The sequence below is a fragment of the Rhodobacter sp. Har01 genome, assembly GCF_020564565.1.
Taxonomy (GTDB): domain Bacteria; phylum Pseudomonadota; class Alphaproteobacteria; order Rhodobacterales; family Rhodobacteraceae; genus Pseudogemmobacter.
In genome coordinates this window covers 501,317-556,472 of sequence record NZ_JAJCTD010000001.1, presented here as the reverse complement: position 1 = coordinate 556,472, position 55,156 = coordinate 501,317, and the positions used below count along the sequence as shown (strand labels likewise).

At 67.8% G+C, this 55,156-nt stretch carries 54 protein-coding genes, 1 tRNA gene and 1 pseudogene (2 of these 56 cut by a window edge); 26 read left to right on the top strand and 30 right to left on the bottom strand.

All coding sequences use genetic code 11. From position 1 onward, the window contains the following. Nucleotides 1-368, bottom strand: the 5' portion of a protein-coding gene (locus tag LHP98_RS02690) for an outer membrane protein assembly factor BamE (RefSeq protein ID WP_227250944.1). 139 nt of this gene lie to the left of the window's left edge; the window shows 368 of its 507 coding nt (coding positions 1-368); its start codon is at nt 366-368; its stop codon lies off the left edge, out of view. Nucleotides 369-507: 139 nt separating this feature from the next. Here LHP98_RS02690 and LHP98_RS02685 point away from each other — a divergent pair, with 139 nt between their 5' ends. From LHP98_RS02685 to LHP98_RS02650, 8 genes are all read left to right on the top strand, one after another. Beyond that, on the top strand, nt 508-1,062 hold the full coding sequence (locus tag LHP98_RS02685) for a YceD family protein (protein WP_227250943.1): 555 nt from the start codon (nt 508-510) through the stop codon (nt 1,060-1,062). Nucleotides 1,063-1,235: 173 nt separating this feature from the next. Beyond that, the gene (gene rpmF / locus LHP98_RS02680; protein WP_227250942.1) at nt 1,236-1,442 is read left to right on the top strand and encodes a 50S ribosomal protein L32; all 207 of its coding nucleotides are present in this window, start codon (nt 1,236-1,238) and stop codon (nt 1,440-1,442) included. A 31-nt stretch (nt 1,443-1,473) separates the two neighbouring features. Beyond that, nucleotides 1,474-2,598 (top strand): phosphate acyltransferase PlsX, encoded by a 1,125-nt coding sequence (gene plsX, locus LHP98_RS02675; protein WP_227250941.1) that lies wholly within the window; start codon nt 1,474-1,476, stop codon nt 2,596-2,598. Beyond that, nucleotides 2,595-3,566 carry a beta-ketoacyl-ACP synthase III gene (locus LHP98_RS02670; RefSeq protein ID WP_227250940.1) on the top strand — a complete coding sequence of 324 codons (972 nt, stop codon included), beginning with the start codon at nt 2,595-2,597 and terminating at the stop codon, nt 3,564-3,566. The genes plsX and LHP98_RS02670 overlap by 4 nt, the downstream gene beginning before the upstream one ends. Before the next feature lie 108 nt (nt 3,567-3,674). Further along, nucleotides 3,675-3,980, top strand: a complete 306-nt coding sequence (gene ihfA, locus LHP98_RS02665; RefSeq protein ID WP_227250939.1) for an integration host factor subunit alpha — start codon at nt 3,675-3,677, stop codon at nt 3,978-3,980. Between the two features lie 12 nt (nt 3,981-3,992). Continuing rightward, nucleotides 3,993-4,769: a MerR family transcriptional regulator gene (locus tag LHP98_RS02660; RefSeq protein ID WP_227250938.1), complete on the top strand. Its 777-nt coding sequence runs from the start codon at nt 3,993-3,995 to the stop codon at nt 4,767-4,769. Nucleotides 4,770-4,893: 124 nt separating this feature from the next. Continuing rightward, nucleotides 4,894-4,971 (top strand) — tRNA-Pro (locus tag LHP98_RS02655). A gap of 67 nt (nt 4,972-5,038) precedes the next feature. Continuing rightward, entirely contained in the window at nt 5,039-6,118 is a 1,080-nt protein-coding gene (locus LHP98_RS02650) for a 2'-deoxycytidine 5'-triphosphate deaminase (RefSeq protein ID WP_227250937.1), read from the top strand. A 111-nt stretch (nt 6,119-6,229) separates the two neighbouring features. Here the strand turns inward: LHP98_RS02650 and scpB are convergent, their stop codons facing one another. The 8 genes and pseudogenes from scpB to ccmE all read right to left on the bottom strand — a co-directional run bounded on the left by scpB (nt 6,230) and on the right by ccmE (nt 13,182). Then, nucleotides 6,230-6,826, bottom strand: a complete 597-nt coding sequence (gene scpB, locus LHP98_RS02645) for an SMC-Scp complex subunit ScpB (protein WP_227251537.1) — start codon at nt 6,824-6,826, stop codon at nt 6,230-6,232. A 56-nt stretch (nt 6,827-6,882) separates the two neighbouring features. Next, on the bottom strand, nt 6,883-7,692 hold the full coding sequence (locus LHP98_RS02640) for a segregation and condensation protein A (RefSeq protein WP_227250936.1): 810 nt from the start codon (nt 7,690-7,692) through the stop codon (nt 6,883-6,885). Continuing rightward, nucleotides 7,692-8,702 carry a beta-N-acetylhexosaminidase gene (gene nagZ, locus LHP98_RS02635; RefSeq protein WP_227250935.1) on the bottom strand — a complete coding sequence of 337 codons (1,011 nt, stop codon included), beginning with the start codon at nt 8,700-8,702 and terminating at the stop codon, nt 7,692-7,694. Before nagZ ends, LHP98_RS02640 begins: the two co-directional genes overlap by 1 nt. Next, the gene (locus tag LHP98_RS02630) at nt 8,699-9,640 is read right to left on the bottom strand and encodes an SPOR domain-containing protein (RefSeq protein WP_227250934.1); all 942 of its coding nucleotides are present in this window, start codon (nt 9,638-9,640) and stop codon (nt 8,699-8,701) included. The genes nagZ and LHP98_RS02630 overlap by 4 nt, the downstream gene beginning before the upstream one ends. A 73-nt stretch (nt 9,641-9,713) precedes the next feature. Then, nucleotides 9,714-11,456: an arginine--tRNA ligase gene (argS, locus tag LHP98_RS02625; protein WP_227250933.1), complete on the bottom strand. Its 1,743-nt coding sequence runs from the start codon at nt 11,454-11,456 to the stop codon at nt 9,714-9,716. Nucleotides 11,457-11,508: 52 nt separating this feature from the next. Next, a complete protein-coding gene (locus tag LHP98_RS02620) occupies nt 11,509-12,003 on the bottom strand; it encodes a holin family protein (RefSeq protein WP_227250932.1) in 495 nt (164 codons plus the stop codon). Further along, nucleotides 11,994-12,607: pseudogene (locus LHP98_RS02615) on the bottom strand (holin-associated N-acetylmuramidase). Before LHP98_RS02615 ends, LHP98_RS02620 begins: the two are co-directional and overlap by 10 nt. A gap of 89 nt (nt 12,608-12,696) precedes the next feature. After that, entirely contained in the window at nt 12,697-13,182 is a 486-nt protein-coding gene (ccmE, locus tag LHP98_RS02610) for a cytochrome c maturation protein CcmE (RefSeq protein ID WP_227250931.1), read from the bottom strand. 243 nt (nt 13,183-13,425) lie between these two features. Between ccmE and LHP98_RS02605 the strand changes: the two genes are divergently transcribed. Next, the gene (locus LHP98_RS02605) at nt 13,426-14,538 is read left to right on the top strand and encodes an endonuclease/exonuclease/phosphatase family protein (protein WP_227250930.1); all 1,113 of its coding nucleotides are present in this window, start codon (nt 13,426-13,428) and stop codon (nt 14,536-14,538) included. A 10-nt stretch (nt 14,539-14,548) separates the two neighbouring features. Here the strand turns inward: LHP98_RS02605 and LHP98_RS02600 are convergent, their stop codons facing one another. The 5 genes from LHP98_RS02600 to LHP98_RS02580 form a co-directional block, all read right to left on the bottom strand. Continuing rightward, entirely contained in the window at nt 14,549-15,307 is a 759-nt protein-coding gene (locus LHP98_RS02600; RefSeq protein ID WP_227250929.1) for a squalene/phytoene synthase family protein, read from the bottom strand. Next, complete coding sequence (locus tag LHP98_RS02595; RefSeq protein ID WP_227250928.1) at nt 15,304-15,993, bottom strand: class I SAM-dependent methyltransferase; 690 nt, start codon at nt 15,991-15,993, stop codon at nt 15,304-15,306. Before LHP98_RS02595 ends, LHP98_RS02600 begins: the two co-directional genes overlap by 4 nt. Beyond that, nucleotides 15,990-17,618: a citramalate synthase gene (cimA, locus tag LHP98_RS02590; protein ID WP_227250927.1), complete on the bottom strand. Its 1,629-nt coding sequence runs from the start codon at nt 17,616-17,618 to the stop codon at nt 15,990-15,992. Before cimA ends, LHP98_RS02595 begins: the two co-directional genes overlap by 4 nt. Then, nucleotides 17,615-19,213 carry a cysteine--tRNA ligase gene (cysS, locus tag LHP98_RS02585; RefSeq protein ID WP_227250926.1) on the bottom strand — a complete coding sequence of 533 codons (1,599 nt, stop codon included), beginning with the start codon at nt 19,211-19,213 and terminating at the stop codon, nt 17,615-17,617. The genes cimA and cysS overlap by 4 nt, the downstream gene beginning before the upstream one ends. Nucleotides 19,214-19,392: 179 nt before the next feature. Continuing rightward, nucleotides 19,393-20,013 (bottom strand): DUF6778 family protein, encoded by a 621-nt coding sequence (locus tag LHP98_RS02580; RefSeq protein ID WP_227250925.1) that lies wholly within the window; start codon nt 20,011-20,013, stop codon nt 19,393-19,395. A 115-nt stretch (nt 20,014-20,128) separates the two neighbouring features. Here LHP98_RS02580 and LHP98_RS02575 point away from each other — a divergent pair, with 115 nt between their 5' ends. Further along, nucleotides 20,129-21,517: a pyridoxal phosphate-dependent decarboxylase family protein gene (locus tag LHP98_RS02575; protein WP_227250924.1), complete on the top strand. Its 1,389-nt coding sequence runs from the start codon at nt 20,129-20,131 to the stop codon at nt 21,515-21,517. 57 nt (nt 21,518-21,574) lie between these two features. Next, the gene (locus LHP98_RS02570; protein WP_227250923.1) at nt 21,575-22,051 is read left to right on the top strand and encodes a hypothetical protein; all 477 of its coding nucleotides are present in this window, start codon (nt 21,575-21,577) and stop codon (nt 22,049-22,051) included. A 24-nt stretch (nt 22,052-22,075) separates the two neighbouring features. Here the strand turns inward: LHP98_RS02570 and LHP98_RS02565 are convergent, their stop codons facing one another. After that, on the bottom strand, nt 22,076-22,672 hold the full coding sequence (locus LHP98_RS02565; RefSeq protein ID WP_227250922.1) for an outer membrane protein: 597 nt from the start codon (nt 22,670-22,672) through the stop codon (nt 22,076-22,078). 195 nt (nt 22,673-22,867) lie between these two features. Continuing rightward, nucleotides 22,868-24,670, bottom strand: a complete 1,803-nt coding sequence (locus LHP98_RS02560) for an ABC-F family ATP-binding cassette domain-containing protein (protein WP_227251536.1) — start codon at nt 24,668-24,670, stop codon at nt 22,868-22,870. A 159-nt stretch (nt 24,671-24,829) separates the two neighbouring features. Here LHP98_RS02560 and LHP98_RS02555 point away from each other — a divergent pair, with 159 nt between their 5' ends. Then, complete coding sequence (locus tag LHP98_RS02555; protein WP_227250921.1) at nt 24,830-25,834, top strand: Fe(3+) ABC transporter substrate-binding protein; 1,005 nt, start codon at nt 24,830-24,832, stop codon at nt 25,832-25,834. Nucleotides 25,835-25,920: 86 nt separating this feature from the next. Further along, on the top strand, nt 25,921-26,862 hold the full coding sequence (locus LHP98_RS02550) for a nucleoside hydrolase (protein WP_227250920.1): 942 nt from the start codon (nt 25,921-25,923) through the stop codon (nt 26,860-26,862). Between the two features lie 27 nt (nt 26,863-26,889). Here LHP98_RS02550 and LHP98_RS02545 read toward each other — a convergent pair whose 3' ends face one another. The 11 genes from LHP98_RS02545 to LHP98_RS02495 form a co-directional block, all read right to left on the bottom strand. Next, nucleotides 26,890-28,017 (bottom strand): TIR domain-containing protein, encoded by a 1,128-nt coding sequence (locus LHP98_RS02545; RefSeq protein ID WP_227250919.1) that lies wholly within the window; start codon nt 28,015-28,017, stop codon nt 26,890-26,892. Between the two features lie 119 nt (nt 28,018-28,136). Further along, nucleotides 28,137-28,322 carry a hypothetical protein gene (locus LHP98_RS02540; RefSeq protein ID WP_227250918.1) on the bottom strand — a complete coding sequence of 62 codons (186 nt, stop codon included), beginning with the start codon at nt 28,320-28,322 and terminating at the stop codon, nt 28,137-28,139. Nucleotides 28,323-28,678: 356 nt separating this feature from the next. Next, nucleotides 28,679-29,704 (bottom strand): sensor histidine kinase, encoded by a 1,026-nt coding sequence (locus LHP98_RS02535; protein WP_227250917.1) that lies wholly within the window; start codon nt 29,702-29,704, stop codon nt 28,679-28,681. Nucleotides 29,705-29,747: 43 nt separating this feature from the next. Next, nucleotides 29,748-30,563, bottom strand: a complete 816-nt coding sequence (iolB, locus tag LHP98_RS02530) for a 5-deoxy-glucuronate isomerase (RefSeq protein WP_227250916.1) — start codon at nt 30,561-30,563, stop codon at nt 29,748-29,750. A gap of 60 nt (nt 30,564-30,623) precedes the next feature. Further along, nucleotides 30,624-31,520, bottom strand: a complete 897-nt coding sequence (gene iolE / locus LHP98_RS02525; RefSeq protein WP_227250915.1) for a myo-inosose-2 dehydratase — start codon at nt 31,518-31,520, stop codon at nt 30,624-30,626. 11 nt (nt 31,521-31,531) lie between these two features. Continuing rightward, nucleotides 31,532-33,358 carry a 3D-(3,5/4)-trihydroxycyclohexane-1,2-dione acylhydrolase (decyclizing) gene (gene iolD / locus LHP98_RS02520; protein ID WP_227250914.1) on the bottom strand — a complete coding sequence of 609 codons (1,827 nt, stop codon included), beginning with the start codon at nt 33,356-33,358 and terminating at the stop codon, nt 31,532-31,534. Next, the gene (locus LHP98_RS02515) at nt 33,355-35,265 is read right to left on the bottom strand and encodes a bifunctional 5-dehydro-2-deoxygluconokinase/5-dehydro-2-deoxyphosphogluconate aldolase (protein WP_227250913.1); all 1,911 of its coding nucleotides are present in this window, start codon (nt 35,263-35,265) and stop codon (nt 33,355-33,357) included. The genes iolD and LHP98_RS02515 overlap by 4 nt, the downstream gene beginning before the upstream one ends. An 83-nt stretch (nt 35,266-35,348) precedes the next feature. Further along, entirely contained in the window at nt 35,349-36,173 is an 825-nt protein-coding gene (locus tag LHP98_RS02510; RefSeq protein WP_227250912.1) for a MurR/RpiR family transcriptional regulator, read from the bottom strand. A gap of 69 nt (nt 36,174-36,242) precedes the next feature. Continuing rightward, a complete protein-coding gene (locus LHP98_RS02505) occupies nt 36,243-36,764 on the bottom strand; it encodes a gamma carbonic anhydrase family protein (protein ID WP_227250911.1) in 522 nt (173 codons plus the stop codon). Further along, nucleotides 36,761-37,396, bottom strand: coding sequence for a guanylate kinase (gmk, locus tag LHP98_RS02500; RefSeq protein ID WP_227251535.1), 636 nt, complete (start codon nt 37,394-37,396; stop codon nt 36,761-36,763). The genes LHP98_RS02505 and gmk overlap by 4 nt, the downstream gene beginning before the upstream one ends. 2 nt (nt 37,397-37,398) lie before the next feature. Then, nucleotides 37,399-38,292 (bottom strand): YicC/YloC family endoribonuclease, encoded by an 894-nt coding sequence (locus tag LHP98_RS02495; protein WP_227250910.1) that lies wholly within the window; start codon nt 38,290-38,292, stop codon nt 37,399-37,401. Nucleotides 38,293-38,510: 218 nt separating this feature from the next. Between LHP98_RS02495 and LHP98_RS02490 the strand changes: the two genes are divergently transcribed. Further along, nucleotides 38,511-39,230: a PAS domain-containing protein gene (locus LHP98_RS02490; protein WP_227250909.1), complete on the top strand. Its 720-nt coding sequence runs from the start codon at nt 38,511-38,513 to the stop codon at nt 39,228-39,230. An 81-nt stretch (nt 39,231-39,311) separates the two neighbouring features. Continuing rightward, nucleotides 39,312-40,157, top strand: a complete 846-nt coding sequence (locus LHP98_RS02485; protein ID WP_227250908.1) for a DUF6544 family protein — start codon at nt 39,312-39,314, stop codon at nt 40,155-40,157. A gap of 65 nt (nt 40,158-40,222) precedes the next feature. On the opposite strand, the gene LHP98_RS02480 is transcribed toward LHP98_RS02485, so the two are convergent. Next, entirely contained in the window at nt 40,223-41,593 is a 1,371-nt protein-coding gene (locus LHP98_RS02480; protein WP_227250907.1) for a class II 3-deoxy-7-phosphoheptulonate synthase, read from the bottom strand. A gap of 168 nt (nt 41,594-41,761) precedes the next feature. Between LHP98_RS02480 and LHP98_RS02475 the strand changes: the two genes are divergently transcribed. After that, a complete protein-coding gene (locus LHP98_RS02475) occupies nt 41,762-42,784 on the top strand; it encodes a GlxA family transcriptional regulator (RefSeq protein WP_227250906.1) in 1,023 nt (340 codons plus the stop codon). Nucleotides 42,785-42,815: 31 nt separating this feature from the next. Next, nucleotides 42,816-43,349 (top strand): dihydrofolate reductase family protein, encoded by a 534-nt coding sequence (locus tag LHP98_RS02470; RefSeq protein WP_227250905.1) that lies wholly within the window; start codon nt 42,816-42,818, stop codon nt 43,347-43,349. 30 nt (nt 43,350-43,379) lie between these two features. Here the strand turns inward: LHP98_RS02470 and LHP98_RS02465 are convergent, their stop codons facing one another. Further along, the gene (locus LHP98_RS02465; protein WP_227250904.1) at nt 43,380-44,477 is read right to left on the bottom strand and encodes a PQQ-dependent sugar dehydrogenase; all 1,098 of its coding nucleotides are present in this window, start codon (nt 44,475-44,477) and stop codon (nt 43,380-43,382) included. Nucleotides 44,478-44,668: 191 nt separating this feature from the next. On the opposite strand from LHP98_RS02465, the gene LHP98_RS02460 reads away from it, so the two are divergent. From LHP98_RS02460 to LHP98_RS02420, 9 genes are all read left to right on the top strand, one after another. After that, entirely contained in the window at nt 44,669-45,865 is a 1,197-nt protein-coding gene (locus LHP98_RS02460; protein WP_227250903.1) for an ABC transporter substrate-binding protein, read from the top strand. 232 nt (nt 45,866-46,097) lie between these two features. Beyond that, nucleotides 46,098-47,300 (top strand): ABC transporter substrate-binding protein, encoded by a 1,203-nt coding sequence (locus LHP98_RS02455; protein WP_227250902.1) that lies wholly within the window; start codon nt 46,098-46,100, stop codon nt 47,298-47,300. A 116-nt stretch (nt 47,301-47,416) separates the two neighbouring features. Continuing rightward, nucleotides 47,417-48,208: an ABC transporter ATP-binding protein gene (locus LHP98_RS02450; RefSeq protein ID WP_227250901.1), complete on the top strand. Its 792-nt coding sequence runs from the start codon at nt 47,417-47,419 to the stop codon at nt 48,206-48,208. Further along, entirely contained in the window at nt 48,201-48,824 is a 624-nt protein-coding gene (locus LHP98_RS02445; RefSeq protein WP_227250900.1) for a hypothetical protein, read from the top strand. Before LHP98_RS02450 ends, LHP98_RS02445 begins: the two co-directional genes overlap by 8 nt. Before the next feature lie 13 nt (nt 48,825-48,837). Then, a complete protein-coding gene (locus LHP98_RS02440) occupies nt 48,838-49,551 on the top strand; it encodes an ABC transporter ATP-binding protein (RefSeq protein ID WP_227250899.1) in 714 nt (237 codons plus the stop codon). A 3-nt stretch (nt 49,552-49,554) separates the two neighbouring features. Next, a complete protein-coding gene (locus LHP98_RS02435; protein WP_227250898.1) occupies nt 49,555-50,559 on the top strand; it encodes a branched-chain amino acid ABC transporter permease in 1,005 nt (334 codons plus the stop codon). Between the two features lies 1 nt (nt 50,560). Beyond that, nucleotides 50,561-51,859 (top strand): branched-chain amino acid ABC transporter permease, encoded by a 1,299-nt coding sequence (locus LHP98_RS02430; RefSeq protein WP_227250897.1) that lies wholly within the window; start codon nt 50,561-50,563, stop codon nt 51,857-51,859. A 173-nt stretch (nt 51,860-52,032) separates the two neighbouring features. Further along, complete coding sequence (locus LHP98_RS02425; protein WP_227250896.1) at nt 52,033-54,453, top strand: GcvT family protein; 2,421 nt, start codon at nt 52,033-52,035, stop codon at nt 54,451-54,453. A 98-nt stretch (nt 54,454-54,551) separates the two neighbouring features. Continuing rightward, on the top strand, nt 54,552-55,145 hold the full coding sequence (locus LHP98_RS02420) for an NTP transferase domain-containing protein (RefSeq protein ID WP_227250895.1): 594 nt from the start codon (nt 54,552-54,554) through the stop codon (nt 55,143-55,145). Between the two features lie 9 nt (nt 55,146-55,154). On the opposite strand, the gene LHP98_RS02415 is transcribed toward LHP98_RS02420, so the two are convergent. Beyond that, a protein-coding gene (locus LHP98_RS02415) for a Hint domain-containing protein (RefSeq protein ID WP_227250894.1) crosses the window boundary here: on the bottom strand, nt 55,155-55,156 show a 2-nt sliver of it. The gene runs 2,125 nt beyond the window's last position; only 2 of the gene's 2,127 nt are visible here; the start codon falls outside the window, past its right edge; its stop codon straddles the right edge of the window (only 2 of its three bases are visible, at nt 55,155-55,156).

Genomic DNA, 55,156 nt, shown 5'->3' with positions numbered 1-55,156 from the left:
CCGATGTTCTCCACCACGCCGGCCTCGGTGAAGGTCACCGCCAGCACCTGGCGGTCGATCTCCTCGGGCTCTTTCGGGCCATAATGCTTGAACCGGCTCTGCACGTAGAACCAGCCCACGTCGTTCAACAGACCCTGCGCCGAAGGCCGGCCGATCTTTTCGGCCACCGTCTCGCGGGTGTCGACCCCGACCTCGATCTGCGCCAGATCTTCCTCGACCGGCACATAGCCGTGGTTGCGGTAGACTGCCGAGCAGGCCGCCGCGAAGACCACCAGCGCCAGCGCCGCCAGACGAAGGCGCGCAACCAGCCGCCCGATGCCGAAGCCACCGCCGCCGAAGCGCCGCGCTTCCCTGGAACTGACCGCCATCCCTGCCCCTTGTCCTTGGGGTGTCCACGCACCCGATTGGCTCTTGCGCCTTGGGATAACAGATGCCACGCCCTATGTTCAAGAACGCAAGGGCCCGCCCCGCCCCTGCTTCAGGCAAACCCGACCCGGACACCGCGCCATGACCGACGACGCCCCCACCTTTCGCACCGGCGCATTGTCGCACCGGCACCCGACGCCGGTCCGCTGGACCGCCGACGCGCCGGCCCTCGCGGCCCTTGCCATGACGCTGGATCTGCCGGGCATCGACGCGCTGGCTTTCGACGGCGCCTTCGCCCCCGAGGGCCGCGACGATTTCCGCCTTGAGGGCCGGCTGACCGCCCGGCTGACCCAATCCTGCGTGGTGACACTGGCGCCGGTGCCGGCCCGGATCGACGAACCCGTGCTGCGCCGCTACCTGGCCGATTATGCCGACCCGCAGGCCGAAGAGGCCGAGATGCCCGACGATGACACCGTCGAGCCGCTGCCCGCCTTCATCGACCTGGCGGCGGTCGTGGCCGAGGCGCTGGCGCTGGCGCTGCCGCCCTATCCGCGGGCGCCCGGCGCCGATCTGGGCGAGGCGGTCTTCGCCCCGCCCGGCGTGGAACCCCTGCGCGAGGCTGACCTGAGGCCCTTTGCGGCGCTTGCAGCGCTCAAGCCCAAGGCCCCCGAAGGCGGCGGTTCGGACGCCGGCTGACGCCTGCCACAGGGGCGGCAACAGGGGCGGAAATAGGGCTTGCGCCCGGGCCGAATCCGAGTATGTTCCGCGCCTCATTCAAGCTGTGGACCAGCATCCGTCGGCTATTGCCCAAGGGTCTGATCTGCAGAGGAAATCCGGGGCCTGTCCCCCCTCACTCCAAAGGTCGAGACATGGCTGTCCCGCAGAACCGCACCACCCGTTCCCGCCGGAACATGCGCCGCGCCCATGACGCGCTGGTCGCCGCCAACCCCAACGAATGCCCGAACTGCGGCGAGTTGAAGCGTCCGCACCACGTCTGCTCTGCCTGCGGTCACTATGACGCGCGTGAAGTCGTGGCCGCGGCCAAGGAAGTGGACATCGACGAAGACGCGGCGTAAGCCGATCCTTCGCCAGAACATAGCAAGCCCAATGGCCAACGGACGTCTCACGCCGGAAACCTCGGGCCCCGAGCGAACCGTGATTTCGGTCGACGCCATGGGCGGCGACAAGGGGCCGGCGGCGGTGGTTGCCGGCCTTGTCGATTCGGTCGCGCGCAACCCGGGCCTCGATGTGCTTCTTTTCGGCGATGAAGCGCTGGTGGCGCCGCTTCTCGCCCGCGAAGCTTCGCTCGCCGGCCGGGTGACGCTGCGCCACACCGACCGCGCCGTGGCGATGACCGACAAGCCCAGCCAGGTGATGCGGCATGGCCAGGACACCTCGATGTGGGGCGCCATCGACGCCGTGCGCGCCGGCGAGGCGGGCGCCGTGGTGTCTTGCGGCAATACCGGCGCGCTGATGGCGGTATCGATGCTGCGGCTGCGCAAGCTGCCCGGGGTGAACCGCCCCGCCATCGCCTGCCTCTGGCCCTGTCGCAACCCTGGCGGCTTCAACGTCATGCTCGACGTCGGCGCCGATGTGAAGGCCGATGCGGCCGACCTCTTGCAATACGCCATCATGGGTGCCGCCTATGCCCGCAACGGCCTGGCGCTGGCGCGGCCGCGCGTCGGCCTGCTGAACGTCGGCACCGAAGAACACAAGGGCCGCGCCGAGCTGAAAGAGGCGCTGGACCTGCTGGCCTCGCGCGCCGAGGCCGGCGGCTACGACTGCGTGGGCTTTGTGGAAGGTCTCGACATCCCCTCGGATCGCGTCGACGTGATCGTCACCGACGGCTTCACCGGCAACGTCGCGCTGAAAACCGGCGAAGGCACCGCCAAGCTGATCTCAGACTTCCTGCGCGAGGCGTTCGGGGCTGGCTTGCTGTCGAAGTTCGCCGCGCTTCTGGCGCTCAACTCACTGAAAAGGCTGCAGAAACGCATCGACCCCCGGCGCGTGAACGGCGGCGTGTTCCTGGGCCTGAACGGCACCGTGGTGAAATCCCACGGCGGCGCCGACGCCACCGGCGTCTCGGCGGCGGTCAGTCTGGCCTTCAACCTTGCCCGCTCGGGCTTTCTGGAACGCATGGCGGCGCGGGTTGCATCGGCCGACACCGCGGGGCAGGATGCGCCGCCAGTGGGGGCCGCAAGCGCGGTGGCAAGGAGCATTCCATCCAAATGACGATACGCGCCGTGGTCAGGGGCGTCGGGCACTACCTGCCTGACCGCGTGGTTTCGAATGCCGAATTCGAAGCAAGCCTCGACACCTCGGACGACTGGATCCGCTCCCGCTCGGGGATCGAGCGGCGCCACCTTGCCGGCCCGGGCCAGACCACCGCGGACCTTGCCACCCGCGCCGCGAAAGCCGCCCTCGAAGATGCCGGGATGCAGGCCGACGAGATCGACGCCATCATCCTTGCCACCTCGACCGCCGACCTGACCTTTCCCTCGGCCGCCACCATGGTGCAGGCGAACCTCGGCATGACCCGCGGCTTCGCCTTCGACGTGCAGGCGGTCTGCGCCGGCTTCGTCTTCGCCCTGACCACCGCCAATGCGCTGATCATTGCCGGCCAGGCCACCCGCGTTCTGGTGATCGGCGCCGAGATCTTCTCGCGCCTGATGGACTGGACAGACCGCGGCACCTGCGTGCTGTTCGGCGACGGCGCCGGGGCGCTGATCCTGGAACGCACCGAAGCTGCCGGCACCCCCGCCGACCGCGGCATCCTGTCCACCGACCTCAACTCGGACGGCCGCCACAAGGACATTCTCTACGTCGATGGCGGCACCTCGACCGGCACCACCGGCAAGCTGCGGATGGAGGGCAAGGAGGTCTTTCGCCACGCTGTCGAGAAGCTGGCCGAAACCGCCCATGCCGCGCTTGAGAAAGCCGGCCTTGGCAGCGCCGATGTCGACTGGATCGTGCCGCACCAGGCCAATATCCGCATCATCGAGGGCACCGCCAAGCGCATGCAGGTGTCGATGGACCGCGTCGTCGTCACCGTGCAGGACCACGGCAACACCTCGGCCGCGTCGATTCCCCTGGCGCTGTCGGTGGGCAAGGCGCGCGGCCAGATCAAGCCCGGCGACCTGATCGTGACCGAGGCGATCGGCGGCGGACTGGCCTGGGGCGCCGTCGTCCTGCGCTGGTAGGCCGGTATTTGCACCTCAGGGCCGCTTCAAGGCCCGCGGCCAAGCCTTTGATATTGACAAGGCAATTCCATACACCCCATCCTGCTGGAAAACCCGGGGGGGATTTTGATGAGCGAGAAGACCCTGACACGGATGGACCTCACCGAAGCGGTGTTCCGCGAGGTGGGTCTCAGCCGCAACGAATCCGCCAATCTGGTCGAATCGGTGCTGCAGCACATGTCCGACGCACTGGCCACCGGCGAGATGGTCAAGATCTCGTCCTTCGGCACCTTCTCGGTGCGGGCCAAGTCGGCGCGGGTCGGCCGCAACCCCAAGACCGGCGACGAAGTGCCGATCTCGCCGCGCCGGGTGCTGTCGTTCCGGCCCTCGCACCTGATGAAGGACCGCGTGGCCGCGGGCAGGAAAAAGAAGTAAGGACCACGCCGCATGGACAAGTCGCCCGAGGCCTTCCGCACCATCTCCGAGGTGGCCGAGGCGCTGGAGACTCCGGCCCATGTGCTGCGCTTCTGGGAAAGCCGCTTTCCGCAGATCAGGCCGGTCAAGCGGGCCGGCGGCCGGCGCTATTACCGGCCGTCCGACGTGGCGCTGCTGTCGGGGATCAAGCGGCTCCTGCATGAGGAAGGCCTGACCATCCGCGGCGTGCAGAAGATCCTGCGCGAACAGGGCATCCGCCATGTCTCGGGCCTGGCCGAGGAAGCCAGCCCCGAGGAACAGGCGCTGGACGCCGCCATGTCCGCACGGCTGGACATCGAAGAGGCCGCCTCACCGGACGAAGTGGAGGACGCCACCGCAACCGCGCTGGAAGCGGCCCTGGATGCCAAGGCCCCGGCATCGCCCCGGCCGGGGTCGGCGCCCGACCCCTTCCCCGAGGCTGGCGCCGAGGCGACAGAAGAGACCGAACCCGAACCCCAGCTTGCGCTTTTCCGTGGCTCCGCAGCAGCCGCCGTCCCGCCCAGGGTCGCGCCCCCCGGACACGAAGCGCCCGAGGCCGACGCCGCACCGGCGGCGCCCGCGCCTCCGCCGGCCCGCATCCGCCGCTTTGCCGCGGCCCCGACCCAGGACGATGCCCCGACGGCCACGCTGGCCGGCCGCCTGCGCGCCCTGCCGCGCGGCAGCCTGGCCCACAAGGCCGAGCCGCTGGCGGAAATTGCCGCGCGGATCGTCGCGCTGCGGCAGCGGCTCAGCCCGCCGCACTCTGCGTGAATGGCCGCTCTGGCACTCGCTTTGGCACCCGCCCAGGCACCCGCCCAGGCAATGGACGACGGCTGCGGCGCGCTGCAACTTCCTGCTTGCCCCTGCTTGGAAAACCGGTATGACAACCGCGTGTCGGGCCGTAGCGCAGCCTGGTTAGCGCGTCCGTCTGGGGGGCGGGAGGTCGAGAGTTCGAATCTCTCCGGCCCGACCATTGCAAGACCGTCCGCCTGCAGCGCAGTGCGGGCGGTCTTTCATTTCGGGGCCAGGGGGGGCCAGCGATGACAGCCGGCGTCCTGCCCGATCACGCCATCCGCGCCCTTGTGACCGCGGGCGCCATCGCCGCCGATCCGGCGGTGCTGGAGGCCCAGGTGCAGCCCGCCAGTCTGGACCTGCGGCTTGGCTCGGTGGCCTATCGGGTGCGCGCCTCGTTCCTGGCCGGGGCGGGCCGCAAGGTGGCCGACCGGATCGATGAATTCGGCATGCACCGGGTCGACCTGCGCGACGGAGCGGTGCTGGAAAAGGGCTGCGTCTATGTGGTGCCGCTGGCCGAAGGCCTGGCCCTGCCGCCCGGCATTACCGCGGTGGCCAATGCCAAGTCCTCGACCGGGCGGCTGGACCTGCTGACCCGCGCGATCACCGACGGCGGAATGGAATTCGACCGAATCCCCGAAGGTTACAGCGGCCCGCTTTACGCCGAGGTCTGCCCGCGGTCGTTCTCGGTGCTGGTGCGCCAGGGCCAGCGGCTGAACCAGATCCGCTTCCGCGCCGGTCAGGCGGTGCTGTCCGATGCCGACCTTGCCGCGCTGCACGCCGCCGAGCCGCTGGTCGATGGCACCCCGGTCATCTCCGAGGGCCTGGGCTTCTCGGTCGACCTCAAGCCCGTGTCCGGCACGCTGGTCGGCTACCGCGCCAAGCCGCATACCGGGGTGGTCGACCTTGACCGCATCGCCGCCTACCCCGCGCGCGACTTCTGGGAAGAGGTTCATGCCGACGATGGCCGCATCATCCTGGACCCCGGCGCCTTCTACATCCTGGTGTCGCGCGAAGCGGTGACGATCCCGCCCGACTACGCCGCCGAAATGGCGCCCTACCTGGCCATGGTGGGCGAGTTCCGGGTGCATTATGCGGGCTTCTTCGACCCCGGCTTCGGCCATGCCTCGGCTGGCGGCAAGGGCAGCCGTGGCGTGCTCGAGGTGCGCTGCCACGAGGCGCCTTTCGTGCTGGAACACGGTCAGATCGTCGGCCGGCTGATCTACGAACGCATGGCCGCCCGCCCCGACCGCCTGTATGGCACCGGCATCGCCTCGAACTACCAGGGCCAGGGCCTGAAACTCGCCAAGCAGTTCCGCACCGGCTGAGCGAAAGACAGGCGCCTCCAGCGGCGGGGTATTTGGGCCAAGATGAAGCGGCATGACCTTCATCTTGGCGAAAATACCCCGGGGGTCAGGGGGCAGCGCCCCCTGTCGCGCTCAGTCCTCGAACAACTCGCTCTGGCCGATCTGGCCATCGTCCTCGTCGTCCTTCGCCGCGGCCAGCCCGGGGGCCGGGCGGCTGTCCAGCAGGCCCGCCGCGCGCAACTCCTTGATGCCGGGCAGGTCGCGCGCACTTTCCAGGCCGAAGTGATCCAGGAACGTCTCGGTCACCACAAAGGTCACCGGGCGGCCCGGGGTCATCCGGCGCCGGCCCAGGCGGATCCACTCCATCTCCATCAGCTGGTCCACCGTGCCGCGGCTGACCGCCACGCCGCGAATCTCCTCGATCTCGGCGCGGGTGACCGGCTGGTGGTAGGCGACGATGGCAAGCGTCTCGATCGCCGCGCGGCTCAGCTTGCGGGTCTCGACCGTTTCGCGCCGCATCAGGTGGCCAAGGTCCGGCGCGGTGCGGAAGGCATAGGCGTCGCCCACCTTCACCAAGGCGACCCCCCGGCCCTCGTAGCGCCGCCGCAGATGGGCCAAGGCCTCGGCCGGGTCCGACCCATGCGGCAACCGCCCCTCAAGTTCGGCCACCGAGACCGGCTCGGCGCTGGCAAACAGGACCGCCTCGACCATCCGCTCCTGCTCGGCCATCGGCGGGGCCTCGAACAGGCTCCGCTCGTCGTCGCCTTCCTCTGCCTCGTCCTCGCTCACGCGTCCCGCCTCCGGATCTGGATCGGTGCAAAGGTCTCGCCTTGCCGGATCAGCACCTGCCCGCTTTTTGCCAGTTCCAGCACCGCCGCGAAATGCGCCGCCGTGGCACTGCGCCGCGCCATCGGCGTGCCGTCCCAGCCTTCCGGCAGGAAGCTGGTCAATTCGGCCCAGTCGCCGGCAAAGCCGATCAGGCCACGCATCCGCTCCAGCGCCTGCTCCATTGTGAACACATGTTCACGATCCAGCACGAAGGGCCGGAACTCGTCGCGGGTGCGGATGCGGGCATAGGCGCGCATCAGGTCCAGCAGGCTGGCATCCCAGGTGACCTTTCGGTGCTGGCTCAGTCCCTCGGGCAGGCCACGGGCAAAGAAATCGCGGCCCAGCCGGTCACGCGCCATCAGCTGCGCCGCCGCCTCGCGCATCGCCGCCAGCCGCTCCAGCTGGAACGCCAGATGCGCCGCAAGGTCCTCGGCGCTTGGCCCGTCATCCCCCGGCTCGGGCGGCAACAGCAGGCGCGATTTCAGATAGGCCAGCCAGGCCGCCATCACCAGATAATCCGCCGCCAGTTCGATCCGCAGCGATTGCACGGTCTGCACGAAGGCCAGGTATTGCTCGGCCAGATGCAGCACCGAGATCCGCCGCAGATCCACCTTCTGGGTCCGAGACAGCGTCAACAGCAGGTCCAGCGGCCCCTCGAAGCCCTCGACATCGACGATCAGCGCCTCGGCCGACAACCGGTCGGCCACCGGCCCTTCGGGCCCCAGGCGCTCGGGCGCGGTCCAGTCCTCGGCGATGGGGTCGGGCATCAGCTCGTCCTGCGGATCAGGCCCGGAAGGTCGGCCTCCAGCGCCGCAATGTCAACCGCATCGGGCGCCCGCCGTGCCGCCAGCGCGGTCTGCGCCCGGGCAATTGTCGCAGCCCCCATCGTGCCAGCCGCCGCCGCAACCTCGACCATCTGGCCCAGGTCGCCCTTGCAATGCAGCGCCAGGTCGCAGCCGGCCGCCAGCGAATCCGCCGTGCGCGCGCCCAATGACCCCGCAAGCGCCTCCATGTTCAGATCATCCGTCATCAGCAGGCCCGCAAAGCCGATCTCGTCGCGGATCAGCCGGATCACCGCAGGCGATTGCGTGGCGGGCCGGTCATCGACATCGGAAAACACCACATGCGCCGTCATCGCCATCGGCAGGTCGCGAAGCGCCCGGAACGGCGCGAAGTCCACCGCCTGCAACTCGGCCCTCGGCGCCCGCACCGTCGGCAGCGCCAGATGGGTGTCCATCTCCGACCTTCCATGCCCCGGCATGTGCTTGACCACCGGCAGCACGCCCCCCGCAAGCAGCCCCTCGGCCACCGCCCGGCCGATCCGCGCCACCACCTCCGGGTCGCTGCCATAGCAGCGGTTGCGCAGGAACGGATGTGTCTCGGCCTGCGCCACATCGGCGACGGGGGCGCAATTGGCGTCTATCCCCAGGTCCCGCAACTCGGCCGCAATGATCCGGGCCCGCGCCCACATCGCCGCCTCCGCCGCCTGCACCGAAGCGCATCCCGCCACGGTGTCGAACGGCGGCTCCCACTCGCGCCACTGCGGCGCGCGCAGGCGCTGCACGCGGCCGCCTTCCTGGTCGATCAGCACCGGGGCCTCGCGGCCCACCGCCGCGCGCAAGTCCGCGGTCAGCCGGCGGATCTGGTCCGGGTCTTCCACATTGCGGGCAAACAGGATGAAGCCGAACGGGTCGGCGTCGCGGAAGAACGAGCGTTCGGACGCATTCAGGGCCGGTCCTTCGACCCCGAAAATGGTCGAACCCGAACCGGTGTTCATCTATGCGCGACCGGAATGCAGTTGGCACCTTCCGCGGTCAGCGCGGCGCAGAAGCGGCGGGCGTCGTCCTCGCCCTCGAAGCCCAGGGCGCGCAGCCGGAAGAAGGTGTTGCCGCCGCTGACCGCCGATTCGATCACCATCGCCTTGCCCGCCATCAGGGCGGCAAAACGGCCGCCGATCCGCGTCCATTCGGCCCGCGCCTCGTCCTCGGTCTCGAAGGCCCCGAACTGCACCAGCCGGGTGCCCGGCGCCAGGGTGGCGGGATCGACCGTTTCGGGGGCGGCCGGCGCGGCCGCGGTCGGCACCGCTGCATCCGGCGCCGCGCTGCGGGCGGGGCGCGGCTGCGGCCGCGGCGAGCGGATCACCGCACCTTCGGGCGGCGGCAGGCCGGCGGCATCCAGCGCCGCGACCTCGACAAGATCCTCGGACGGCGCCGCGTCGGACCCCAGCGCCTCGGCCAGCGCGGCGGCGACCGCGGCGTCGGTGCTCAATGCGCCGTCGCCCTCCAGCGGTGTCACCGGCACCAGACCGCCGGCATCGCTGTCCAGCCGCGACGGCGTGACCTCGCCTTCCAGCGGCGGGGTGGCCCCGGCCAGCCCCGGCCCGTCGTCCAGACTCAACTCGACCGGTGCGGGCGCCAGCACCAGCCGGTCGGCCGGCGGCGCGGCGGTGCCTTCGGCCACCACGTCGTTGACGGCCAGCCCCTGGTGATCGACCACTTCGCCGCCCGGGTCCTCGGGCGCGATCCGCATCGCCCCGCCCAGGGCCCGGATCACCGGCACGCCGTTGACGTCGCGCACGGCAAGCGCGTAGCCCCACCAGCCCAGGCCCACCACCAGCCCCAGCGAGGCCGCCGCGCCGGCCAGATTGATGATCCTCTGCCCCCGGCCCTGTGCCGGAAAAGCCGCATGCCCTGCGTCGAAATCCGCGTCCGCCATGTTCCGCCTCTGCCCGGGCGGGTTGGTCCCGCCCTTTCACGCCTGCTCGTTCCCGGTCGAGGCGCTTGATTGGTCAGCGCATTTCTTCGACCGGCGTCACGCCCAAGATACCCAAACCTGTGCAAATGACAACGCCCACGGCCCGGGCCAGGGCGATTTTCGCCGCGGTCTTGTGCGCGGCGTGGCTCAGGAAGCGCAATGCGGGGTCGTCATTGCCGGCATTCCAGATGGCGTGAAGGTCGCTGGCCAGTTCATACAGGTAGAACGCCACCCGGTGCGGTTCGTTGTTGCGGGCGGCGATGTCCACCAGGCGCGGCCATTCGGCAATCTTCTTGGCCAGGTCCAGTTGCGCCGGATGGTCCAGTTCCGACAGGTCCGAAGCCATCAACGCGGTGTCGTCCACCGCGATGCCAAGGTCGCGCGCCTTCCTGAGAAGGCTGTTCACCCGGGCATTGGCGTATTGCACATAGAAGACCGGGTTGTCCTTCGACTGTTCCAGCACACGATCGAAATCGAAGTCCAGCGCCACGTCGTTCTTGCGCGTCAGCATGATGAAGCGGGTGACATCGGCCCCCGCCATCTCGACCACGTCGCGCAGGGTGACGAAGGTGCCGGCGCGCTTGGACATCTTGAACGGCTCGCCGTTCTTCCACAGCTTGACCAGTTGGATCAGCTTGATGTCCAGCGGCACCCGGCCATTGGACAGAGCGCTGACGGCGGCCTTCATCCGCTTGACGTAACCGCCGTGGTCGGCGCCGAAGATGTCGATCAACTGGTCGAAGCCGCGCTTCACCTTGTTGTGGTGATAGGCGATGTCGGGGGCGAAATAGGTCCAGCCGCCGTCGGATTTCTTTACCGGCCGGTCCACGTCATCGCCATGCGCGGTGCTGCGGAACAGCGTCTGCTCGCGCGGCTCCCAGTCCTCGGGGGTCTTGCCCTTGGGCGGTTCCAGCACGCCTTCGTAGATCAGGCCCATGCCGCGCAGCGTCTCGATCGCGGCCTCGATCTGGCCGGTGCCATACAGCGCCTTCTCGCTGCTGTAGACATCCATCCGCACGCCCAGCTGCGCCAGGTCGTCACGGATCATCTGCATCATCATGTCGGTGGCGAAATCGCGCACCTCGGCGAGCCAGAATTGCTCGCCCTTGTCCAGCAGGCTTTCGCCATACTTCGCCTTCAGCGCTTCGCCCACCGGAATGAGGTAGTCGCCGGGATACAGCCCCTCGCGGATCTCCGGCTCCAGCCCATGCGCCTCGCGGTAGCGCTCATAGGCCGACCGCGCCAGCACATCGACCTGCGCGCCGCCATCGTTGATGTAGTATTCGCGCGTCACCTCCCAGCCGGCAAAGGCCAGCAGGTTCGACAGCGCATCGCCCACCACCGCGCCGCGCACATGGCCCACATGCATCGGGCCGGTCGGGTTGGCGCTGACGAATTCGACGTTGACCTTCTGCCCCGCGCCGGATTGCGACCGGCCGTAGTTCAGCCCGTGCACCAGCGCGTCGCGCACCACGCCGTGCCAGACCGCCGGCGCCAGCCGCAGGTTCAGGAACCCCGGCCCGGCCACATCGGCGCCCTCGATCCTGGGATCCTGCATCAGCTGCGCGGCCAGCGCCTCGGCGATCTCGCGCGGCGGCTTGCCGGCCCCGCGCGCCAGCACCATCGCCGCATTGGTCGCCATGTCGCCATGCGCCGCATCGCGCGGCGGCTCGACCGCCACCGCCGACATGTCCAGGCCCGAAGGCAAAAGGCCCTCGTCCGTCATCCGGCCAAGGGCATCCACCACCGCGCTGCGGATTTCCGCAAAAAGGTTCATCTGATCAAATCCCCTGTGTTGCCTCTGGCCTTGCCAGAGGCAACACAAGAGGTCAAGCGCCCGCCCCGCCGGCGCGCCAGTCCTCAAGTGCAGGGTTGTCCTCGGGCACCGATGGCGCCGCGGTTCCGGCCGCAAACGGCGACACCACCGCCCGGTTGCGAAAGTAATGCGTCTCGCGCGCGCCGAAATAGAAGGCGACGATGGCGCCCAGAAGCCACCACAGCGGCTCGGGCACGGCGTTCAGCCCGACCATGCGGTGGACAAAGGCCTCGGGGTCCACCATCGCATAGACGAACAACCCGATGGTGCCGAAGGCCAGGAAGGGGCGCGGCAGCCGGTTCAGCCCGTTCACCAGCCGGTCGAACCAGCTCAGCGCCGGGTGCTGGTATTCCTCGCCCAATTGCCGCAGCGCCGCCATCTGCGCCTCGGCCGACAGCTCCATCCGCTTGGTGGCCGAGGGCGTGAAGACCTCGGCCACGCCCTTTGCCGCCTCACCCAGCGCCGCAACGGCGCCGGGCGTGCCGAGGACCGTGCCGATCACCCCCATGCCGCCACCCGCGCCCGGTGCTGCGCCTCGGTCAGGTGGTACTTCGGCGTGATGAAGGCCTCGGCCCGCACAATCCAGCCGCCCTTGCCGCCGTCCGACCGGCGCGCGAACTTGCGGCTGGCGGGGCGCGCATCGGCCAGCGCGTAGTAATAGTTGCGCCGGGCAATCCCGTAGGCATCGGCCAGATGCGACGGCGCCGCCTCCCAGGCCATCTGCGCCTGGCGGATGGTCTGCGCGGCCCGATCGCCCCGTCCGGCTCGCAGGGATAGCCCATCTGCGTCAGCAGCCGTTGCAGGATCTTCACCGCATTGGCGCCCGAATTGACGTACATGTCGAAGACCGACGCCTGCAGCGCCTCGGGCAGCGCGGCCAGCCCGGGCCGCTTGAAGTAATGCTCCAGGTAGATGTCCACCGCCTGCGGCCGGCTCAGGGCGCGCACATCGGCCACGTCGATGCGGGCATCGCGGTTCACGTCGATGCCCAGCCGGCGCAGGGTGCCGATGGTCACCCCGTGGTTGGTCGCCCCGCCCGGGTCGTCCTTGTCGTTCACGAAACCGCCCTCGCGGGCGACGATTTCCTCGGCAATGTCCTTGACGGATGTCATTCGGATGTTCCCCGGTCAGCCCATGCTTGGCGGGGAAATCTGTCAGCAAATCCTTAACGCCGGCTGGCCCCGGCGCGCGCAGGATCGCCTCAGCTGCCGGGCTTGGCGACCGGATCGCGATAGACACCCTGCTCTTTCAGGCTCTCCATCACTTCCTTGGGCATGTAGGTCTCGTCATGCTTGGCCAGCACTTCCTGCGCCACGAAGACATTGCCCCGCATCTGCCCCAGCGCGATCATGCCCTGGCCTTCGGCAAACAGGTCGGGCAACACCCCGGTGAACTCGACCGGGACGCTCTTGTTGGTGTCGGTCACCGTGAAGCTGACCGTGGTGCCCTCGCCGCGCTTGAGACTGCCCGCCTCGACCAGACCGCCGATGCGGAAGACCTCGTCCGGCAACGGCGGCTTTTCGACCACCTCGGTCGGAGCGCGGTAGAAGTTGATGCCGTCGCGCATGGCATATCCGATCAACCCGGTCGCCACCCCCAGCGCCACGAAGGACAGCACGATCACCTGGATGCGGCGCTGCTTCTTCAGGCCCTTGAGGCCGCGGAATTCCTGCTTGGTGCCGGTCATGGTCGGGTTCCTTCAGATCGCAGCGATCCTAGACCCGCTCTAGATCGGGAATGCCTTGACCTCGGTCAACCCCCCTTCGGAAAGGTGATCCGCGGCCGCGACACGGCCGCCCGGCCGTCGCGGCGGCCCGGACCGCACCTCCGGCCCGGCGAACCCGCAGCAAGCCGGGTGCATTGGGCGGCGGATTTTGCTATACTCCCGCGTGCATTTCACCTTGGTCTTTCTAGCTTCAGGATAAGCCCCATGCGCATCGCCAGCTACAATGTCGAGAACCTCTTCGACCGTGCCCGGATCATGAACCTGCCCGACTGGTCGGACGGCCGCCCGGTGCTCGAGGACTTCAAGGCCCTCACCGACCTGCTCGAACAGCCCGCCTATGGCAATGCCGACAAGGCGCGCATCCTTGAGCTGATGGCGAAGCTTGACCTTCTGGCAAGCGATCAGGGCCCCTACGTCACCTTGCGTCGCAACCGCGGCCAACTGGTCGTGCGGCGCCGGGACGGAACCGTCGATGTGGTGGCGAACGGCCGCGCCGACTGGATCGGCTGGCTCGAACTGCGGACCGAGGCGGTGAACGCGACCGCGATCCGCAACACGGCCCAGGTGATTCGCGACCTGCGGGCCGACATCCTGACCGTGATCGAGGCCGAGAACCGCACCGCGCTGATGGCCTTCAACGACGATCTGCTGGCCACCGTCGGCGGGGTGAAGGCGGAAAGCATCATGCTGATCGACGGCAACGATGCTCGCGGCATCGACGTCGGTCTGCTGACCGGGCCGGGCCATGCCATCGGCCTGATGCGCAGCCATGTGAACGAGGGCCGGCCCGTCCGCGCGGTGTTCTCGCGGGATTGCCCGGAATATCAGGTGACCACCCCGGCCGGAGAGGTGGTCTGGGTTCTGCCCTGCCATTTCAAGTCGAAAGGCTTTGGCAGCCCGCGCGACAACGACGCCAAGCGGCTGCGCGAGGCGACGGCGGTCGCCGGCTACGTCTCGCGGCTGCTGGCCGAGGGGGCGGCGAATGTGGTGGTGCTGGGCGACATGAACGACACGCCCGACAGCGCCCCGCTGGCGCCTCTGTTCGGCCACCCGAACCTGCACGCGGCCCACACCCACCCGACCTGGCAGGTGCAGCCGCCCGATCGTCCCGGCACCCGAATGCTGGGCGCCAAGTCGGACCACATCGACCACATCCTGCTGTCCGACGCGCTTTGGGCCCGGATGACGGCGGGCGGGGTGTTCCGCCGCGGCGCCTGGCCCGGCAAACGCACCCGGCACTGGGACGCCTATCCCGAGATCGAGCGCGAGATTCACGCCGCCTCGGACCACCACGCGGTCTGGGTCGAACTGACCTAGGGCCGCGGCCCTACCAGCGCCCGGTTGCGGCCTGCCACAGCAGCCGGCGGCGCCGGGTGAACTCGGACAGTTGCAGCCGGCCTTCGCGCACCGCCGCCGGATCGCGCGCCGCCAGGGTCAGCAGACCCTCGGCCTGCCACCCCGCCAGCAGGGCCGGCGCCACCGCCTTGGGCACCAAGGCCCGCCCTGCCCGCGCCTCGGCCAGCCGCGCCAGCCCCTGAAGGGCCAGATCGGCCACCCCGGTCCCGGCGGGCAAGGGCTGCCGCCCCCGCGCGGTCAGTTCAGGCACAGCGCGCAGGAAACTGGCCATCCCGGCCGCCCAGCCATAGGCCCGCACCGCCACCTCGGCCCCGTCCGGCGCGCCCAAGGCCCGCGCGGCCAGCCACATCAGCCCGGCCGCGGTGTCCTCGACATAGGCCGCAAGGGCGCGATGGTCCGCGAACGGCGCGCGCCAGACATCGTGGTGCCGCGCCGCGATCAGGCGGTCCAGCACCGCCTGGGGCAGCCCCGCTTCGCGGATCAGGACCTGCAACGGCCCGGCCACGTCATGCGCCGGCGGTACATCTTCGGCCACCACGTCGCGCCACCACTGCAGCCGCATCTCGGCGATCATCGGCTCCTGCGTGACCCAGGGTGCGCGGGCAACCTCAAGGTTGAAGGCGTATAGCGGCAGCAGCCGCGCGCGCGTCCAGGCCGGCGCGGCGCGGACCGCCAGCAGGCGGTCGGGGTCGCCGCGTTCCAGCAGCCGGGCGCAGGCGTCCAGCGTCACTGCGGAACCGCGACGGCCAGGAGGTAGCCGTATTCGCCGCCATGCCGGCGCCAGAGCGCGATCTCGCGGCGGAAGGAAGCCACCACCTCGGCCATCTCCGGATCGTCCTGCAGCGCGTCAAGGCGCGCCTCAACCGGCAGGTAATAGGCGGCCCAGGCCGTATCGGGCAGCCAGAACCCGTCCGTCCTGCGCCAGCCCGCAGCCGCGATCTCGGCACCAAGCCCGGCCTCGTCGCGCAACGCCACGCCGTCTTCGGCGAAGAAGGCGGCGACTTCGGGCGAGACCTGCGGGCGGCGCAGCACCAGATCGGTGAAGACCACCCGCCCGCCCGCGGCAAGGCAGGGCGCCCAGGCCCGCAGCGCCGGCCCGATGCCGGGGCCGTAGATGGCCCCGCCGGACCAGATCAGGTCATAGCGGCCGGCCGGCGGGTCCAGCATGTCGGCCACCTCGGCCCGGACCATGGGAAAGTGCGCCCGGACATGGGCGATGAAGGCTTCCGACAGGTCGACCGCCGTCACCCGGCCCCGCGGGACCAGCGACAGCAGCGCCGGCAGGTCGGCGCCCCGGCCGCAGCCGGCATCCAGAACCTCGGCATCGGGCGCCAGCCCGGCGCAGGCCCGCATCAGGCTGGCCGCGTCGCCGGGGGCGCAGAGGTCCAGCCCCTCGAACAGGCGGAAAATGCTCATGGCAGGGCGAGCGGCTGGCCGATGTCGCGGATCAGCTTCCACTGGATCGCGTCCAGAAGGGCCTCGAAGCTGGCGTCCACGATGTTGGGGCTGACCCCCACGGTTGACCAGCGCCGCCCCTGCCCGTCCTCGCTGTCGATGATGACCCGCGTCACCGCCTCGGTGCCGCCCTGGGTGATGCGCACCTTGAAATCGACCAGCTTCATGTCGTCGATGCAGGCCTGATACGGCCCCAGGTCCTTGGCCAGCGCCTTGGCCAGGGCGTTGACCGGGCCGCGGTCCTGTCCCGATCCATCCATGCTGTCGCTGACCGACATCGCCTTGCGCCCGCCGATCTTGACCACCACCACGGCCTCGGACAGGCTGACCATCCGGTCATACTTGTTCTTCCGCCGCTCGACCGTGACGCGGTAGCGCTTGACCTCGAAGAAGCTGGGGCACAGCCCCAGTTCCCGCCGCGCCACCAGCTCGAAACTCGCCTGGGCGCCGTCGAAGGCATAGCCCTGGTCCTCACGCTCCTTCACCACATCCAGAATGCGCGCGAGGCGGCTGTCCTTCGGGTCGGCCTCGATGCCGGCCTGCGCCAGCCGCGCCCGCAGGTTCGACTGCCCGGCCTGGTTCGACATCGGGATCACGCGTTCGTTGCCGACGCGGGCGGGGTCGATGTGTTCGTAGGTGGTCGGATCCTTCAGGATGGCGCTGGCGTGCAGCCCGGCCTTGTGGGCAAAGGCCGATGCGCCGATATAGGGCGCAGACCGCAGCGGCACCCGGTTCAGAATGTCGTCCAGAATCCGGCTGGTCTTGAGCAGGCCCCGCAGGGCCTCAGCGCTGACCCCGGTCTCGAACCGGCTGGCATAGGGTTCCTTCAGCAAGAGCGTCGGGATCAGGCTGGTCAGGTTGGCGTTGCCGCAGCGCTCTCCCAACCCGTTCAGCGTGCCCTGCACCTGCCGGCACCCGGCCTCGGTGGCGGCCAGGCTGCCCGCCACCGCATTGCCGGTGTCGTCATGGCAGTGGATGCCCAGGGCTTCGCCCGGAATGCCCGCGGCGATGACCTCCGAGACGATCCGCCCCACCTCCGAAGGCAGCGTGCCGCCGTTGGTATCGCAGAGCACGGCCCAGCGGGCGCCCTCGTCCAGCGCCGCGCGCAGGCACGACAGGGCATAACCCGGGTTGGCCCGGTAGCCGTCGAAGAAATGCTCGGCATCGAACAGCGCCTCGCGCCCCAGCGCGCGCAGGTGGCGGAAGGTTTCGGCAATGGCCTGACGGTTCTCGTCCAGCGTCACGCCCAGGGCGGTCGAGACGTGAAACTCATGCGTCTTGCCCACCAGACAGACCGTTGCCGTGCCCGCATTCAGCACCGCCGCCAGCACATCATCATTCGCCGCCGACCGCCCCACCCGCTTGGTCATCCCAAACGCCGTCATCTTCGCCCGAGTCCGCGGGGCCGCCGCAAAGAACTCGGAGTCCGTCGGATTGGCCCCCGGCCAGCCGCCCTCGATGTAATCCACCCCCAGGGCATCCAGCGCATGGGCGATCTGGGTCTTGTCCGAGGCCGAGAACTGCACCCCTTGGGTCTGCTGCCCGTCGCGGAGGGTGGTGTCGAAGAGGTAGAGGCGATCTTTCAAGCTGGACCTCCTATGAAACCCGCCAATTGGAGGAGGCCAATGTCAATACGATCGGGAATGTCATTAATCATGACATTCCACTCATCAGTGACGTTGTTCTGATTGTCGATGAGTGAGGTCACGATCACATTTCGATTCCTCGAAAGGCCTTCAATTTCCTCAGCCGAAGGCCATCGACCGCTTCCATCGTAGGCGAGATCGTGCAGCTTCTTCCAGCCCCTTTCTTGCCCAGCATAACTGGCAGTCCAACTCGGCTGCTTGCCGTCAGAAATCACGACTCCTGCGACTTCCAGAACTGCTCGCAAATAGTCAGATGCGGCGTAGTCTCTTAGCTGTCGAAACTTCTGACGCAAATGGAAAACCGCTTCTATTGAAGATCTGGCCTCGTCGTCCACTGTGGGTCGATACCATTCTCCGGCACTTGGTAGCAAAAAACCCATCATGTTCGCTGCACTCTTCAGCAACTCGTATTCGCGCGCTTTATACAGATCGCGAAGGCGCTTGATTGCATCAGAAGTATTCAAATCGTTGGCCAGAGCTTCGACAACCTCTCCGTCGACGGGTAATCTGGCTTTGACGTCTTCGGTTGCAAACCACCACCGCCTAAGCTCCTTCTTCGCATCACTTGCGGCTCTGCGGCGCCAGTCCATTGGGCTGCGATAGTGCGTCATCAGCAGCACGAAGCGGATCACCTCGCCGGGGATGCCCTGCTCCAGCAAATCCCGCACCGTGAAGAAGTTGCCCAGGGACTTGGACATCTTCTTGCCCTCGACCTGCAGCATCTCGTTGTGGAGCCAGACCTTGGCGAAACTCCCATGCGGGTGGGCGCAGGCGCTTTGGGCGATTTCGTTCTCGTGATGGGGGAATTGCAGGTCCAGCCCGCCGCCGTGGATGTCGAAGCTCTCGCCCAGCAACTCGTAGGCCATGGCGCTGCATTCGATGTGCCAGCCCGGGCGGCCGCGGCCCCAAGGGGAATCCCAGCCGGGCAAGCCTTGGTCCGAGGGCTTCCACAGCACGAAGTCCATCGGGTCTTCCTTGTACGGCGCGACCTCGACCCGGGCGCCGGCGATCATGTCATCGACCGACCGCCCCGACAGCGCGCCATACTCGGCATAGGACCGCACCCGGAACAGCACGTGCCCTTCCACGGCATAGGCGTGGCCCTTGGCGATCAGCCCTTCGATCATCGACACCATCGCGCCGATGAATTCCGTCGCCCGCGGCTCATGGTCGGGCCGCAGGGCGCCCAGGGCGTCCATGTCGGCGTGATACCAGGCAATGGTTTCCTCGGTCCGCTCATGGATCAGCGCTTCCAGCGTCTCGGGGCGGCCGGCCTTCTGCCGCCGCAATGCCTCGGCGTTGATCTTGTCGTCGACGTCGGTGAAGTTGCGGACATAGGTTACATGCCCGGCCCCGTAGACGTGGCGCAGGAGCCGGTAGAGCACGTCGAACACCACCACCGGGCGGGCGTTGCCCAGATGCGCGCGGTCATAGACGGTGGGGCCGCAGACATACATCCGCACATTCGAGGGTTCGAGAGGAACGAACTCTTCCTTCCGGCGGGTCTTCGAGTTGGTCAGGCGGATCGTCACCATGGGTCCATAGCCTTTGGCACGCGGCATTCCCGCGCGGGGCCCTGGCTTTGTCATGGACAAGACGAAGCGCCCGCGCGACCGAAGTCAGCGGGTAATGCAGCAGATGCGGATGTTGCGCAACGTCGTCATGCCGGCGGACATAGCGCCCTTTCGCCCCGTCGCCAATGGAAAAGATGCCGTCAGCCGCCCGAGCGTGCGAAGGTCCCGCGCGGATCGGCGCCAAGGCCCAGCCAGCCGGCGATGGTGGCCGCGACATGGGCGCTGATCTGCGATTTCTGCGTCTCGCCCCTTGCCCGGGCGGCCCGCATCTCATCGCCCGACAGGGCGGGAAGCGAGGCCTCCACCTCAGTCGGGCCGTAGACCACGGCGCCCGAGGCATCCAGCACCCGGGCGGTGAAGCCGATGTTGTGCACGCCGGCCTGGTCGAACCGCTGCTCGGCCTCGAACGTCAAGGCGTGGAAGCGGCTCACGGTCAGCTCCAGCGTGACCGGGCGGCTGCCGCGCAGGCCGGCGGCCCCCCGGGTTGCGGCGGCCTTCAGAATCGCCGCCACCTGGGCGCGGCGGTCGCCGGGCGGGTCTTCGCGCCAGACGATATCGGCCCGCGGCAGGTAGGATTTCTGTTCGCTCACGGTCAGGCTGTCGGGCACGTCGACGCGCACGCCCGCCAGCCGCCAGCCCGCCGCCAGATCGGCCGGCACCGGCGCGTCATAGGCGGTGCGAAAACCGCCCCCGACGCAGCCGGCGGCAAGGCCCGCCGCGGCAAGACCGGCGAAAAGGAAATGGCGACGCGACTGCGGCATGCGGAACCTGACCAGTTGGCGCGGGCACGCGACCCCGCCGTATTTTAGTCTAGCGCTCAAGGGTTGACGAGAGATTGCCGCCGCAGGATCACAGGCACGGCGAAGGAGTGCCGACATGGATCACGAAGAGCTGCGCAACTGGTCGAAACGGGCGGCGGACTGGGCGGCCGACTACCACGCGTCCCTGCGCGACCGGCCGGTGCGGGCGCCGCTGGTTCCGGGTGAGGTGGCGGCCCGCCTGCCCGTCGCCCCACCCGAGGCGGCCGAACCGATGGAAACCATCTGGGCCGACTTCGAACGCATCGTGCCCGGAGGCATGACGCATTGGCAGCACCCGCGGTTCTTTGCCTATTTCCCGGCCAATGCCAGCCCGGCCTCGATGCTGGCCGAACAACTGGCCAATGCCATGGCGGCACAGGCGATGCTGTGGCAGACCTCGCCCGCAGCGACCGAAATCGAGCAGGGCATGATCGGCTGGCTGGCGCAGGCCTTGGGCCTGCCCGCAGCCTTCACCGGGACGATCCACGATTCCGCCACCACGGCCACCCTGTCGGCGGTCTTGACGATGCGCGAAAAAGCGTTGGATTGGCAAGGCCTTGCGGAGGGTCTTTCAAGCTCTCCCAGACTGCGGATCTATGCCAGCGCCGAGACCCATTCCTCGGTGGACAAGGCGGTGCGCATCGCCGGGATCGGCCAGGCGAACCTGGTCAAGGTGCCCACCGATGCCAGCCTGTCGATGAAGCCGGACGCTCTGGCCGGGGCGATTGCCGCGGACCGGGCGGCGGGAATGATGCCAGCGGGGGTGGTGCTTTGCGCCGGCGGCACCAGCGTCGGCGCCTTCGACCGCATCGCCGATTGCATCGCCGTGGCGCAGGGCGAAGGGCTGCCGGTACATGTCGATGCGGCCTGGGCGGGTTCGGCCATGATCTGTCCGGAATTCAGGGCCTTGTGGGCCGGAATTGAACAGGCCGGTTCGATCATCTTCAACCCGCACAAATGGCTCGGCGTGCAGTTCGACTGCGCGGTGCAGTTCCTGCGCGACCCCGGGCCGCAGGTGCGAACCTTGGGGCTGCGGCCCAGCTATCTTGAGACCGCGGGGCGCGAGGAAATCGTCAACTTCAACGAATGGACGGTGCCCCTGGGCCGCCGGTTCCGCGCGTTGAAGCTGTGGTTCACCCTGCGCGCCTATGGGCTGGACGGGCTGCGGGCGCGCATCCGCAACCATGTAGCCTGGGCGCGCGAGGCCTGCGACCGCTTGCGCGCAATGCCGGGAATCGAAATCGTGACAGAGCCTTCTCTGTCACTCTTCACCTTCCGCCTGGGGTCGGACACGGCCACCGAGCGGCTGCTGCAGCGGATCAACGACGATGGCCGCATCTACCTGACGCAGACCCGGCACCGGGGGGCCTATGTCATCCGGGTGCAAGTCGGGCAATTCGACTGCACGCACGCGGATGTCATGGCCATTCCGGCGGTGGTGGCCGAGTTGATGCGCGAAATCTGACTTGCCTTGCGGGCCGGCCACAGGCCAGCTTGCGACATGCCGGCCCGGAGATCCGAAATGACCCGATTCCTTGCCCTCGCCGTTCTGCTTGCCGCCACACCCGCCGTAGCGAAATCGCCGCGCGATCAGATGTTTCCGACAGATTCCTCATGTTACCTGCGGCAATACACACTCAGCCATCTGGCCAGCCACCCGGCGCAACGGGTAAGGCAGATCGCCCTGGGGCCCTGGGCGCCAGAGGCCGGCCATCAGCGCTATGTGGCGCTGCGCGTCGCCGTCGGCTTGCGCGGCACGGCCGAACGCTTTCAGGGCGTCGCCTACTGCGAGAATGAGGCCGATCACCTGTTTTGCCAGATGGAAGGCGATGCCGGCAGCTTCGTGCTTGAGCCGCGCCCGAACGGGGCGGTGCGGATGACCCTGACGCGGGCCGGAATCGGGTTTGAGGGGAATCAGGATTTCGTCGAGATATCAGGCACGTCCGGTGACGACCGGGTGTTCCTTCTGCCGCCGGTTGCGGCGGGCGCCTGCCCCTGAGAGCAGGCGCCCCAGACCACCGGATCAGAAGCTGAACGAGACCTTCGCCTTGACCGTGGTCGCGTCGAGGTCCACGCCCGAGCCATCGAAGTCGTCGAACTTGTGACCCAGCACTTCACCGCCGACCGACCAGCGGTCGGTCAGGGCGTAGTCCATCCCTGCACCCAGGAAGTAGCCGTTGTCGGACAGATCGGCCGCGCCAACAGTCGCTTTCGCCCAGGCCATGCCGCCCGTGGCATAGATCAGGGTCCGGCCAAGATCGGCGCCGCCGATCAGTTTGAGGCGCGATACGCTATCCAAACTGCCGGCGCCGCCGCCAAGCTCGATGTCGGCGGTGTCGAAGTCGCCCTCGACCCCCAGCACGGTGTTGCCAAGGTCCCAGCGATAGCCGGCATGGACGCCGCCCAGCATGCCGTCGCCGTCCAGCCCGCCGCCGTTCGAGCCGACGTCGGCAAAGCCCAGCTGCGCGCCGGCATAGAACCCGGACCAGTCAGCCGAAGAGGACATCACCGGGGCCGGCATCGGCGCCACTTCGGGTTCGTATTCGGGGGTCGTCGGTCCGCCGGCGAAGGCGGGCATGGCAAGGACCGAAGCGGCAAGAATTACTGCGATAGTTTTCATGGAGTTCTCCTGTTTTCCTGAGACAACCCCGGACACCCGGCAAGCCGGGAAGCGCGGTGTCGTTCTGAACACCTGGCGTGGAACCCCTCGGAAACAACCGCCGCTCACGCGCGCTTGACCGCCCGTGTGGGCCGCCGGCCAAGGCCTGCCGTGTGCGACCGGCCGAACCGGCGGGGTTCGGCCGGTTCCCGCGCCTCAGGCCCGGTCGGCAAGAAGCAGCCACTCCTCCTCGGCCGCATGCAGGGCGGCCTGGCGCTCGGCCAGCCCTTCTGAGGCCTTGCGGAACTTGACTGGCTCCTGCGTGAACAACTCGGGCTGGGCAAGGAATTCGCTCAGCCTGGCAATCTCGGCCTGCAGACGGTCCATCAGCGCGGGCAATTCCCCGAACCGTTTGCGTTCACTGAAGGTCAGACCAGAAGCTTTTGATCTTGCTTCTGTTTTCGGCTCTTCCTTGCGTCGGGCCGGTGGCATGTGGGGCGCCTGCACCGGGGCCGGGCGTTGCGCGGCATAGTCCGACCACCCGCCCGGATAGGCCGTCGCCCGGCCATCGCCTTCCATCGCCACGGTGACCGTGGCCACCCGGTCGATGAAGTCGCGGTCGTGGCTGACCAGCAGCACGGTGCCGTCAAAGTCTCCCAGCGTTTCCTGAAGCAGATCAAGGGTTTCCACGTCAAGATCGTTGGTCGGCTCGTCCAGGATCAAAAGGTTCGACGGCCGCGCCATGATCTTTGCCAACAGCAGCCGGGCCTTCTCGCCGCCGGACAGAGATTTCACCGGGGCGCGGGCCTGAAGTTCGGTAAACAGTGAGTCTTTCAGATAACCAACGACATGCCGCGGCACGCCGCGCACCATCACCTGGTCCGATGCCCCCGAGACCCCAAGGCCCGGATCGCCGGTCAGGCTTTCCCACAGCGTGGCCTCAGGGTCTAGCGCGGCGCGGGTCTGGTCGAACACCGCAATCTCCAGGTTCGTGCCCAGCTCGACGGTCCCGGAATCCTGTTGAACTTCGCCTGTCAACATCCTGATAAGAGTTGTTTTCCCAACTCCGTTTGGTCCCACGAAGGCAACCCGGTCGCCGCGCAGCACGCGCAGGCTGAAGCCGGTCACGATGGTCCTGTCGCCAAAGGACTTGCTCAGCGCTTTCGCCTCGATCACCCGTTTGCCCGAGGTCGGGCCGCTCTCCAGGGCCAGCGCTACGGTGCCCTGCCGGCGCAGTTGCGCGGCCCGCTCGGCGCGCAGCGACTGCAAGGCGCGGACCCGGCCCATGTTGCGTTTCCGCCGCGCGCTGATGCCTTCGACGGCCCATTTCGCCTCGGCCTTGATCTTGCGGTCCAGCTTGTGGCGGGCCTCGTCCTCTTCGGCCCAGATGGTTTCGCGCCAATCCTCGAAGCCATCGAAGCCAGCGTCGCGGCGGCGCAGCTGGGCGCGGTCGATCCACAGCGTCGCCCGGGTCAGCGCGCGGAGGAAGGCGCGGTCGTGGCTGATCAGCACGAAGGCGGCTTTCGTGGCCGACAGTTCCTCTTCCAGCCATTCGATCGCCTGGATGTCGAGATGGTTCGTCGGCTCGTCCAGCAGCATCAGCTCGGGCGCCTCGGCCAGCAGCTTGGCCAGCGCCGCGCGCCGGCGTTCGCCGCCCGAGGCGGTGGCAACCGGCGTGGCGGGGTCGAACTTCAGCCCTTCGGCGACGACCGCCAGTCGGTAGGACTCGCCCTCCGGCAAGGCAGAGGCGGCGAAATCGCCCAGGGTGGCATAGCCGGAAAGGTCGGGGTCCTGCTCCATGTAGCCCACCGTCACGCCCTGCGGCACGATGCGCTCGCCGCGGTCGGGGTCGGTCAGGCCCGCCATCACCTTCATCAGGGTGGACTTGCCGCTGCCGTTGCGGCCGACCAGCGCCACCCGGTCGCCCGGCTGCAAGACCAGCGAGAGGTCGTCGAAGACCGGGGTGCCGCCAAAGGTCAGCGAGATGGAATTCAGTTGCAGAAGGGGTGCGCGGGCCATGCCGGCGAGGTACGCGCGCAAGCGGCCGACGTCAACGTCCGCTGCGGGGCAGCAGCGACCGCAGCGCGGCAAAATATCCGACCAAAGCTGTCAGGCATTGACCCGCGTGCCCAAGTCATGTTTTACCGACCCGACAAAACCTGACCAAAGGAGTCAACCATGACCCTGCGCCTGACCGCCCTCGCGGCCCTGCTGGCCACTGCCCTGCCCGCCCTGGCGGATGAGATCAACGTCTATTCCCATCGCCAGCCGGAACTGATCCAGCCGCTGGTCGATGCCTTCACGGCTGAGACCGGCATCGCGGTCAACGTCGCCTTCATCGACAAAGGCATGGCCGAGCGTCTGGTGGCCGAGGGCGACCGCTCGCCCGCCGACCTGGTGCTGACCGTCGACATCGCCCGCCTGATGCAGATCGTCGAGGCCGACGTGACCCAACCCGTCACCTCTCCGGTGCTGGATGCCGCCATCCCTGCCACCCTGCGCGACCCGGCCGGCCACTGGTTCGGCCTGACCACCCGCGCCCGCATCGTCTATGCCTCGAAGGACCGCGTGGCGGATGGCGAGGTGACCAGCTACGAAGACCTCGCTGATCCGAAATGGAAAGGCCGCATCTGCACCCGCTCGGGCCTGTCGGACTACAACGTCGCACTGACCGCCGCGATGATCACCCACCACGGCGAAGAGGCCACCCAGACCTGGCTGGAAGGCCTGAAGGCCAACCTCGCGCGCAAACCCGAAGGCGGCGACCGCGACCAGGTCAAGGCCATCGCCGCCGGCGAATGCGATATCGCCATCGGCAACACCTATTACATCGGCCAGATGCTGGCCGACCCCGAACAGGCCCCGGCGGCGGAAACCGTCCGCATCCTGTTCCCGGTGTTCGAAGGCGACGGCACCCATGTGAACATCTCGGGCGTGGCGATGACCAAATCCGCCCCCAACCACGACGCCGCGCTGAAGTTCATGGAATGGCTGGCCAGCGACGAGGCGCAGAAGATCTATGCCGAGACCAACAACGAATACCCCGCGAAACCGGGCGTCGAACGGTCGGCACTGGTCGCCGGCTGGGGCGACTTCACCCAGGATTCCAAATCCCTGGCCGAAATCGCCGGGTTCCGCCCGGCGGCGGTGAAGCTGGTCGAGACGGTCGATTTCGACGGCTGATCCAGGGCCACGCGCCAATCCCGGGGCCGCAGGCTGGACAAGCCGCGGCCCTTCGGCTTTCCTCGCCCCGCACAAGGAAACGCCACATGAAACACCCCCGCAAGATCATCATCGACACCGACCCCGGCCAGGACGACGCCGTGGCGATCCTGCTTGCACTGGCCTCGCCCGAACTGCAGGTGCTGGGCCTCACCGCCGTTGCCGGCAACGTGCCGCTGGCGCTGACCCAAATCAACGCCCGCAAGGTCTGCGAACTGGCCGGCCGGACCGAGATCCCCGTCTTCGCCGGCTGCGACGCGCCCCTGCGCCGCAAGCTGGTCACCGCCGAATACGTCCACGGCAAGACCGGCCTCGACGGCATCCCCCTGCCCGACCCGACGATGCCCCTGCAACCCGCCCACGCCGTCGATGTCCTGATCGACACCCTGCGCCGCGAACCCCCCGGCAGCGTCACCCTCTGCCCGCTTGGCCCCCTCACCAACATCGCCACCGCCTTCACCCGCGCCCCCGACATCGTCCCTCGCGTGGCCGAGATCGTCCTGATGGGCGGCGGCTGTTTCGAGGGCGGCAATGTCACCCCCGCGGCCGAGTTCAACATCTACGTCGACCCCGAAGCCGCCGACATCGTGTTCCGCTCCGGCGTGCCGCTGGTGGTGATGCCTTTGGACGTCACCCACAAGGCCCTGACCTCGCGCGACTGGGTGGAAGGGATGCGCAGCCTCGGCACCCCCGTCGGCCAGGCCGTCGCCTCCTGGACCGATTTCTTCGAACGTTTCGACACCGCCAAATACGGCAGCCAGGGCGCGCCGCTGCACGACCCCACCGTGATCGCCTACCTCCTCGACCCCGCCCTCTTCACCGGCCGCCACATCAACGTGGAAATCGAGACGGGCTCCGAACTCACCCTCGGCATGACCGTCGCCGACTGGTGGCGGGTGACGGACCGCACCCCGAACGCGCTGTTCATGGGAGGCGTGGACCGGGAGGGGTTTTATAGGCTGCTGACGGAGCGGTTGGGGAGGTTGTGAGGGGGCAGCGGACGCAATTTGCTTGAATCACGCGGATTCGGCGAGCCCCTCTCGCTCAAGAACGCGCCTAACCTCTTCAAAGCAAGCGCCGATGTTTCCAGTTGGAAACCGAATTTGCCCCAAACCCTGTATGTTGCTAAACTCCGTGCAACCGCTTTCAAGCAGGACAATCGCTCTTGTAAAGCCCAATCTTCCTTGGAAAAGGCCAACTTCGTGTATCACGTTCATCCGCGCTTGCATCGCGCCTTCGGCTGTTTCATCTTCCGCTGTCATTATTACGAAGGCGATGGCCGCTGCATCCAGCATCTCTGATAGACGCGTTTGGTTGGTTACACCAGCGACTGGAACTCTGTTGAATTCATCCCATGGCAGATGAAGGCGATCCTGCACAAAGTCCTTAAGCTCTCTCCATAAAGGAGAGCGACCATGCCCTATAAAGACATTTGTGCCAATGCGAGCCTGACGCACTTCGTTCTTCTGTGTGCGTTCCATGTGAGAGCCTGCTTTCCAAGCGATCTTTGCAGCTGAAGCACAAATTCCGAAGCTATGTCGAATTGAGGCAACTTCCGCTAGGATTACTTTGTGAGGAGGCACCCTGGTTCCCTGCCCAAAGGTGACTGTGTCTCTGGTCATAATCGTACCTGTTGGCGCCCAAGATTGAACGACATCCCCGGCCGTCATTGGTTCAATCTTCTCTAGTTCACCGCGAAGCTTGCTCAGGAATTGATCTGTGCCTCGCGTATCGGCAGAAGCAAGAATAGATTCTATCTCTGATTTTGCATCCTTAAAGCTATCAATTGCAGACTGTGACGCAGCAAGAATTTCCGCCATATCTGGTTTTCCAGCTTTCTTTCGCAGTTCAGAAGCCAGCTTTATTGGGTCCTGTTCCTCCCAATCTCCTTTGCTGCCAAGGCTGCCGAAAGTGTGCAATAGCCCCCACTCTTGGCTGAAGTGTGCCCCCGGAGGCGGGGGCTGAAGGCCCTTGTAGTACACGTTAGCGTGATAACCCTGCCATGAGCCCGAGAAGGCTCGTCCTGCTTCCGTAGCGGCTTTTTCAAGTTTCTCTAAGGCTGGCTCGGCATTTTTCAGAGCTTCATCTGTTGCAGCGCCTTCTAAACGTTCAGCAATTGAAAATAGCTCCTCGTGCAACTTCATAGAAACCTGGACCCTCCGGTTAAATTCTGACCACCTGGACAAGAAAACTGCAGACGTCGCCTAGAGTATTGTCCATTTCATATGCTCCTACCATTGAAAGGCCCGTCTCAATACGTAAACTATTCAATCGCTAGCACAGTGACAACTGCCGCCGGCAACCACGACGTTCTGCTCCCCGCCGGGAACTCCAGCCACTCCGCCTGTGCCAGATACCACGCCCGCGCGGCCTCGTCCTTCGCCTGCACCAGGACCACCGCGATGCCGATGCGCTGTGCGGCCCGCGTCATCGTAGGATGTGCATTCATTGCGCACCTTCACCGCCAACCGCCTGCGGGACCTCGGCCAAGCAAGCCCAACCGACGCCTAAAGCAAGGTGCGCAATGAATGCACACCCTCCATTAGCCACCCCCTTAACAAACCCCCCCAAAACCCACGCCCAACTCTTTGCTTCCAAATCATAATCCGAAAATGTCCACCGTGGACAGACGGAGTCCCTTGCGGCCCCCACCTCTCCCCAGCGGCAGCACCACCGGGAACCGGCTCCCCTCGCCCTTCGAGTCAGCCCCAACCACCCCCAAACCTTAACAAATCCCTAAAACGCTCTCGTAACCCCTTGAATTCCTTTCGGCCGGAAGGTGTCCCATCATGGGACACCCCATCCTCACCCCTCCGGCAGGATCACGATGAAGGTGGACCCCTCCCCCTTCACGCTCTCGATCCGAAGCCAGCCCCGGTGCCGGGCCACGATATGCTTGACGATGGCCAGCCCCAGCCCCGTCCCGCCCTTTTCCCGGCTGCGGTGGCTGTCGACCCGGTAGAACCGCTCGGTCAGGCGCGGCAGGTGGACCGGGTCGATCCCCTCGCCCCGGTCGGCCACCTCGACCCGAACCGCCGGCCCCCGCAGGCTGGCCTCGCGGCGGACCGTGACCCGCACCGCCTGCCCCGCCGCCCCGTATTTCAGCCCGTTCTCGATCAGGTTCGAGAACACCTGCACCAGCTGGTCATGGTCCCCCGGAACCGTCACCCGCCCCTCCGGCGCCTCGATCCGCACCTCGGACCCCAGCCCCTCGGCCACCGGCCGCAAGGTCGCGCGGACCGAGGCCAGGACCCCCAGCAGGTCCACCGGCTCGCGCGGGCGCACCCGTTCCTCGGCCTCGACCCGGCTCAGCTGCAACAGGTCGCGCACCAGCCGGTTCATCCGCCCCGCCTCGCGCGCCATGGTGGCCAGGAACCGCTCGCGCGCCGCCGGGTCTTCGCGCGCCGGGCCTTGCAGCGTCTCAATGAACCCCAGCAGTGCCGTCAGCGGTGTGCGCAGCTCGTGGCTGACGTTGGCCACGAAGTCGCGCCGCATCGCCTCGGCCACCTCTTCCGCGCTGGTGTCGCGAAAGGTCACCAGCACCTGCCGCCCTTCGCCTTCGCCCAGGCCTGCCAGCGTGACCGCAAAGACATGCTCGGCCCCGTCGCGCCCCAGCCGCAACCGCAGGTCCCGCGCCGGCGCCCCTGCCATCACCTCGGCCACCCCCGCCAGCAGGTCGGCCGCCCGGATTGCCAGGGCCAGCGGACGCCCGACCGACCCCGCCGTCAGCAGCGCCAGCGCCGCGGCATTGGCGGCGACCAGCCGGTCCCTGCGGTCCACCGCCAGGGCAGGCAAAGGCAGGGCCTCCAGGATTTCGGCAAGCTCGGGCATGGCTTCCCCTAGCGCGGCCAGGGTCCGCAGGGCAAGCCCCGGCTCAGACGCCGGGGGTGTCGCGCCGGGCGATCCAGTCGTGGTCGGGGTCATTCTGGAACCGCCATTTCCGCAATGGTCCGGCCATGACGTTCAGGTAATACATCTCGTAGCCGTAGGGAGCACCGCAAGGATGATGCCCCTTCGGCACCAGCACCACGTCATGGCATTTCACCGCCAGGCACTCGTCCAGCGCGCCGTCCTCGGTATAGACCCGCTGCATCCCGAACCCCTGGGGCGGGTTCAGCCGATGATAATAGGTCTCTTCCAGATAGGTCATGTGCGGGAAATCGTCCTTGTCATGGCGATGCGACGGATAACTTGACCAGTTTCCCGCCGGCGTGAAGACCTCGGTCACCAAGAGGCTGTCGGCCACGTCCAGAGCCTCCATCGCGATGTTGTTGACGAAGCGGGTGTTGGCCCCCGTCCCCCGCTGGGTCAGGGCAATCCCTTCCGGCCCCAACCGCCGCGCCGGATGCCTGCCCCTGCCGGGCGCTGAACAGACCGCCAGCGTGCAAGGCGTGGTCGCCTCCGCCCGCCATGCCACCCCGTTCGGCAGATACAGACAATGTGGCGGCGTCTTGTCGAAGACATCCATCCGCGCGCCCAGAACCCCCCAGTCCTGCCCCGCCCCGGTCACCCGCGCCTTGCCCTCGACCAGCACCAGGATCATCTCGCGATCTCCGGTCGCCTCCTCCGCCACGTCCCCCGGCGCCAGCCGATACAGCGAAAAGCCCACATAGCCCCAGCCGGCGCCTTCGGGGGTGATGTCATGCACCCTACCCCGCACGCCCGAAGGTTTCCGCAGCAAATCGGCCATGGCCTTCCTCTCTGCCCAAGTATCCCGGGGGTCCGGGGGCAGCGCCCCCGGCCGTTTCCGTCAAGTCAATCCGGCCTCGTGCGCCAGCCGCCTCAGCGTCGCCAGCCCCAGGGTCTGATACAACAGGGGATTGCGCAGCCTGGGGTCCTGCTCAGCCTCGATCACGATCCAGCCGTCATAGCCCGCGCCCTTGAGGATCTTCAGCAAGGGCGCAAAGTCCACGCCGCCCTCCTGGTCGCCTGGCACGGTGAAGGCCCCCGCCAGCACGCCCTGCAGAAACGACAGCCCCTCCTTGCGCACCCGCGCCGTCACCGCCGGTCGGGTGTTCTTGGCGTGGAAGTGCCGCACCCGGCCGACGTGCTTTTCCAGCACCGCCACCGGATCGCCGCCGCCGAACGCACAATGGCCGGCGTCGAACAGCAGATGCGTCGCCGGCCCGGTTGCCGCCATCAGCGCGTCGATCTCTTCGGGGCTTTCGACAATGGTGCCCATGTGGTGATGGTAGACCAGCGTCACGCCCTGCCCGGCCAGATACGCCGCAAAGGACTCAAGCTTCGCACCGAAGGCCGCCATCTCCTCGGCCGACAGCACCGGCCGCAGATTCACCGGGCGCGTCGGGTTGCCGTGGATGGCGTTCGAAGTCTCGCAGACAATCATCACCTGGCAGCCGTTGTGCTTCAGCTTGGCCAGATGCGCCTGGCAGGCCGCGATCTCGTCTTCGACCGAGCGCACCAGCAGTTTCGTCGAATACCAGCCCGAGATGAACTTCAGCCCGTAACCCACCAGAAGGGCGCGCAATTCCTCGGGGTCGTCTGGCCAGCGGTGGCCGTTCTCGATGCCGTCGAACCCGATCTGCCGCCCGGCCTCATCCAGGATGCGCGCGGTCGGGATGTCGGCGCCGATGGTCTGGTCGTCGTCGTTGGCCCAGGCGATGGGGTTGGTTCCGAACAGGATCATCTTCGCTTCCCTCAGTTCACCAGCCGTTGCCGGGCGGTGTGGCTTTCATAGTCCTTGCGCGCCTCGCGCACCTGCTCGCGCCCCGAGACCTCGGGCACTGCCACGTCCCACCAGGCGCCGCCCGCGCCCGTTCCCGGGCCGGCGTCGGTGTCGATCACGATCACGGTCGGCACGGTGGCGCCCTTCGCGGCCTGCATCGCCGCCTCAAGCTCGGCAATCCCGCCGGCCTTGACGACATTCGCTCCCAGGCTGCGGGCATGGCCGGCAAAGTCGATGGCCGAGGGGTTCACATGGTGGCTGTCGTCCAGCATGTTGTTGAACGGCGCGCCCCCGGTGGCCTGCTGCAACCGGTTGATGCAGCCATAGCCGCGGTTGTCGGTCAGGACCACGGTGAAGGGAATGGCCATCATCACCGCGGTTGCCAGTTCGGAGTTGGCCATCAGGTAGCTGCCGTCACCGACCATGCAGATCACGTCGCGGTCCGGCGCGGCCATCTTGATGCCCAGGGCGCCGGCCACCTCGTATCCCATGCAGGAATAGCCGTATTCCATGTGATAGCCGCCCGGCGCCGCGCGCCACAGAACTTGCAAGGCCCCCGGCATGGTGCCCGCCGCGCACATCACCAGGCTGGTCTTGCCGGCGTTGCGCTGGACCGCGCCGATCACCTGCGCGTCGGTCGGCAACGCGTTGCCCTTCGGCGCCGCAAACAGCGCATCCGTGGTGCGATACCACTGCTCGCGGGCGGTGAAATCGGGCGAGGCGAAGCGGTGCCCCCCCAGTGCCCCCCCGATCCTCTCCAGCGCGATTTTCGCATCGCAGACAAGCGCCTGCGCGCCTTTCTTCGCAGCGTCGTAGCCGTGGATGTTGATCGACAACAGCTTGCGGCCGGGGGCCGAGAACACCGTCCACGACCCGGTGGTAAAGTCCTGGAACCGCGTGCCGACGCCGATCACCAGGTCCGCCTTGGCCGCCAGCCTGTTGCCGCAGCCGGTGCCGGTCACCCCCGGCGCGCCGAAGTTCAGCGGCTCCTCCCAGTCGACCGCGCCCTTGCCGGCCTGGGTTTCCACGACAGGCATGTTGTGCGCCTTGGCGAAGTCGATCAGCGTCTGTTCCGCCCCGGAATAGACCACCCCGCCCCCCGCCACGATCAGCGGGTGCTTCGCCGCCTTGATCGCCGCAACCGCTGCCGCCAACTCGCGCGCGTCCGGTTCGGGCCGGCGGATGTGCCAAACCCGGGGGGCAAAGAACTCCACAGGGTAATCATAGGCTTCCGCCTGGGTGTCCTGGCAGAAGGCCAGGCAGACCGGCCCGCAATTCGCCGGGTCCGTCATCACCCGGAACGCGCGGGGCAGCGCGGTCAGCAGGTGTTCGGGCCGGGAAATCCGGTCGAAGTAGCGCACCACCGGGCGAAAGCAGTCGTTTGCCGAAACGGTCGCGTCGTCGAAATCCTCGATCTGCTGCAGCACCGGGTCGGGCGCGCGGCTGGCGAAGACGTCGCCGGGAATGAACAGCACCGGAAGCCGGTTCACATGCGCCAGCGCCGCCGCCGTCACCATGTTGGTCGCCCCCGGCCCGATCGAGGAGGTCACCGCCATCGCCTTGCGCCGCTTCATCGTCTTGGCATAGGCGATGGCCGCATGCGCCATGGTCTGTTCGTTGTGGCCGCGCCAGGTGGGCAAGACGTCCCGGTGGGCATGCAAGGCCTCGCCGATGCCAGCCACGTTGCCATGGCCGAAAATCGCCCAGACCCCCTCGATGAAGCGCCCGCCGTCCTCAGCCTGTTGCACCGAAAGCCAGCGCATCATCGCCTGGGCGGCGGTCAAACGGATCGTCTTCATGCCGCACTCTCCTTCTTGGCCCGCGCCTCGTCCCAGACCCGGCACAGCCGCGCGTATGTCCCGGCCATTTCGGCCACCGCCTGTTCGTCGCTCATCGCACCCGTCATCCAGGCCCGCGCCGCTTGGCCAAAGATCGTCCGGCCGATGGCGAAGCCCTTCACCAGATCGTGCCGCGCCGCCAGCGTCAGCGATTCCCTCAAGGCATCTTCGCCGGCATCCAGCCCCAGCACCACCACGCCGCGCACATGGCTGTCGTTCTCTATGATCGCCGCGCAGGCCTTTCGCCAGGCCGCCTCGGTCGCAAAGGGCTCCAGCTTCCACCAGTCGGGGAAGACGCCCAAGGCATAGAACCGCCGGATCAGCGCCGGGGTGGTGTCCTCGGTCACCGGACCAACCTTGGAGGGGATCAGTTCCAGCAGCATTTCCAGCCGGTTGCGGCGGCAGGCGTGGAACAGGCGGACGACCGTCGCCTCCTGCTCCGCCCGCATCGCCGCGTCGTCGTCGTCGGGGTGGCAGAAGCACAGCACCTTGACAACATGGCCCAGCGGCCATTCCTGCAGGCCGCCGAAATCGGGGCCCAACTCCGGCTCCAGCGTCAGCGGCCGCGACCCCGGCCATTCCACCGGCCGGCCGATCCACAGCCCCGTGCCGGCGGCGGCCCACAGCGCCTCGCGGCCCAGGCGGCTGTCGCAAAGGATGCCATAGCCGGGCTTCCCGTCCTGAACCATGATCGCAGCTTTCAGGCACAGACCCTTGAACGTGCTTATCTTTTCCGGCGTGGAACCCTCCATCGCCTCAAGCTGCATCCGGTGGTCGAAGGCGAAGACCCGCATGGTGGACCAGTCGCCGTGCCGGTTGGTCGCCCAATGCACCTGCTCCAGCGCCGCGTCCTTGCGCAGGGCGCGTTCCTTCACGCCGCGGGCCAGGAAGAACTGCAGTTCGTCCCAGCTGGGATAGGCAGGGGTGCAGCCGTGGCGCGACACCGCAAAGGCCCCGCAGGCATTGGCGTACTTCAGCGCCACCGGCCAGGCTTCGCCGTCCAGCCAGCCCTTCAGCAGGCCGGACATAAAACCGTCGCCGGCGCCCAGCACATTGAACACCTCGATCGGAAAGCCGGGGCCGCTCAGCCCCTCGTCCAACGTGTCGGGGATCGCCCCGGTGAAGGCCACCGCCCCCATCGGGCCGCGCTTGCACACCAGCGTCGCCCCCGAAACCGCCCGCACCGCCCGCAAGGCCGCGATGGTGTCGGTCGTGCCGCCGGCGATGTGGAACTCCTCTTCCGTGCCGACGATCAGGTCGAACAGCGCCAGCGTTGCCTGCAATCTGGCCGTCACCTCAGCGCTTTCGATGAACCGGCTTTCGCCCGCGCCATGCCCGGCCAGCCCCCAGAGGTTGGGCCGGTAATCGATGTCCAGCGCCGTCCGGGCACCGTGCTTGCGGGCCAGCGTCAGCGCCTTCAGCACGGCCGCCTCGGTCCGCGGGTGGGAAAGGTGGGTGCCGGTCGCCACCACCGCGCGGGCCTCGGCGATGAAGCCTTCGTCGATGTCGTCCTCGCACAGCGCCATGTCGGCGCAGTTCTCGCGGTAGAAGATCAGCGGGAACTGCTTGTCATCGCGGATGCCCAGCAGCACCAGCGCGGTCAGCCGCTCGGGGTCGGTCCTGACTCCGCGCACGTCCACCCCTTCGCGCGCCAGTTCCTCGCGGATGAAGCGGCCCATGTGCTCATCCCCGACGCGGGTGATCAGCGCCGACTTCAGCCCCAGCCGGGCGGTGCCGGCCGCCATGTTGCAGGGGCTGCCGCCGATGTATTTCTGGAACGACCCCATGTCCTCCAGCCGCCCGCCGACCTGCGCGCCGTAAAGGTCGACCGAGGACCGGCCGATGGTGATGACATCGAGCGTCTTCATGCTTGGCCCTCCCCGGCCCCGGTCACGCCAGACCCGGACCCATGGAACAAATATTCCATTCCCGCCCGCAAGGAAAGCGGAAATCAGCCCTCGCGCGCCGATCCCACCGCGACGGCCAGGGTCAGCGCCAGCGCCAGCGTGGCCGAAAGCGACCGGAAGGCGCCGAAGTCCACCTCGGTCACCCGCAGCACCGCCGCCGCCCCGCGCGCCAGCGGGCTGGCCGGCAAGTCGGTCAGCGCTACCACCGGAACGCCGCGCGCCCGCGCCTCGTCGGCCAGCGCCAGCGTCTCGGCCGAATAGGGCGCGAAGGTGATGGCCAGCAGCGCATCGTCCGCTTGCAGGGCGTGGCGGTGGTCCAGGTGCCCCACGCCATCATGCAGCAGCGCCGGCACCTGCATCTTGTCGAACACATAGGCCAGGTAGCTGGCCACCGGAAAGGCCCGCCGCAAGCCCACGACATGCACCATCCCGGCCCCGGCCAGCACGCCGACGGCCGCATCCAGCGCCGGTTCGTCCAGGGATTTCGCCAGCGATTCCAGCGACAAGCGCCCCGCCTCGACGAAATCGGCCAGCAGCGCCGCGGGCCGCCCCGCCCCGCCTTCTTTGAGGTTGCGCAGCCGGGTGGAATAGTCCGGCCATCCGGGGCTGTAGGCCTCGCGGAACAGCCGCTGCATTTCGCTGAACCCCGAAAACCCCAGCATCTGGCAGAACCGCATCAGCGCCGAGGGCGGCACGTCGGCCCCCGCCGCCAGTTCCGCCACCGTCGAGACGGCAATCCGGTCGGTGTTGGCGGCAACGAATTCGGCGCATTGGCGCAGCCGCTTCGGCAGACCGCCGGACAGCGCCGCCAGACGGTCGCGGAACTCCTCGACCGAGGCAGGGGGGACAAGGGGGGCGGGCTGGTCCATCGGGCCTCACGCGGACAGGAACGCCGCCAGCCTAGCACCAATGGAACAAATATTCCATCACGATCCGCATCAGCCCAGCGGCTTCATCCCGGCCCGGAACCGCTCGGCATTCGCCCGGTAGCCGGCGGCGGACTTCAGCAGCCGCGCCTGTGCCTCGGCGTCCAGCAGCCGCACCACCTTGCCCGGCGCGCCCATCACCAGCGCGCCGTCGGGGATCTCCTTCCCCTCGGTCACCAGCGCGCCCGCCCCGATCAGGCAGCCGCGTCCGATCCGCGCCCCGTTCAGGATGGTGGCGCCCATGCCGATCAGGCTGCCCTCGCCGATCACGCAGCCATGCAGCATGGCCTTGTGGCCGATGGTGCAAAAGGCGCCGATCACCAGCGGATAGCCCATGTCGGTATGTAGGACGCAGTCTTCCTGGATATTGGTCTCGGCCCCCACGGTGATCGGCTCATTGTCGCCGCGCAGCGTGGCGCCGAACCAGACCGAGGCCCCAGCGGCCAGCCGCACATCGCCGATCACGTTGGCATCCGGCGCCACCCAGGCCTCGGGGTCGATCTGCGGGGCGGTGCCATCCAGGCTGTAGATCATCGTGCCTCGAACTCCTGGTTCAGGCCGCGGACGAACTCGGCCAGGTCGGGCTGGCGGTCGCGGCGGCTGCGTTCGGCCTCGACCACCGTCACCAGCCGGGCGAAGGTGGCCTCCAGATCATCGTTCACCAGCACATAGTCGTATTCGGCCCAGTGGCTGATCTCGGCCTGGCTTTTCGCCATCCGCCCGGCGATCACCGCGTCGCTGTCCTGACCGCGGCCGCGCAGCCGGCGCTCCAGCTCGGCAATCGAGGGCGGCAGGATGAACACCGAGACCACGTCGCGCCCCAGCGCCGAATTCCTGATCTGCTGGCCGCCCTGCCAGTCGATGTCGAACAGCGTGTCGCGACCGTCCGACATCGCCGCCTCGACCGGGCCGCGCGGGCTGCCGTAGAAGTTGCCGAAGACCTCGGCATGTTCCAGCATCTGCCCCGCGGCCACCATGTCCTCGAACTCGGATCGCGACTTGAAGAAATAGTCGCGCCCGTCCACCTCGCCCGCCCGCGGCGCCCGGGTGGTGGCCGAGACGGAAAACCGCAAGGACGGGTCCCAGGCCATCAACCGCTTGGCCAAGGTCGATTTCCCCGCCCCCGAGGGCGATGACAGGATAAGAAGCAGCCCCCGGCGCGACATGGTCATTCCACGTTCTGAACCTGCTCGCGCATCTGGTCTATGACCGTCTTCAGGTCAAGCCCGACTCGGGTCAACTCGATGTCCTGCGCCTTGCTGAGCAGGGTGTTCGCCTCGCGCAGGAATTCCTGCATCAGGAAATCGAACTTGCGGCCCACCGGGGCGGCATCGGCCAAGAGCGCCCGCGCCGCGGCGACATGGGCGCCCAGGCGGTCCATCTCCTCGGTCACGTCCTGCTTCACCGCCAGCAGCGCCAGTTCCTGCGCGACGCGGGTCTCGTCGAAGCCCTCGGCGACCTCGGCCAGCCGCTTCAGCGCGGCCCGCAAGCCTTCGGCCGCCTTGTTGCGCCGCGCCTCGGCCAGACGCGCCGCCTCGGCCACCAGGGCGGCAATCGCATCGACCTGCGCCCCGATCACGCCCGCCAGCGCGGCGCCTTCGGCCGCGCGCATGGCGTGGAAGTCGTCCAGCAGCGCCGGCAGGTCGGCCAGGATCGCCGTGCGCAGCGGCGTGGTGTCCTCTTCCGCCGCCGCGGCATCCAGCACCCCGCGCATCGCCAGCACATCGGCCCCGGTGGGTTGGGCCAGTGTCACCCCCGCGGCCATCGCCGTCACCTCGACCTCGTGCAGCGCCCGCAGCACGCCCGCCAGCACCTCGCGGTTCAGCCGGGCGGGTTCGGTCCCCCCCGCCTCACGCGTGGCCTTCAGCGTCAGGCTGACGTTGCCGCGGCCAAGCGCCTTTTGCAGTTCCGCCCGCAGCGCAACTTCAAGCCCGTCAATCCAGTCGGGCACCCGCAGCCGCAGGTCCAGGCCCTTGCCGTTGACGCTGCGGATGTCCCAAAGCCAGCCATAGCCCGCCCCGGTGCCGCGGCGCGCCGCGAAGCCCGTCATCGATACCGTCATTGCCCTCTCCTGCCCCCGCCCCGGAGGTATTTACCATTTGTAGAGATTTTCGCCCGAATCCGCGCGATCTGGATTATGTTCAATTGATGGCAACACAGTTTGCCGCGGACCGGCTCTGGTCAGGTCCGGCCGTCTTGGCCGACCTAGCAGACGAACGGGGACGCGGCAACAATCGCCGGGGTGTTGGACGGCGCACATCAGGACGAAGGAAGACTGATATGGTATTCTCGTTTCTGGGTGGCAAAGGTGGCGACAGCCGCCGCAAGCCCGAAGTCAAGCCCCGGTTCCCGTCGATGGCCCAGGTGCGCGCCTATTGGGAAGGCCAGCGTGGCACAACCGGGGCAATCCCGGCGCGCGCCGATCTGGACCCGCGCGGCCTGGCGCAGGCCTTGGACCATGTCTTCGTGGCCGAACGTATCGGCACCGGGTTGTTGCGGATGCGCATTTCCGGCATGGGCTTGACCGATCTGGCCGGGCTGGACATGAAGGGCCTGCCGATCTCCACCCTGTTCCTGCCCGAAGCGCGGCTGCAGCTGGCCCAGGCGGTCGAGCGAGTGTTCACCCTGCCCGGCGTGGCCGAACTGCATCTGGAAGCCGAGCGCAGCATCGGCCGCCCGGCACTGGAAGCGCGGCTGCTGCTCTTGCCACTGCGGTCGAACGGCGGCGGCCTTGACCTTGTACTGGGCTGCCTGGCGGCCGAAGGCCAGATCGGACGCACGCCGCGCCGCTTCGGCATCCTGCGCTCGATCGAAGAGAGGCTGGTGATGCCGGCCGAGGTCCTGGCCCCGGCCGAGCCGGCCCGCCCGGCCCAGACCCAGACCCAGACTCCGAACCAGACTCAGGCCCAGTCTCAGCCGGCCTTTGCCGAGCCGCCGGTGCCGCCGCTGCGACCCTTGCGCGGCCACCCGCACCTGCGGCTGGTGCATTCCGCCGACTAGGACGCACCGGCTTGACCTGAGGCAAGGTCAGGCCGGACCACCCGTGGCAGGTTGCGCCTGCGCAAGCGAAGGGTGGCTGCAATGTCTCTGTTTCAAATCATCCTCGGCCTGTTCCTGGCCGGGTCCGTCGGCTGGGCCGTGGCGCAACTGCGCGGTCGGTCCTGGGATGCGCGCGACAATGATGCGCTTTGGGCCGAAGTGCAGGCGCTGCAGCCAAAGGCGCCGGCACGCTTCGATGCGGCGCTGCTTGAGGGTGTGCCGGAACCGGCGGCGCGGTTCTTCCGCTTCGCCATCGCCCCCGCCACGCCGCTATGGACAGTGGCCGAGATCGACATGGGCGGCGAATTCGGCCTGGGCGACAGGGCCAATCCGAAATATGCCCCGATGACCGCGCAGCAGATTCTGGGCGCGCCGCAGGGATTTGTCTGGAAGATGCGATCCGGCACCGTCAGCGGCTCGGACGGGCTGGGCGCACATGGCTCCTGGACGCGGTTCCGGCTGTTCGGCCTGGTGCAGGTGGCGCGCGAGGGGATGACCGAGGACCACCGCCGATCGGCCTTTGCCCGAGCAGTGGCCGAGGGCCTGTTCTGGACCCCGGCGCGGTTCCTGCCCGGCCCCGGGGTGGACTGGCAGGCGACCGGCCCGGACAGCGCCAGGCTGACGGTCAGCCACGGCGGGCTGGTGCAGTCGGTCGAGTTGACGGTCGGCCCGGACGGCGCGCCGGTCTCGATGGTGATGCCGCGCTGGACGAACGCCAACCCGCTGAAACGCTGGCAGGTCCAGCCTTTCGGTGCAACCTTCGGCGGGTTCCGCGACTTTGCGGGCTTCCGCCTGCCGACCGAGGTCGAGGCCGGCAACCACTTCGGCACACCGGACTACTTCGCCTTCTTCAAGGCCCGGGTGACAGAGGTCCGTTTCCCGCATTGACCGACGCCGATTTCCGAAGTCGGAAATCGTGCACGGAATTCGACTTCGAATTCCGCTTCCGCCCGTCAGAAGGCGACGCGCCGGGCGTCCTCACGCTGGCGGGTCAGTTCCTCGGCCACCAGGAAGGCCAATTCCAGGGACTGGCTGGCGTTCAGCCGCGGGTCGCAGGCGGTGTGGTAGCGGTCGGCCAGGTTCTCGTCGCTGACCGCGCGCAGCCCGCCGGTGCATTCGGTCACGTCCTGGCCCGTCATCTCGAAGTGCACCCCGCCCGGCACGGTGCCCTCGGCCTTGTGAATGGCGAAGAACTCGCGCACCTCGCCCAGCACGCGGTCGAACGGCCGGGTCTTGTAACCCGAGGATGACTTGATGGTGTTGCCGTGCATCGGATCGCAGCACCAGACCACGTTGGCGCCCTCTTCCTTGACCGTGCGGATCAGCCGCGGCAGGTGCTCGCCCACCTTGCCGGCGCCAAAGCGCGAGATCAGCGTCAGCCGGCCCGCCTCGTTCTCCGGGTTCAGCCTGGCCAGCAGCGCCTTCAGGTCCTCGACCGTGGTGGTCGGGCCGCATTTCAGGCCGATCGGATTCAGCACGCCGCGGCAGAATTCCACATGCGCGCCATCGACCTGGCGGGTGCGGTCGCCGATCCACAGCATATGGCCGCTGCCGGCCACCGGCTGCCCGGTCAGGCTGTCGATCCGGCACAGCGCCTCTTCGTATTCCAGGAGCAGCGCCTCGTGGCTGGTGTAGAAATCCACCCGGCTCAACTCGTTCGTGGTCTCGCTGTTCACCCCGGCGGCGTTCATGAAATCCAGCGCGTCCGAGATGCGGTTCGACAACTCGCGATAGCGCTCGGCCTTGTCGTGCTCGGCAAAGCCCAGCGTCCAGGCATGGACCCGGTGGATGTCGGCAAAGCCGCCGGTGCTGAAGGCGCGCAGCAGGTTCAGGCTGGCCGCGGCCTGGGTATAGGCCTGCAGTATCCGCGACGGGTCGGGGCGGCGCGTCTCCGGCGTCGGTTCGAAGCCGTTGATGATGTCGCCGCGATAGATCGGCAGCTCCACGCCATCCACCACCTCGGTCGGCGCCGAGCGCGGCTTGGCGAACTGGCCCGCCATGCGGCCGACCTTGATCACCGGCACCTTGGCAGCAAAGGTCAGCACCACCGCCATCTGCAGCATCACCCGAAAGGTGTCGCGGATGTTGTCGGCGCTGAATTCCCCGAAGCTCTCGGCGCAGTCGCCGCCCTGCAGCAGGAAGGCCTTGCCGGTTGCCGCTTGCGCCAGCTGCTTCTTCAGCCGCCGCGCCTCGCCCGCGAAGACCAGCGGAGGATACTTGGCAAGCTGCGCCTCGACGGCCTGCAGGGCGGCCTGATCGGGATAATCGGGCATCTGGATGCGCGGCTTGCCGCGCCAGTCCGACTTCGTCCAGCCCTTGGTCATGGTGCCCTCCCGCCTGATCGCGACGCGGGGCCAGCCTATAGCCCGCCCCGCCCGGATATGCAAACCGCAAAAGCCGCCTTTTCGGTCCGGGCCAGCCTCTGACCGGCTCTTGCACATCTGTGAAATTTCGGGTTCCTTGGCCCATAACCGACACCAACAGGTCGCTTCATGCCCATCTCGCCCCGCCGGGCCAACCCGTCCGACCCAGAAGCCGCGCCCCGCCGCTTTGTCTTCCTGCTGCTTGACCGCTTCACGATGCTGGCCTTCGCCAGCGCGATCGAGCCGTTGCGGATCGCCAATCGCGTGTCCGGAAAGACGCTTTACGCCTGGGCGCTGGCCGGCGAAGGCGGCGAGACGGCGGTGTGCTCGAACGGGGCGGCGTTCAAGCTGGGCATGGGTCTGGACGAGATCGGCCGCGACGACGTGCTGCTGGTCTGCGGCGGCATCGACATCGCGCGTGCCACCACCCGCGGCGTGCTGAACTGGCTGCGGCGCGAGGCGCGGCGAGGCGCGATCGTCGGGGGCCTTTGCACCGGGGCCTACGCGCTGGCCAAGGCGGGTCTGCTGGATGGCAGGAAGGCAACCATCCACTGGGAAAACCAGGACGGATTCCTTGAGGAATTCGAGGATGTGAAGCTGACGAAATCGGTCTTCGTGATGGACGGCAACCGCTGGACCACCGCCGGCGGCACCTCGTCGCTGGACCTGATGCTCAAGGTCATCGCTGCCGACCACGGCGAGGATCTGGCCAATACCGTGGCCGACCAGTTGATCTACAACGCGATCCGCACCGACCAGGACACCCAGCGCCTGTCGATCCCCACCCGCATCGGCGTGCGCCACCCCAAGCTGAGCCAGGTCATCCAGATGATGGAGGGCAACATCGAAGACCCGATGTCGCCCGCCGACCTGGCCGAGGAGGTGGGCATGTCCACGCGCCAGCTGGAACGCCTGTTCCGCCGCTATCTGAATCGCAGCCCCAAGCGCTATTACATGGAACTGCGCCTGCAAAAGGCGCGCAACCTCTTGATGCAGACCGACATGAGCGTCATCAACGTCGCCCTCGCCTGCGGCTTTGCCAGCCCCTCGCATTTCTCGAAATGCTATCGCAGCCACTACAACACCACCCCCTACCGCGAACGCGGCACGCAAGGCCTGCCCGGCGCGGTGCCGGTCAGGCTGTCGATCTGACCCGGAACGCATTGGCGGAAGGTCACACGCCATGGCACGGCTTGTCTTCGGAATGAACCTGTCGCTCGACGGCTACGTCGACCATCAGTCCTTCGCGCCGGATCCCCAGCTTTTCCGGCACTGGATCGACGTTGTGCGCGGCCTTGCCGGCAGTCTATACGGGCGCCGCCTGTATGAGACCATGCGCTACTGGGATGCCGACGACGCCGCGTGGTCGGCGGACGAACGGGCCTTCGCCGTGGCCTGGCGGCAGATGCCGAAATGGGTGGTGTCGCGGTCGCTGGCCTCGGCCGGCCCGAACGCAACGCTGATCCGCGACGATCCGGGGACCGCCGCGCGCAATCTCAAGGCCGCGCAGGACGGCGAGATCGCCGTTGGCGGCCCGGCTCTGGCGGACAGCCTGGGCAAGCTTGGCCTGATCGACGAATACCGGCTGTATTTCCACCCCGTGGTGCTGGGCGCCGGCAAGCCGTTCTTCGCCGGCCCCATGCCCCGGCTTCGCCTGGTGGCCAGCGACCGGATCGGCGCGCAGACCGTCCGGTTGACCTGCGTCCCGGACGCATAGGCCGCGCCGCGAGCCTGGCCCAGACGGGCGCTAGCTCTCCGGCGCCATCCGGTAGACCGCCCCGTCGTAGACCGAGAGGAACCAGATCGAGCCGTCCGGCGCCTCGACCACGTCCCGCACCCGGCCCGTCTCGGCCGCCGAAATCCGCTCTTCGGCCAGGCCGCCCGGCCCCGCCGCGTCCGGGTCCAGCCGGCCCAGGAAATCGCTGTTGAGCGAGCCGAAGAAGATGTCGCCCCGCCACTCCGGCACCAGCGCGCCGGAATAGACCATCAGCCCCGACGGCGCGATCGACGGCACCCAGTGGTGCAAGGGCTGCTCCATCCCCTCCTGCGCGCTGCCGACACCGATCCGGCCACCGCCATAGTCAACCCCGTAGGAAATCACCGGCCAGCCGTAGTTGCGGCCCGCCTCGGGCGCGTTCAACTCGTCGCCGCCCTGCGCCCCGTGTTCCACCGTCAGCAGCCTCCCTTCAAGGTCCAGCGTCGCGCCCTGCAGGTTGCGGTGGCCCAGCGACCAGACCCCGGGCAGCCAGCCGTCGCGCGCCGTTGCCGGTTCGCCGTCGCGGCGCAGGTGAACGACCTTGCCGATGGCGGTGGCGGGGTCCTGCGCCTGCATCCCTTCGGGGCCGGTGCCGCGGTCGCCGGTGGTCAGGAACACCGTGCCATCCGCCGCCTCGACCAGCCGGGCGCCGAAATGCCGCCCGCCGCCGCGTGGATCGGCGGCGAACAGCGGCGTGAAATGCTCCAGCCTGGTGCCGTCGACCGCCAGCACCGCCTTGCCCGCCGCGGTCGCCCCGCCGCCCCGCAACGGCATCGCATAGCTCAGCCAGACTTCGCGGCTGGTGGCAAAGTCGCGCGGCACCATCACGTCCAGCAACCCGCCCTGCCCTTCGGCATAGACCGCGGGCGCGCCCTGCACCTCGGCGGCCACGCCATCCGCGACCCGCACCAGCCGCCCGGCGCGTTCGGTCACCAGAAAGCTGCCGTCGGGCAGAAAGGCCAGGCCCCAGGGTTCGTCCAGGCCGGTCACCACCGGCGTGATCTGCATCGGCCCGGCCGAGGTCTCGACCTGCCCGGCCAGGGCGGGCGGGGCCAGCAGGGCCAGGATTGCCAGCGGTCCAAGCTGCATCGGCGCGTTCCTTCTGTCGCTCTCTGCACAGATAGCCGCCGCCGCGGCCAGATCAGCAGGGATTGCACCCCTTACAAGCGATTGTGACGCCGCAAGGCCTCGGGATTGTTGCCGTCAAAGCGCTTTTCTTTTGAGAAGGGCCGCCTTACCGTTCCGCCTTGGGATTTCGGTCCAACATGGGAGAACAACAAATGAAGAAACTGCTGCTGGCCGCTTCGGCCTGCGCGCTGACGGCTGGAGTGGCCGCGGCCGAGGACGTCAAACTTGGCATCCTGATCGGCTTCACCGGCCCCATCGAATCGCTGACCAGCCACATGGCCGCCGCCGCCGAACTGGCGATGGCCGAGGTCAACGCCTCGGGCAAGGCGAAGAACGCCTATGCCTCGGTGCGCGGTGACAGCACCTGCACCGACGCCGCCGCCGCCACCGCGGCCGCCGAGCGGATGATCACCGCCGAAGGCGTCAAGGGCATCATCGGCGGCGACTGCTCGGGTGTCACCCGCGCGGTGCTGACCAACGTCGCCATGCCGAACGGCATCGTCATGGTCTCGCCGTCCGCCACCTCGCCGGCGCTTTCGACCGACCCGGACAACGGCCTGTTCTTCCGCACCGCGCCGTCGGACGCGCGCGAAGGCGAAGTGATGGGCGAGATCCTGGTGGAAAAGGGCGTCAAGTCCATCGCGCTGACCTATTCCAACAGCGACTACGGCAAGGGCCTGGCCGAAGCCATCGCCGCCGGCTTCACCGCCAAGGGCGGCACAGTGACGATCAACGCCGCGCATGACGACGGCAAGGCCGACTATTCGGCCGAAGTCGCGGCGCTGGCGGCGGCGGGCGGCGACCTGCTGGTCGTGGCCGGCTATCTGGACCAGGGCGGCAAGGGCATCATCCAGGCCTCGCTGGACACCGGCGCCTTCTCGACCTTCGGCCTGCCCGGCGGCATGGTGGGCGACAGCCTGCCCGCGGCCATCGGCCCGGCGCTGGACGGCAGCTATGGCCAGGTCGCGCAGTCCGACAGCCCCGGCGCCGCGATCCTGACCGAGATGGGCAAGACCAACGCCACCGCGTTCGACGCCACCTCGCCCTATTCGATGGAAAGCTATGACGCCGCCGCGCTGATCATGCTGGCCATCGAGGCCTCGGGCTCGACCGACCCGAACGTCTACAAGGAAAAGATCATGGAGATCGCCAACGGGCCGGCCGACGGCTCGGGCACCAAGATCCTGCCGGGCGAACTGGGCAAGGCGCTTGAGCTGATCGCCGCCGGCTCCGCCATCGACTATGACGGCGCCTCGGGCGTGATGCTGATCGGGCCGGGCGAAAGCGCGGGCCGCTACAAGCAGTTCGAGGTCAAGGGCGGCAAGTACGAGACGGTGACCTTCCGCTAGGCCGCAGCCAACCGCCTGCGCCGAGTGATGCGCCAGCGGCAAACCTCCAAGGCCTCGCCCGATCACCTCGGGCGAGGCCCTTTGCGTTCCGGCAACCCTGGCGTGCGCCCGCGCGCAAAGGAAGAAATCTCCGCGACGTCTCGTCCTCTTGCCCTTGCCCGGGCGGCCCTTTCCTTTGGCGGCGCGGCGCATTAGGGTCCGCCGCGGACTGTGTTCCAGACAGGAAAAAACCATGAAAAAATTGCTGTTGGCCACGTCGGCCTGTGCGCTGGTTGCCGGCGCCGCCTGTGCCGAAGACGTCAAGCTGGGCACGCTCTTGGGCGTGACCGGCCCGATCGAGAGCATCTCGCCGAACATGTTCACCTCGGTGGACATGGCGATCAAGGAGGTCAACGATTCCGGCAAGGCGGCGAACGGCTGGGTGTTCCAGAATGTCCGCGCCGATTCGACCTGCATCGACGCCGCCGCCGCCACCGCCGCGGCCGAACGCCTGGTCACCGTGGAAGCGGTGAAAGGCATCGTCGGTGCCGACTGCTCGGGCGTGACCCGGGCCGTCCTGACCAACGTCGCCATGCCGAACGGCATCGTCATGGTCTCGCCGTCGGCCACCTCGCCGGCGCTGACCACCGACCCCGATGACGGCCTGTTCTTCCGCGCCGTGCCCTCCGACGCCCGCGAGGGCGAAGTGATGGCCGATGTGCTGATGGCCCGCGGGGTCAAGTCCATCGCGCTGACCTATTCGAACAGCGACTACGGCAAGGGCCTGGCCGAGGCGATTTCGGCCGCCTACACCGCCAAGGGCGGCACGGTGACGATCAACGCCAGCCATGACGACGGCAAGGCCGACTACTCGGCCGAGGTCGGCGCGCTGGCGGCGGCGGGCGGCGATGTGCTGGTGGTGGCCGGCTACATCGACCAGGGCGGCAAGGGCATCATCCAGGCCGCCGTGGACACCGGCGCCTTCTCGACCTTCGGCCTGCCGGGCGGGATGTATGGCGAAAGCCTGATCGCCGCCATCGGCGATGCGCTGAACGGCTCGTTCGGGCAGCATGCCGCCTCGACCTCCGAGGGCTACACGGCCTATCTCGACATGGCCAAGGCCTTCGATCCGTCGTTCGACGGCTCGACCAACTTCGCCGCCACCTCCTACGACTCGGCGGCGCTGATCATGCTGGCCATGCAGGCGGCCAACTCCACCGACCCGAAGGTCTACAAGGACAAGGTCATGGACGTGGCCAACGGCCCGGCCGACGGTTCGGGCACCAAGATCAAGGCCGGCGAGTTGGGCAAGGCGCTGGAGCTGATCGCCGCCGGCACCGCCATCGACTATGACGGCGCGACCGGGGTGACGCTGCTGGAAGGCGGCGATGCTTCGGGCACCTTCGCCGAGGACGAGATCAAGGACGGCAAGTGGGAAATCGTCGGATACCGTTGATCCGATCCTGAAACCGTGACACATCAAAAGGCGGCCCGGGCGCACACCCGGGCCGTTCTATGCAAAGAAGGCCCGCGCACGCCCCGGCGGAAGCAGCGCGCCACCCAGGGGAACGTATGATCAGGGTCGAGAACCTTCATCGGCACTTTGGCGGATTCCGCGCCGTCGACGGGGCTTCGCTGCATATCCGCAAGGGGTCGATCACCGGCCTGATCGGGCCGAACGGCGCCGGCAAGACCACGCTTTTCAACGTCATCGCCGGCCGCCTGCCGCCCACCTCGGGCCATGTCTTCATGGGCGACGAGGACATCACCGGCCTGCCGCCGCATGTGCTGTTCCACAAGGGCGTGCTGCGCACCTTCCAGATCGCGCACGAATTCGGCAGCATGACGGTGCGCGAGAACCTGATGATGGTGCCCGCCGCGCAATCGGGCGAACGCCTGCTGGACGCGCTGTTCCGCCGCGGCGCGGTGGCCCAGGAAGAGGCCCGCCTGCGCGCCAAGGCCGACGAGGTGCTGGAGTTCCTGACCATCGGCCACCTCGCCGACCAGAAGGCCGCGCTGATCTCGGGCGGGCAGAAGAAGCTGTTGGAACTGGGCCGCACCATGATGGTCGATGCCAAGGTGGTGTTCCTCGACGAGGTCGGCGCCGGGGTGAACCGCACCCTTCTGAACACCATCGGCGATGCCATCGTCCGGCTCAACCAGGAACGCGGCTACACCTTCTGCGTGATCGAGCATGACATGGATTTCATCGGCCGCATCTGCGGCCCGGTGATCTGCATGGCCGAAGGCAAGGTGCTGGCCGAAGGCAGCGTGGACGAGGTGAAGAACGACGAGCGCGTGATTGAGGCCTACCTGGGCACCGGGTTGAAGAACAAGCTGAAGGAAGAGCACGCCCATGGCTGACCGCTGGTTCACAGGTCGCCACTGCAGGGCCGCCCTTTGCGCCTTCATGGCGCTGGCCTCCGCCTCTGGGCCTGCCGCCGCCCAATCCGTGGTCGGCAAGGCCCTGGTCGAGGGCAAGCCGGTGATCCTGTTCAGCGACCGGACCTGGACCTATGAGGACGCGTCGTCCGACTGCCAGACCCTGAGCGCGAAACTTGCCTTCTGCGGCGCGGCGCTGGGCTGGGTTACCACCGCCAAGCCCACCCCAGATGTCCTTGCGGCCTTCCGCATGAACAGCACGACCTACGCGAACTTCATCTACGAAGACATCGGAACCGCCCAGGGGCTGAGCATCGAGGGCGTGCGCAACGTCCTGTTGCAGATCGTGCAGAACCAGACCGGAACCATGCCGGTCGTGATCGAAACCTCGACCGCCACGATCGGCACGCTGACCGCGGAAACCTTGGTCTACGGGTTCAAGGTCAGCGGCATGGACGTGGTCTATGCAAACACCTTCGTCCTTGGCACGCATTCCCTCTTGCAGGCGCAGACCTACGAGATCTCCAGCATCTACACCGACACGCACCGTCAGGTTCACGCCGATTTCCTCTCGGCCATCCAGTACTCCGGTGATTGAAAGACCAAGACGCATGGCTGAACCCTTCCTGATCGGCGAGGCGATGACCGGCGGCTATGGCGCGGTGGACATCCTGCATTCCTGCACCATCGCGGTGGAACCCGGCGAGATCGCCGTCATCGTCGGCCCGAACGGCGCCGGCAAGTCCACCGCCATGAAGGCGGTGTTCGGGATGCTGAAGCTGCGGCAAGGCCATGTCCGGCTGGCGGGCGAAGACATCACCGCGCTGACCCCGCAGGCCCGCGTTCGCAAGGGCATGGGCTTCGTGCCGCAGACCCACAACATCTTCACCGGCATGACGGTCGAGGAAAACCTCGAGATGGGCGCCTTCATCCGCGACGACGACGCCATCGCCGAGACGATGGAGCAGGTCTATGCCCTGTTCCCGATCCTCAAACAGAAGCGCTACCAGAAGGCGGGCGAGTTGTCGGGCGGTCAGCGCCAGCAGGTCGCCGTGGGCCGCGCCCTGATGACCCGGCCCAAGGTGCTGATGCTGGACGAACCCACCGCCGGCGTCTCGCCCATCGTGATGGACGAATTGTTCGACCGCATCATCGAGATCGCCCGCACCGGCCTTTCCATCCTGATGGTGGAACAGAACGCCCGCCAGGCGCTGGCAATTGCCGACAAGGGCTATGTGCTGGTCCAGGGCCAGAACCGTTACACCGACACCGGCAAGGCGCTTCTGGCCGACCCCGACGTCCGCCGTTCGTTCCTGGGGGGCTGAGGCATGGAGATCCTGAACGCCGTTGTGGCCTTTGCCAACTACATCCTGGTGCCGGGCCTCGCCTACGGCAGCCAGCTGGCGCTGGGCGCGCTGGGAATCACGCTGATCTTCGGCGTCTTGCGGTTTTCCAATTTCGCCCATGGCGACACCATGGCCTTCGGCACCGCCTTCGTGATCCTGTTCACCTGGTGGTTCCAGTCGATGGGCATCAGCGGCGGGCCGCTGCCCACCGCGCTGTTGGCGCTGCCCTTCGGCATTGCCATCACCATCGCCATGGTGCTGGCCACCGACCGCGTGGTCTATCGCTTCTACCGCCGCCAGCGGGCCAAGCCGATCATCCTGGTCATCGTCTCGGCCGGGGTGATGTTCGTGATGAACGGGCTGGTGCGGATGATCATCGGCACCTCGGAAAAGAACTTCACCGACGGCAGCCGCTTTCTGCTGGACCCCAGGCAGTTCCGCGAGGCGACCGGCCTGGCCGAGCCGCTGGCGATCAAGACCACCCAGGCGGTCAGCGTCACCGTCGCGGTGGTCTGCGTGGCGATCCTGTTCTGGTTCCTGCAGAAGACCCGCACCGGCAAGTCGATGCGCGCCTATGCCGACAACGAGGACCTGGCGCTGTTGTCGGGGATCAACCCCGACCGCGTGGTCATGGTGACCTGGATGATCGCCGGCACGCTGGCCTGCATCGCCGGCACGCTTTACGGCCTGGACAAGAGCTTTCGCGTCTTCGTCTATTTCGGCCTTTTGCTGCCGGTGTTCGCCGCCGCCATCGTCGGCGGCCTGGGCAGCCCGCTTGGCGCCATCGTCGGCGGCTACATCATCGCGTTTTCGGAACTGATCGTCACCTCGGCCTGGAGCAAGATCCTGGGCTATCTGGCCCCGCCCGAATGGCTGGGCGACGGTCTCTACCAGGCGCTGTCCACCGACTACAAGGTCGCGGTCAGTTTCGTCATCCTGATCGTCGTTCTCCTGTTCCGCCCGCAGGGCATCTTCGGAGGCAAGTGAGATGCGCCGCAACCTGGCCCTGTTCGCCGCCGTATCGCTGCTGTTCGTCCTGACCGGGGTATTCCAAAGCTGGAACCTGTCGCTGAACATCCTGATCTCCTCGCTTCTGGCGGCGATCATGGCGATCGGGGTGAATCTCCAGTGGGGCTATGCCGGACTGTTCTCGACCGGCATCGTCGGTTCGGTCGCCGTGGGCGGGCTGGCGGTCGTCCTTGTCTCGGGACAGCCGGTGCCCGCGGGCTGGGCCGCCGGTGGCCCGCGCATCATCGGTGCGCTGCTCTTTGCCGTCTTCGCCATCGCACTGGCGATCTGGCTGTACCGAAGACTGCCCGCCCACCGCATTCGCGGCCTGGCCCTGGCCATCTTCCTGGTCGTCGCCTTCTTCATCTATCGCGGCATCCTCGATCCCGCCGTCACCGCGGTCGAGGCCAACAACCCCGCCCAGGCCGGCAACATGGGCGGACTGGGATTGAACTCGCTTTTCGCGTGGCCCGTCGGCGCGCTGATGGCCGCTGCCGCGGCCTGGCTGATCGGCAAGATCGCCCTTGGCCTGCGCGAAGACTATCTGGCCATTGCCACTCTCGGCATCGCCGAGATCATCGTCGCCATCCTGCGCAACGAGGACTGGCTGGCACGCGGCGTGAAGAACCTGGCCAACCTTTCCCGGCCCTGGCCGGTTCCCTATGAGGTGGACCTGCAGGCCGACCCCGCCTTTGTCGAGCGCGTGGCCGGCCTGGGCCTCGATCCGGTCACCGCCTCGACCATTTTCGTCAAGCTGCTGTATGCCGGCATGTTCGGACTGGTTCTGGCCTTGCTGATCTGGGGCTGCGAACGGGCGCTGAACAGCCCCTGGGGCCGCATGGTCCGCGCCATCCGCGACAACGAGGTCGCCGCCGCCGCCATGGGCAAGGACGTGAAGTTCCGCCATCTGCAGATCTTCATCATCGGTTCGGCCGTGGTGGGTCTGGCGGGGGCGATGATGACCTCGATGGAGGGACAGCTGACGCCCTCGCAATACCTGCCGTTGCGCTTCACCTTCCTGATCTGGGTGATGGTGATCGTCGGCGGGTCCGGCAACAACTGGGGCGCGGTCCTGGGGGGTCTCTTGATCGGCTGGCTCTATTTCGCTGTCGAGTTCGTGGGGCCGAATCTGCTGGAGCTGCTGGTCGGGATCCTGCCCTTCGAGACCGACCAGGACACCCTGAAGGAAATCTCGATCCAGATGCGACTGATGACCCTTGGCGTGGTGCTTCTGCTGGTCATGCGCTTTGCGCCAAGGGGTTTGATCCCCGAGAAGTGACGGCCTCTGGCCGGCGTCGCGGCGGGGGGTTTCACACCCCCCGCACCCCCCGTGCGGTATTTGAGCCAAGATGAAGGTCAGGGGCTTTCCGCGACAATTCCTGTCGTTTTGCAGCATGACCCCTGCGCTTGCGGCGGCGAAAGTGCCGGGCACGGGATGCCAGGGAGTTTGCGATGAAGAGCCATGCGCGGGTGGTGGTGATCGGCGGCGGGGTCGTCGGGTGCTCGGCCCTCTATCACCTGACCAAGCTGGGCTGGTCGGACGTGATGCTGATCGAGCGCAGCGAGCTGACCTCCGGCAGCACCTGGCACGCGGCGGGCGGCTTTCACACCCTGAACGGCGACACCAACATGGCCGCGCTGCAGGGCTATACCATCCGGCTTTACAAGGAGCTTGAGGCGATCACCGGCATGTCCTGCGGGTTGCACCACGTGGGCGGCATCACCCTGGCCGACAACATGGCGCGGTTCGAGCAGTTGAAGGCCGAACGTGCCAAGCACCGCTACATGGGCCTCGATACCGAAATCCTGGGCCCCGAGGACGTCGCCCGGATGACCGACGGCCTCGTGAACACCAAGGGCATCATCGGCGCCCTCTGGGACCCGCTGGATGGCCACCTTGACCCCTCGGGCACCACCCACGCCTATGCCAAGGCGGCGCGCATGGGCGGGGCCGAGATCGTGCTGCACAATCGCGTGCTTGAGACCCGTCCGGCCAAGGACGGCTGGGAAGTGGTCACCGAAAAGGGCACCGTCACCTGCGAGCATCTGGTCAACGCCGCTGGTCTCTGGGCACGCGAGGTGGGGGCCATGGCCGGCGTCTACCTGCCGCTTCTGCCGATGGCGCACCAGTACCTGGTCACCGACGACATCCCCGAGATCATGCAGATCCTGGGCCGCGGCAAGGAATTCCCCCATGTCATGGACCCGGGCGGCGAATTCTACCTGCGCCAGGAAGGCCGCGGGTTGTGCATCGGCTTCTACGAAAAACCCTGCGAGCCCTGGGGCGTGGACGGCACGCCCTGGACCTTCGGCCACGAACTGCTGAACGAGCAGTTCGACAAGATCGAAGACAGCGTGAACTTCGCCTACCGCCGGGTGCCGGTGCTGGAACGCAGCGGCGTCAAGCGGGTGATCCACGGGCCGTTCACCTTTGCCCCCGACGGCAACCCGCTGATCGGCCCGGTCCCTGGCCTTCGCAACTACTGGTCCGCCTGCGCGGTGATGGCCGGCTTCAGCCAGGGCGGCGGCATGGGCCTGGCCCTGGCGCAATGGATGATCGAAGGCGAGGTGGAACGCGACCCCCGCGGCTTCGACGTGGCGCGGTTCGGGAACTGGACCAGCCCCGGCTACACCGTGCCGAAGGTGATCGAAAACTACCAGATGCGGTTCAACGTCAGCTACCCGAACGAGGAACGCCCCGCCGCCCGCCCCTTCCGCACCACCCCCATGTATGAGGTGATGGATGGCATGAACGCCGTCTGGGGCCAGCAATACGGGCTGGAGGTGGTGAACTACCACGCCCTGCCCGGCGAGCCGCGCTACGAGACGCCCACCTTCAAACGCTCGAATGCCTGGGAGGCGACGGCGCAAGAGGTGCGCGCGGTGCGGGAAGGCGTCGGCATCAACGAATTGCAGAACTTCGGCAAGTATCTGGTCAAGGGCGCCGGCGCCCGTGCCTGGCTTGACCGCATCATGGCCGGCCGCATCCCGCAGCCGGGCAGGCTGTCGCTGACCCCGATGCTGGCGGAAAGCGGCAAGATCATCGGCGATTTCACCGTCTCCTGCCTTTCCGAAACCGAATTCCAGCTGACCGCCAGCTACGGCGCCCAAGGCTGGCACGGCCGCTGGTTCGAACAGCACGCCGAACCGGGCGTGGGCGTCGAGAACATCTCGGACAGCCGATCCGGCTTCCAGATCGCCGGACCCAAGGCGCGCGAATTACTGGCGCGCTGCACCCGCACGGACGTCTCGCCGCAGGCGTTCCGGTTCATGGACGTCCGGCCGATGACCGTCGGCATGGCCAACTGCCTGGTGCAGCGCGTCAGCTACACCGCCGATCTGGGCTATGAAATCTTCTGCGACCACATGTCGGTCCGCACCCTGTGGGACACGCTCACCGCCGCCGGGGCCGACCTTGGCCTGCGCCCCTTCGGCATGCGCGCGATGATGTCGCTGCGGCTGGACAAGTGGTTCGGCTCCTGGGGCCGCGAGTTCAGCCCCGACTACACCCCGGCCGAGACCGGGCTTGACCGCTTCATTGCCTGGAACAAGCCCGCCGACTGGATCGGCAAAGCCGCCGCCCTGGCTGAAAAGGCCAGCGGCCCCAAGCGCCGCCTCGTCCCCCTGGTCATCGACGCCACCGATGCCGACGTGGTGGCGTGGGAGCCGATCTGGCTGGACGGCGCGGTGGTCGGCTGGTGCACCAGCGGCGGCTTCAGCCACTGGACCGGCACGTCGGTCGCGCAGGGCTTCATTCCCGCCGACCGGGTGCAGGACGGCCTCGCCCTCGAAGTCGAAATCCTTGGCGAACGCCGCCCCGCCCGCGTCCATCTGGCCCCGCTGTGGGACGATGGCGGGCGCATGCGGGCCTGAAGGCATTTCCTTCATCTTGGCCGAAATACCCTCGGGGGGAAGCGCGGCACGCGCGAAGGGGGGCAGACAGCCCCCCTTTTCCTTGGCATCAACAGGCGATGACGCCGGAAATCCTGATCCTCGCCGCCGGAGCCTCGTCGCGCATGCGCGGGGCCGACAAGCTGCTTGAGCCGGTCGCGGGCCAGCCGCTGATTACCCACCTGGCGCGGCAGGCGCTGGCCACCGGCTGCCCGGTGACCGTCGCCCTGCCTCCCGGCGGCGGCGCGCGTGAAGCGGCGCTGCACGGGCTGGCCGTCACCCGGCTGCGCGTGCCGCGGCCCGAAGAGGGCATGGCGGAAAGCCTCAAGGCCGGCCTGACCAGCCTGCCGCCGAAGGCGCCGGTGCTGCTGCTGCTGGGCGACATGCCCGAGATCACCGCCGCGGACCTGTCGCTGGTGCTTGATGCCCATGCCGCCGCCCCCGACCGCATCCACCGCGGCGCCGGGGCGGACGGCACGCCGGGCCATCCGGTGCTGTTCCCAGCCTGGGCCCGGGCCGAACTGGCGGACCTCGCGGGCGACCAGGGCGCAAAGGCCGTGCTGGCCCGTCATGCCGCGCAGGTCATGCTGGTGCCGCTGCCCGGCGACCACGCCACCACCGATCTGGATACGCCGGAAGACTGGGCGCGCTGGCGCGCCGCGCGTGGCGGCTGACCCGCGGGATC

Coding starts and splice junctions, on each gene's coding strand:
- LHP98_RS02480 (WP_227250907.1), bottom strand. CDS start 41,593: ATGACCAAGGGCTGGACGAAGTCGGACTGGCGCGGCAAGCCGCGCATC.
- LHP98_RS02580 (WP_227250925.1), bottom strand. CDS start 20,013: ATGCCGCAGTCGCGTCGCCATTTCCTTTTCGCCGGTCTTGCCGCGGCG.
- LHP98_RS02505 (WP_227250911.1), bottom strand. CDS start 36,764: ATGATCTACAGCCTGGATGGCACCGCCCCGCAGATCGACCCCGAGGCC.
- LHP98_RS02450 (WP_227250901.1), top strand. CDS start 47,417: ATGATCAGGGTCGAGAACCTTCATCGGCACTTTGGCGGATTCCGCGCC.
- LHP98_RS02465 (WP_227250904.1), bottom strand. CDS start 44,477: ATGCAGCTTGGACCGCTGGCAATCCTGGCCCTGCTGGCCCCGCCCGCC.
- iolB (WP_227250916.1), bottom strand. CDS start 30,563: ATGGCCGATTTGCTGCGGAAACCTTCGGGCGTGCGGGGTAGGGTGCAT.
- cysS (WP_227250926.1), bottom strand. CDS start 19,213: ATGGTGACGATCCGCCTGACCAACTCGAAGACCCGCCGGAAGGAAGAG.
- LHP98_RS02620 (WP_227250932.1), bottom strand. CDS start 12,003: ATGGGGGTGATCGGCACGGTCCTCGGCACGCCCGGCGCCGTTGCGGCG.
- LHP98_RS02560 (WP_227251536.1), bottom strand. CDS start 24,670: ATGGCCCGCGCACCCCTTCTGCAACTGAATTCCATCTCGCTGACCTTT.
- LHP98_RS02435 (WP_227250898.1), top strand. CDS start 49,555: ATGGAGATCCTGAACGCCGTTGTGGCCTTTGCCAACTACATCCTGGTG.
- iolD (WP_227250914.1), bottom strand. CDS start 33,358: ATGAAGACGATCCGTTTGACCGCCGCCCAGGCGATGATGCGCTGGCTT.
- LHP98_RS02650 (WP_227250937.1), top strand. CDS start 5,039: ATGACAGCCGGCGTCCTGCCCGATCACGCCATCCGCGCCCTTGTGACC.
- LHP98_RS02545 (WP_227250919.1), bottom strand. CDS start 28,017: ATGAAGTTGCACGAGGAGCTATTTTCAATTGCTGAACGTTTAGAAGGC.
- LHP98_RS02460 (WP_227250903.1), top strand. CDS start 44,669: ATGAAGAAACTGCTGCTGGCCGCTTCGGCCTGCGCGCTGACGGCTGGA.
- LHP98_RS02570 (WP_227250923.1), top strand. CDS start 21,575: ATGACCCGATTCCTTGCCCTCGCCGTTCTGCTTGCCGCCACACCCGCC.
- LHP98_RS02475 (WP_227250906.1), top strand. CDS start 41,762: ATGCCCATCTCGCCCCGCCGGGCCAACCCGTCCGACCCAGAAGCCGCG.
- LHP98_RS02430 (WP_227250897.1), top strand. CDS start 50,561: ATGCGCCGCAACCTGGCCCTGTTCGCCGCCGTATCGCTGCTGTTCGTC.
- rpmF (WP_227250942.1), top strand. CDS start 1,236: ATGGCTGTCCCGCAGAACCGCACCACCCGTTCCCGCCGGAACATGCGC.
- gmk (WP_227251535.1), bottom strand. CDS start 37,396: ATGTCGCGCCGGGGGCTGCTTCTTATCCTGTCATCGCCCTCGGGGGCG.
- LHP98_RS02540 (WP_227250918.1), bottom strand. CDS start 28,322: ATGAATGCACATCCTACGATGACGCGGGCCGCACAGCGCATCGGCATC.
- LHP98_RS02640 (WP_227250936.1), bottom strand. CDS start 7,692: ATGCCCGACCCCATCGCCGAGGACTGGACCGCGCCCGAGCGCCTGGGG.
- LHP98_RS02605 (WP_227250930.1), top strand. CDS start 13,426: ATGCGCATCGCCAGCTACAATGTCGAGAACCTCTTCGACCGTGCCCGG.
- LHP98_RS02470 (WP_227250905.1), top strand. CDS start 42,816: ATGGCACGGCTTGTCTTCGGAATGAACCTGTCGCTCGACGGCTACGTC.
- LHP98_RS02440 (WP_227250899.1), top strand. CDS start 48,838: ATGGCTGAACCCTTCCTGATCGGCGAGGCGATGACCGGCGGCTATGGC.
- LHP98_RS02535 (WP_227250917.1), bottom strand. CDS start 29,704: ATGCCCGAGCTTGCCGAAATCCTGGAGGCCCTGCCTTTGCCTGCCCTG.
- scpB (WP_227251537.1), bottom strand. CDS start 6,826: ATGGCCGAGCAGGAGCGGATGGTCGAGGCGGTCCTGTTTGCCAGCGCC.
- nagZ (WP_227250935.1), bottom strand. CDS start 8,702: ATGAACACCGGTTCGGGTTCGACCATTTTCGGGGTCGAAGGACCGGCC.
- LHP98_RS02575 (WP_227250924.1), top strand. CDS start 20,129: ATGGATCACGAAGAGCTGCGCAACTGGTCGAAACGGGCGGCGGACTGG.
- LHP98_RS02425 (WP_227250896.1), top strand. CDS start 52,033: ATGAAGAGCCATGCGCGGGTGGTGGTGATCGGCGGCGGGGTCGTCGGG.
- LHP98_RS02515 (WP_227250913.1), bottom strand. CDS start 35,265: ATGAAGACGCTCGATGTCATCACCATCGGCCGGTCCTCGGTCGACCTT.
- plsX (WP_227250941.1), top strand. CDS start 1,474: ATGGCCAACGGACGTCTCACGCCGGAAACCTCGGGCCCCGAGCGAACC.
- LHP98_RS02495 (WP_227250910.1), bottom strand. CDS start 38,292: ATGACGGTATCGATGACGGGCTTCGCGGCGCGCCGCGGCACCGGGGCG.
- iolE (WP_227250915.1), bottom strand. CDS start 31,520: ATGATCCTGTTCGGAACCAACCCCATCGCCTGGGCCAACGACGACGAC.
- LHP98_RS02565 (WP_227250922.1), bottom strand. CDS start 22,672: ATGAAAACTATCGCAGTAATTCTTGCCGCTTCGGTCCTTGCCATGCCC.
- argS (WP_227250933.1), bottom strand. CDS start 11,456: ATGAACCTTTTTGCGGAAATCCGCAGCGCGGTGGTGGATGCCCTTGGC.
- LHP98_RS02455 (WP_227250902.1), top strand. CDS start 46,098: ATGAAAAAATTGCTGTTGGCCACGTCGGCCTGTGCGCTGGTTGCCGGC.
- LHP98_RS02685 (WP_227250943.1), top strand. CDS start 508: ATGACCGACGACGCCCCCACCTTTCGCACCGGCGCATTGTCGCACCGG.
- LHP98_RS02630 (WP_227250934.1), bottom strand. CDS start 9,640: ATGGCGGACGCGGATTTCGACGCAGGGCATGCGGCTTTTCCGGCACAG.
- ihfA (WP_227250939.1), top strand. CDS start 3,675: ATGAGCGAGAAGACCCTGACACGGATGGACCTCACCGAAGCGGTGTTC.
- LHP98_RS02595 (WP_227250928.1), bottom strand. CDS start 15,993: ATGAGCATTTTCCGCCTGTTCGAGGGGCTGGACCTCTGCGCCCCCGGC.
- LHP98_RS02420 (WP_227250895.1), top strand. CDS start 54,552: ATGACGCCGGAAATCCTGATCCTCGCCGCCGGAGCCTCGTCGCGCATG.
- LHP98_RS02510 (WP_227250912.1), bottom strand. CDS start 36,173: ATGGACCAGCCCGCCCCCCTTGTCCCCCCTGCCTCGGTCGAGGAGTTC.
- LHP98_RS02660 (WP_227250938.1), top strand. CDS start 3,993: ATGGACAAGTCGCCCGAGGCCTTCCGCACCATCTCCGAGGTGGCCGAG.
- LHP98_RS02550 (WP_227250920.1), top strand. CDS start 25,921: ATGAAACACCCCCGCAAGATCATCATCGACACCGACCCCGGCCAGGAC.
- LHP98_RS02670 (WP_227250940.1), top strand. CDS start 2,595: ATGACGATACGCGCCGTGGTCAGGGGCGTCGGGCACTACCTGCCTGAC.
- LHP98_RS02445 (WP_227250900.1), top strand. CDS start 48,201: ATGGCTGACCGCTGGTTCACAGGTCGCCACTGCAGGGCCGCCCTTTGC.
- LHP98_RS02490 (WP_227250909.1), top strand. CDS start 38,511: ATGGTATTCTCGTTTCTGGGTGGCAAAGGTGGCGACAGCCGCCGCAAG.
- ccmE (WP_227250931.1), bottom strand. CDS start 13,182: ATGACCGGCACCAAGCAGGAATTCCGCGGCCTCAAGGGCCTGAAGAAG.
- LHP98_RS02555 (WP_227250921.1), top strand. CDS start 24,830: ATGACCCTGCGCCTGACCGCCCTCGCGGCCCTGCTGGCCACTGCCCTG.
- LHP98_RS02485 (WP_227250908.1), top strand. CDS start 39,312: ATGTCTCTGTTTCAAATCATCCTCGGCCTGTTCCTGGCCGGGTCCGTC.